Source organism: Brevundimonas sp. MYb52 (genome assembly GCF_002979535.1).
GTDB lineage: Bacteria > Pseudomonadota > Alphaproteobacteria > Caulobacterales > Caulobacteraceae > Brevundimonas.
The window spans coordinates 54,982-96,006 of record NZ_PCPB01000014.1 but is presented as its reverse complement, the minus strand read 5'-3'; the positions used below and the strand labels follow the sequence as shown (position 1 = coordinate 96,006).

Annotated in this window: 28 protein-coding genes (1 of these 28 only partly in view); 23 read left to right on the top strand and 5 right to left on the bottom strand. The window is 68.6% G+C overall.

Annotated features, from left to right (window positions below):
* The first annotated feature begins 551 nt into the window (after positions 1-551).
* From CQ039_RS13965 to leuB, 9 genes are read left to right on the top strand one after another with little or no spacing between them, the layout of a single operon-like run.
* Positions 552-2,291, top strand: coding sequence for a dihydroxy-acid dehydratase (locus CQ039_RS13965; protein WP_105564116.1), 1,740 nt, complete (start codon positions 552-554; stop codon positions 2,289-2,291).
* Positions 2,292-2,294: 3 nt separating this feature from the next.
* Positions 2,295-3,308, top strand: coding sequence for a ketol-acid reductoisomerase (gene ilvC / locus CQ039_RS13960; protein ID WP_105564117.1), 1,014 nt, complete (start codon positions 2,295-2,297; stop codon positions 3,306-3,308).
* A 30-nt stretch (positions 3,309-3,338) separates the two neighbouring features.
* Positions 3,339-5,057: an acetolactate synthase 2 catalytic subunit gene (gene ilvG / locus CQ039_RS13955; protein ID WP_199183657.1), complete on the top strand. Its 1,719-nt coding sequence runs from the start codon at positions 3,339-3,341 to the stop codon at positions 5,055-5,057.
* A gap of 2 nt (positions 5,058-5,059) precedes the next feature.
* A complete protein-coding gene (locus CQ039_RS13950) occupies positions 5,060-5,311 on the top strand; it encodes an ACT domain-containing protein (RefSeq protein ID WP_105564172.1) in 252 nt (83 codons plus the stop codon).
* A gap of 1 nt (position 5,312) precedes the next feature.
* Positions 5,313-6,569: a 2-isopropylmalate synthase gene (locus CQ039_RS13945; RefSeq protein WP_105564118.1), complete on the top strand. Its 1,257-nt coding sequence runs from the start codon at positions 5,313-5,315 to the stop codon at positions 6,567-6,569.
* Positions 6,553-7,521: a branched-chain amino acid transaminase gene (locus tag CQ039_RS13940; RefSeq protein WP_105564119.1), complete on the top strand. Its 969-nt coding sequence runs from the start codon at positions 6,553-6,555 to the stop codon at positions 7,519-7,521. Before CQ039_RS13945 ends, CQ039_RS13940 begins: the two co-directional genes overlap by 17 nt.
* Entirely contained in the window at positions 7,508-8,929 is a 1,422-nt protein-coding gene (gene leuC, locus CQ039_RS13935; protein ID WP_105564120.1) for a 3-isopropylmalate dehydratase large subunit, read from the top strand. Before CQ039_RS13940 ends, leuC begins: the two co-directional genes overlap by 14 nt.
* Positions 8,922-9,512: a 3-isopropylmalate dehydratase small subunit gene (gene leuD / locus CQ039_RS13930; RefSeq protein WP_105564121.1), complete on the top strand. Its 591-nt coding sequence runs from the start codon at positions 8,922-8,924 to the stop codon at positions 9,510-9,512. Before leuC ends, leuD begins: the two co-directional genes overlap by 8 nt.
* Positions 9,512-10,612 (top strand): 3-isopropylmalate dehydrogenase, encoded by a 1,101-nt coding sequence (leuB, locus tag CQ039_RS13925; protein WP_105564122.1) that lies wholly within the window; start codon positions 9,512-9,514, stop codon positions 10,610-10,612. The genes leuD and leuB overlap by 1 nt, the downstream gene beginning before the upstream one ends.
* A 60-nt stretch (positions 10,613-10,672) precedes the next feature.
* Here leuB and CQ039_RS13920 read toward each other — a convergent pair whose 3' ends face one another.
* On the bottom strand, positions 10,673-11,266 hold the full coding sequence (locus CQ039_RS13920; protein ID WP_105564123.1) for a TetR/AcrR family transcriptional regulator: 594 nt from the start codon (positions 11,264-11,266) through the stop codon (positions 10,673-10,675).
* A gap of 172 nt (positions 11,267-11,438) precedes the next feature.
* Between CQ039_RS13920 and CQ039_RS13915 the strand changes: the two genes are divergently transcribed.
* The 5 genes from CQ039_RS13915 to CQ039_RS13895 all read left to right on the top strand — a co-directional run bounded on the left by CQ039_RS13915 (position 11,439) and on the right by CQ039_RS13895 (position 19,921).
* Positions 11,439-12,632 (top strand): efflux RND transporter periplasmic adaptor subunit, encoded by a 1,194-nt coding sequence (locus tag CQ039_RS13915; RefSeq protein ID WP_105564124.1) that lies wholly within the window; start codon positions 11,439-11,441, stop codon positions 12,630-12,632.
* Between the two features lie 6 nt (positions 12,633-12,638).
* Complete coding sequence (locus tag CQ039_RS13910; RefSeq protein WP_105564125.1) at positions 12,639-15,914, top strand: efflux RND transporter permease subunit; 3,276 nt, start codon at positions 12,639-12,641, stop codon at positions 15,912-15,914.
* Positions 15,914-17,353, top strand: a complete 1,440-nt coding sequence (locus tag CQ039_RS13905) for an efflux transporter outer membrane subunit (protein WP_105564126.1) — start codon at positions 15,914-15,916, stop codon at positions 17,351-17,353. Before CQ039_RS13910 ends, CQ039_RS13905 begins: the two co-directional genes overlap by 1 nt.
* A 133-nt stretch (positions 17,354-17,486) precedes the next feature.
* Positions 17,487-18,662: a glutamate 5-kinase gene (proB, locus tag CQ039_RS13900; RefSeq protein WP_105564127.1), complete on the top strand. Its 1,176-nt coding sequence runs from the start codon at positions 17,487-17,489 to the stop codon at positions 18,660-18,662.
* A complete protein-coding gene (locus CQ039_RS13895; protein WP_105564128.1) occupies positions 18,659-19,921 on the top strand; it encodes a glutamate-5-semialdehyde dehydrogenase in 1,263 nt (420 codons plus the stop codon). Before proB ends, CQ039_RS13895 begins: the two co-directional genes overlap by 4 nt.
* A gap of 51 nt (positions 19,922-19,972) precedes the next feature.
* On the opposite strand, the gene CQ039_RS13890 is transcribed toward CQ039_RS13895, so the two are convergent.
* Both CQ039_RS13890 and CQ039_RS13885 read right to left on the bottom strand, forming a co-directional pair.
* Positions 19,973-22,405 carry a membrane-bound PQQ-dependent dehydrogenase, glucose/quinate/shikimate family gene (locus tag CQ039_RS13890; protein WP_105564129.1) on the bottom strand — a complete coding sequence of 811 codons (2,433 nt, stop codon included), beginning with the start codon at positions 22,403-22,405 and terminating at the stop codon, positions 19,973-19,975.
* 155 nt (positions 22,406-22,560) lie between these two features.
* Positions 22,561-25,368, bottom strand: coding sequence for a pitrilysin family protein (locus CQ039_RS13885; protein ID WP_105564130.1), 2,808 nt, complete (start codon positions 25,366-25,368; stop codon positions 22,561-22,563).
* Positions 25,369-25,630: 262 nt separating this feature from the next.
* Here CQ039_RS13885 and CQ039_RS13880 point away from each other — a divergent pair, with 262 nt between their 5' ends.
* The 4 genes from CQ039_RS13880 to ligD all read left to right on the top strand — a co-directional run bounded on the left by CQ039_RS13880 (position 25,631) and on the right by ligD (position 35,717).
* Complete coding sequence (locus CQ039_RS13880) at positions 25,631-27,064, top strand: NAD(P)-dependent oxidoreductase (RefSeq protein WP_105564131.1); 1,434 nt, start codon at positions 25,631-25,633, stop codon at positions 27,062-27,064.
* Positions 27,061-31,587 carry a glutamate synthase large subunit gene (gltB, locus tag CQ039_RS13875; protein WP_105564132.1) on the top strand — a complete coding sequence of 1,509 codons (4,527 nt, stop codon included), beginning with the start codon at positions 27,061-27,063 and terminating at the stop codon, positions 31,585-31,587. The genes CQ039_RS13880 and gltB overlap by 4 nt, the downstream gene beginning before the upstream one ends.
* Positions 31,588-31,625: 38 nt before the next feature.
* Positions 31,626-32,954, top strand: coding sequence for an ammonium transporter (locus CQ039_RS13870; protein ID WP_105564133.1), 1,329 nt, complete (start codon positions 31,626-31,628; stop codon positions 32,952-32,954).
* 231 nt (positions 32,955-33,185) lie between these two features.
* Entirely contained in the window at positions 33,186-35,717 is a 2,532-nt protein-coding gene (gene ligD, locus CQ039_RS13865) for a DNA ligase D (protein ID WP_105564134.1), read from the top strand.
* Here the strand turns inward: ligD and CQ039_RS13860 are convergent.
* Positions 35,714-36,625 (bottom strand): LysR substrate-binding domain-containing protein, encoded by a 912-nt coding sequence (locus CQ039_RS13860; protein WP_105564135.1) that lies wholly within the window; start codon positions 36,623-36,625, stop codon positions 35,714-35,716. The genes ligD and CQ039_RS13860 overlap by 4 nt on opposite strands.
* Positions 36,626-36,713: 88 nt before the next feature.
* On the opposite strand from CQ039_RS13860, the gene CQ039_RS13855 reads away from it, so the two are divergent.
* From CQ039_RS13855 to CQ039_RS13840, 4 genes are all read left to right on the top strand, one after another.
* Positions 36,714-37,748, top strand: a complete 1,035-nt coding sequence (locus tag CQ039_RS13855; protein ID WP_105564136.1) for an aldo/keto reductase — start codon at positions 36,714-36,716, stop codon at positions 37,746-37,748.
* A gap of 16 nt (positions 37,749-37,764) precedes the next feature.
* Entirely contained in the window at positions 37,765-38,952 is a 1,188-nt protein-coding gene (locus CQ039_RS13850; protein WP_105564137.1) for an MFS transporter, read from the top strand.
* Positions 38,953-39,041: 89 nt separating this feature from the next.
* Positions 39,042-39,224, top strand: coding sequence for a DUF3606 domain-containing protein (locus tag CQ039_RS13845; RefSeq protein WP_087120133.1), 183 nt, complete (start codon positions 39,042-39,044; stop codon positions 39,222-39,224).
* Positions 39,225-39,232: 8 nt separating this feature from the next.
* Positions 39,233-39,694, top strand: coding sequence for a cysteine hydrolase family protein (locus tag CQ039_RS13840; RefSeq protein WP_105564138.1), 462 nt, complete (start codon positions 39,233-39,235; stop codon positions 39,692-39,694).
* Here the strand turns inward: CQ039_RS13840 and CQ039_RS13835 are convergent.
* Positions 39,691-40,521, bottom strand: coding sequence for a Ku protein (locus tag CQ039_RS13835; protein WP_105564139.1), 831 nt, complete (start codon positions 40,519-40,521; stop codon positions 39,691-39,693). The genes CQ039_RS13840 and CQ039_RS13835 overlap by 4 nt on opposite strands.
* Before the next feature lie 91 nt (positions 40,522-40,612).
* On the opposite strand from CQ039_RS13835, the gene CQ039_RS13830 reads away from it, so the two are divergent.
* Positions 40,613-41,025, top strand: partial view of a DUF1345 domain-containing protein gene (locus CQ039_RS13830; RefSeq protein ID WP_105564140.1) — the 5' portion only. The gene runs 238 nt beyond the window's last position; 413 of the gene's 651 nt are visible here — the first part of the coding sequence; its start codon is at positions 40,613-40,615; the stop codon falls past the right edge of the window.

Genomic DNA, 41,025 nt, shown 5'->3' with positions numbered 1-41,025 from the left:
GCGGATATACGGACACCCACCCGAGTCCACAACCCTCAAATGACAGAAATGCGAACTATCTCAACGAACGCGAGTCCCAGACAGAAGGCCCCGCCATCCGCATTCGCGCCGCCGCTCGAGACGCACATATAGATGGCAAGACCTGAGGCGGTGAAATGTTGCGTCAGTCCTCGCTCGTTAGGGATCGGATGCGCGCAGAACGGGCCAAAGCGAACGCCGACGCATTTTTCTTCCACATTCCGGCCGCAACGGGTTGCGTCGCAGCATGGAGGGCGGCATAAGAGCGCCCAGTTGAAAGGTTCTTCCGTGTCCCACCGCGCCGCCATTGCTGCGATCCTGAGCCCCGCGAAAGCGGCGGCCGATCTGCGCGTGCTGTCGCTGGGCGTACTCCTTCTTTCGGTAATTCTTATTCCGCTTAGCCGAGCGGTGTGGATGCCTGCGACCTGACCTAACCCAGTCAAAATCGCCCGCTTTCACCCCGCTCCCATCCGGCAGCGGGGTTTTTCATGTGCCCGACACAGAACCGACAGACAGAACCTTCCAAGAATCCGATGACCAAGACGCCCGACAGCAAAAATCGACCCAATGCGCGCAGTTCCGCCGTCACCCAGGGCCCGACCCGGGCCGCGGCGCGGTCCTATCTGCGCGCCGCTGGGATGCAGGACGCCGACTTCGACAAGCCGATGATCGCCATCGTCAACACCTGGTCGACGGTCACCCCCTGCAACATGCACCTGGACCGCCTGGCCAAAGACGTGCGCGCCGGCATCATCGCGGCGGGCGGCTATCCGGTGGACTTCAACACCATCGTGGTCACCGACGGCATCTCCATGGGCACGGCGGGCATGAAGGCCTCGCTGATCAGCCGCGAAGTCGTCGCCGATAGCATCGAGCTGGCCGTCGAGGGGCATCAGTTGGACGGCGTCGTCTGCATCGTCGGCTGCGACAAGACCATCCCGGCCGCGGCCATGGCCCTGGCCCGGATGGATATCCCCGGCCTGGTCTATTACGGCGGCACCATCATGCCTGGCCGGATCGGCGAGAAGGAGGTCTCGGTCCAGGAGGTGTTCGAGGCCATCGGCGCCCACGGCGCGGGCGCCCTGTCCGACGAGGGCCTGAAGGCGGTCGAGAGCGCGGTCTGCCCCGGCGCCGGCGCCTGCGGCGGTCAGTTCACGGCCAACACCATGGCCATGGCTCTGGCGATGATGGGCATCAGCCCCATGGGCGCCAATGACGTCCCCGCCGTCGATCCCGGCAAGGGCGCGGAAGGCGAGCGCTGCGGTCGCCTGATCGTCGAGCGCGTCTTCGCCGGCGACACCGCCCGCAAATACATCACCAGGGCCAGCCTGAAGAACGCCGCTGTCGCGGTCTCGGCCTCGGGCGGCTCGACCAACGCCGTCATGCACCTGACGGCCATCGCCGCCGAGGCCGGCGTCGACTTCGGCATTGAGGACTGCCACCAGGCCTGCGTCGAGGCTCCGGTCATCTGCGACCTGAAGCCCGGCGGCCGCTTCCTGGCCTCGCACCTGTTCGCAGCGGGCGGCACGCGCTTGGTCGCCCAGCGGCTGGCCGAGGCGGGCAAGATCATCAACACCCCGACCGTCAGCGGCCGCAGCCTATTCACCGAGGCCGCCGAGGCCGAGGAGACCCCGGGCCAGCAGGTCGTCGCCAGCATGGACACCCCGGTCATGGCGCGCGGCTCCTACGCCGTCATCTATGGCGACGTCGCCCCCGAGGGCGCGGTCATCAAGCTGACCGGCCACAAGGTCGACCGCTTTGAAGGCCCCGCCGCCGTCTTCGACTGCGAGGAAGACGCCTTCCACGCGGTTCAGGACGGCTCGGTCGGCGAAGGCGACGTCATCATCATCCGCTACGAAGGCCCCAAGGGCGGTCCCGGCATGCGCGAGATGCTGCAGGTCACCGCCGCCCTGAAGGGCCGCAAGGTCGAGAACGTCGCCCTGCTGACCGACGGTCGCTTCTCGGGCGCTTCCTACGGCTTCGTCGCCGGCCACGTCTCGCCCGAAGCGGCGGCGGGCGGCCCGATTGCACTCATTCGCGATGGCGATCCAATCGTCATCGACGTCACCAACCGCCGGATCGATGTGCTCGTCGATCTGGAGGCGCGCCGGGCGGACTTCGCCCCCAACCGGGTCCGTCCGGCGCAAGGCGTTTTCGCGAAATACCGCGCCGCAGTCGCCTCCGCCTCGCAAGGGGCCGTGACCATCCCCAATCCGCCGCCGGCCCAAACCCCGGCGACCTATTCCAACGCCCCGATTTCTGAGGACGCCTGAACCATGGCCATCACCATCTACACCAACGACGACATCAAGCCGGGCGCCATCGCCGGCCAGCGCATCGCCGTCATCGGCTATGGCTCGCAAGGTCGCGCCCACGCCCAGAACCTGAAGGACTCGGGTCATGACGTCGTCGTCGGCGTGCGTCACGGCGGCACGGGCTGGAAACACGCCACCGCCGACGGCATCCCCACCGCGGAACCTGCCGAGGCCGTTCGCGGCGCAGACATCATCGCCATCCTGACCCCGGACATGATCCAAAACGAGGTCTATCGCGACATCATCGAGCCCAACGCCAAGCCGGGCGCCGCCCTGCTGTTCGCCCACGGTTTCTCGATCATCTACGACCGCATCACGCCGCGCGACGACATGGATGTCATCCTGGTCGCCCCTAAAGGTCCGGGCGATCTGGTCCGTCGCGAGTTCGCACGCGGCCGCGGCGTCCCCAGCCTGTTCGCCATCGAGAAGGACGCGACCGGCAAGGCGCGCGACCGCGCCATGGGCTACGCCAAGGGCATCGGCGGCGCGACCGGCGGCCTGCTGGAGACATCTTTCCGCGAAGAGACCGAGACCGACCTGTTCGGCGAACAGGCCGTCCTGTGCGGCGGCGCCAAGGAGTTGGTCATCTCGGGCTTCAACACCCTGGTCGAGGCCGGGTACCAGCCCGAGATCGCCTACTTCGAATGCCTGCATGAGCTGAAGCTGATCGTGGACCTCTTCTACGAGGGCGGCATCTCCAAGATGCACCACTTCATCTCGGAAACCGCCAAGTGGGGCGCTGTCGCCTCGGGTCCGCGCGTCATCACCGACGAGACACGCGCCCGCATGAAGGAAGTCCTGACCGAGATCCAGGACGGCACCTTCGCGCGCAACTGGATCGCCGAGAACGAGGCCGGCAAGCCGCAGTACGACGCCTGGCTGGACGCCGATCGCCAATCTCACATCGAGCAGACGGGCGCCCGCCTGCGCGAGCGCATGGCCTGGCTGCAGACCCCCAAGTCTGAAGCCGCCTGACCTGTATATATATAAAGAGAGACTGACCCGATGAGCGCCGCCGCGCCCGCCCTGAAAACCGCCTCCGCTCCGGCGACCGTGAACGACACGGCCACCGGCGCGCGCCTGCTCGTCTCCAGCCTGGAGCGGATGGGTGTGGAGGTGGTCTTCGGCTACCCCGGCGGCGCCATCATGCCCATCTACGACGCCCTGACCGGCACGGGCCTGAAGCACATCCTGGTCCGTCACGAACAGGGCGCGGCCTTCGCCGCCGACGCCTATGCCCGCGCCTCGGGCAAGGTCGGCGTCTGCATGGCCACCTCCGGCCCCGGCGCCACCAATCTGATCACCGGCATCGCCAACGCCATGATGGATTCGGTGCCCATGGTCTGCATCACCGGCAACGTCCCCCAGGGCGTCATGGGCACCGACGCCTTCCAGGAGATCGACATCCTGGGCGTCACCCTGCCGATCGTGAAGCACTCTATATTGGTGCGCGACGCCTCGGAGATCCCGGCCGCCGTCGAACAAGCCTTCCACATCGCCGCCTCGGGGCGCCCCGGCCCGGTCCTGGTCGATCTGCCGAAAGACGTCCAGTTCGCCACGGCCGTCGCCCCGTTCGGCTTCAACATCCCCAATGAGACCGCCGAGGTCGACCACGACGCTATCGCCGAGGCCGAGCGCTTCATCCGCGCCGCCGAGCGCCCGCTGATCTACATCGGCGGCGGGGTGAAGATCGGTCGCGCGACCGAGGCCGTCCGCGCCTTCGCCGAGGCCACCGGCATCCCCACCGTCTCAACCCTGAACGCCCTGGGCACCGTCCCCACCGACGCCCCCGGCTATCTGGGGATGCTGGGCATGCACGGCACGCGCGCCGCCAACGAGGCGGTTCAGTCGTCCGACCTGCTGATCGTCCTGGGCGCCCGTTTCGACGACCGCGCCACGGGCAAGCTGGCCGAGTTCGCGCCCCACGCCCGCGTCGTCCATTTCGACATCGACGCCTCCGAGATCGGCAAGCTGCGTGAAACCCACGTCGCGGTCGCTGGCGAGCTGAAGCCCGGCGTCGAGGCCCTGACTTCGCGTCTGGCGGCTGCGCCTCTGGCTATCGACCCCTGGGTCATCCGCTGCGCCACAGCGGCCGAGCGTCACGCCGCCCGCTATGACGCGCCGGGCGAAGGCGTCTATGCGCCCGCCCTGCTGAAGCAGTTGTCCGAGGCCGCCGGCGACCGTTTCGTCGCCGCCTGCGACGTCGGCCAGCATCAGATGTGGGCCGCCCAACACTGCCGCTTCTCCAAGCCCGAAGCCCACATCACCTCGGGCGGTCTGGGGGCCATGGGCTTTGGCCTGCCCGCCGGCCTGGGCGCCAAGCTGGCCGATCCCTCGGCCACGGTCGTCACCATCGCCGGCGACGGCGGCTTCATGATGAACATCCAGGAGTTGGCCACGCTGAAGCGTTACGGCGTCGCCCTGAAGATCGTCCTGCTGGACAATTCCTCGCTCGGCCTGGTGCGCCAGTGGCAGGAGCTGTTCTTCGAGGAGAACTATTCCGAGGTCGATCTGTCCGACAACCCGGACTTCGTGAAAGTGGCCGAGGCCTTCGGCATCGAGGCCTTCCGCATCGACCGCCGCAATCAGGTCGAAGACGGCATCGCCCGTCTGCTGGCCGCCGACGGCCCCTGCCTGGCCCACGTCATCATCAACCCCAAAGAGAACGTCTGGCCTCTGGTTCCGCCGGGCAAGAACAACGCTGAAATGATGGAAGGCGCATGAACATGAGCGACACCATTCACATCCAGATCGACCGGGCCGACGGCTCGCTTCAGCGTCTCATCGGCCTGGTGGAACGCCGCGGCTTCCACATCGACGGCATGAGCATGGCTGACGAAGGCCCCTCGCGCCGCATCGCCCTGACCGTGCGCGGCCGCGACGCCGCGCGTTCCATCGACAACCTGGGCTGCCAGATCGACCGCCTGTTCGGCGTGTCCCGCATCGCCGCCCAGTCCTTCCAGTCCGAGGCCGCGTAATATGTCCCGAGTAGAACGAGTATCCAGAACCGCCGAGATTGCGGCGTCGGATCCCAACCGCGTCATCATCTTCGACACCACCCTGCGCGACGGCGAGCAAGCCCCCGGCTTCTCCATGTCGGCCGAGTCCAAGCTGAAGATGGCCCATGTCCTGCGCGACCTGGGCGTGGATGTGATCGAGGCCGGCTTCGCCGCCGCCTCACCGGGCGACGAGGAATGCATCCGGCGCGTCTGCGGCGAGATCGAGGGCCCGGTCTTCGCCTCGCTGAATCGCGCCAACGAGAAGGACATCGACGCCTCGTTCCGGGCCCTGTCGCCTGCGCCGAAATCGCATCGCCGCTGCCACGTCTTCCTGGCCACCAGCCCGATCCATCGCTCGGCCAAGCTGCGGATGAGCACCAACGAGGTGCTGGCCACCATTTCGCGCTCGGTGGAATACGCCGCCTCGATGTTCGACGACATCGAGTTCTCGGCCGAGGACGCCTTCCGCACCGAGCCAGAGTTCCTGGCCGAGGCCCTGATGGCCGCCGCCGATGCAGGCGCCCAGACGCTGAACGTGCCCGACACCGTCGGCTACGCCACGCCCGAGGAATCGCGCGAACGCTTCGCCTATCTCGACGGCATCATCCGCCCGCGCCACGCCGACGTGATCTTCTCGTCGCACGCGCACAACGACCTGGGTCTGGCCGTGGCCAACTCCCTGGCCGCTGTCGAGGGCGGGGCGCGTCAGATCGAGGGCGCGATCAACGGCATCGGCGAACGCGCCGGCAACGCCTCCATCGAGGAGATCATCATGGCCCTGCGCACCCGCGCGGACCGCTATGGCGTCAGCGTATCCGCCGAGAGCCGTCACCTGGTGCGCGCCTCGCAGACCCTGCGCGACGTGACCGAGACGGTCATCGCCCGCAACAAGGCCATCGTCGGCCTGAACGCCTTCGCCCACGAGGCCGGGATCCACCAGCACGGCATGATGGCCGACGCCCGCACCTACGAGATCATGCGTCCCGAGGACGTTGGTTTCGAGGGCAGCTACTTCGTGCTGGGCAAGCATTCCGGCCGCCACGCGGTCGGCAAGCGGGCCGAGGCCCTGGGCCATGTGCTGGAAGGCCAACGCCTGGCCGACGTCTTCGCCGGCTTCAAGCAACGCGCCGACCAGATCGGCGAAATCAATGACGCGGAGCTGACCGCCATCATCACGGCTGTGACAGCCGGGGGCGCCTCCGCACAAATGGACAAGACCTATGCAACCGCTGGCTAAGAATATCTGGATCAATGGCGAACTGATCGCGTGGGAAAACGCCACGGTTCACGTCATGAGCCACGCCCTGCACTACGGCACCTCGGTGTTCGAAGGCATCCGCGTCTATGACACCCCGAACGGCCCGTGCGGCTTCCGCCTGACCGACCACGTGCGTCGCCTGTTCGACAGCGCGCGCATCTATCACTTCCCCCTGCCCTTCACCGAGGACGAACTGGTTCAGGCCTGCAAGGAGGTGGTCCGTTCCGAGGGCCTGCGTTCGGCCTACCTGCGCCCCCTGGCCTTCCTGGGTGAATGCGGCATGGGCGTGTCGCCGTCGCCGGACAACATCCGCACCGACGTCATGATCTCGGCCTTTCCCTGGGGCGCCTATCTGGGCCAGGAAGCGCTGGAAAAGGGCGTCGACGCCTGCATCTCCAGCTGGAACCGCGTCGCCCCCAACACCATCCCGTCGGGCGCCAAGGCCGGCGGCAACTATCTGTCCGGCTATCTGATCGGCCGCGAAGCCCGCGTGCGCGGCTTCGGCGAAGGCATCGCCCTGGGCGCTGACGGCCTGCTGTCCGAAGGCGCCGGCGAGAATCTGTTCGTGATCAAGGACGGTGTGCTGATGACCCCGCCCGCCGCCGCCTCCATCCTGCAGGGCATCACCCGCGACAGCGTCATGAAGCTGGCGCGCGGTCTGGGCTATGAGGCGCGCGAGCAGATCCTGCCGCGCGAAGCCCTCTACGTCGCCGACGAGGTCTTCATGACCGGCACCGCCGCCGAGATCACCCCCGTCCGCTCCGTCGACGGCATCGCCACCCGCGCCAACGGCCCCGGCCCGATCACCAAGGCGGTCAACAAGGCCTTCCGCGGCCTGTTCGACGGCACGACCCCCGACCGCTTCGGCTGGCTGGAACCCATCGGCGAGGCTGCGACCTCCCCCAAGGAACGCGTGCATGAGCCCGCCTAGAACCCTGCCAAGGACTATGTATGAAAAGGTCTGGGACCGGCACGTCGTCGTACCGGAAACGACCGAGACGCCGGGCGTCATGTATGTGGACCTGCACCTGGTCCACGAGGTCACCACGCCTCAGGCCTTTTCCGAAATCGAGGCGCGCGGGCTGAAGGTCCGCCGCCCCGACCGCACCTTCGCCACCCTGGATCACTCGACCCCGACCCTGCCCGCAGGTCCCGACGGCCAGCGCCCCTATGTCACCGACCAGGCGCGCAAGCAGGTCGAGACGTTGGAGGCCAACTGCGCCCGCCACGGCATCGAGCTGGCCGGCTGGGGTTCCGATCAGCGCGGCGTGGTTCACGTCATGGGGCCTGAGCTGGGCCTGACCCAGCCGGGCATGACCGTGGTCTGCGGCGACAGCCATACCGCCACGCATGGGGCTTTCGGCGCATTGGCCTTCGGCATCGGCACCTCCGAGGTCGGGCACGTCCTGGCCACCCAGTGCCTGTTGCAGCGCCGCGCCAGGTCCATGCGCGTCACCGTCAACGGGGCTCTGCGCCCCGGCGTCTCGGGCAAGGATGTGGCTCTGGCCGTCATCGCCGCCATCGGCTTTGGCGGCGGCACCGGCTATGTCATCGAATATGCCGGCGAGGCCGTGCGTTCGCTGGACATGGAAGGGCGCATGACCCTGTGCAACATGTCCATCGAGGCGGGCGCCCGCGCGGGCATGATCGCTCCTGACCAGACGACTATCGAATGGCTGCGTGGCCGTCGTCATGTCCCCGCCGACTATGAAGCCGCCGCCGCTGACTGGCTGGGTCTGGCCTCCGACCCCGGCGCGACCTTCGACAAGGAGGTGACGCTGGACGGCGCCGCCATCCGTCCCATGGCCACCTGGGGCACCACCCCCGACGCGGGCGCTCCGGTCGGCGCCCCAGTGCCGCTGCCGCGCTCGGACTCGGACCGCAAGGCCATCGCCTACATGGGCTTCACCGCGGGCGAGGCGACGACGGGCCACAAGGTCGACGTCGTCTTCATCGGCAGTTGCACCAATGGTCGCCTGCCCGACCTGCGCGCCGCCGCCGAGGTCCTGCGCGGCCGCAAGGTCCAGCCGGGCGTTCGCATGCTGGTCGTCCCCGGCTCCGAGGCCGTGCGTCGCGACGCCGAGGCCGAGGGGCTGGATCAGGTCTTCATCAATGCCGGCGCCGAGTGGCGCATCCCCGGCTGTTCCATGTGCATCGCCATGAACGGCGACGTGGTCGGCGAGGGCCAGCTGGCGGTCTCGACCTCCAACCGCAATTTCGAAGGCCGTCAGGGCAAGGGCGCCCGCACCATCCTGGCCAGCCCCGCGACCGCCGCGGCCAGCGCCGTGGCCGGCGTCCTGACCGACCCGCGCGCCTATCTGGAGGCGGCCCATGTCTGATCCGTTCAAAGTCCTGACGTCGAAGACCCTGACCCTGAGCCAGGCCAATATCGACACCGACCAGATCATACCGGCGCGCTTCCTGACCACCACCACGCGCGAAGGTCTGGGCGCCCACGCCTTCCACGACTGGCGCTATGAAGCCGACGGCTCGGCCAGGCCCGAGGCGGTGCTGAACCGCATCGATCCGACCGAGCAGCGCATCCTGCTGGCGGGCCCCAACTTCGCCTGCGGCTCGTCGCGCGAGCACGCCCCCTGGGCCCTGCTGGACTATGGCTTCCGGGCGGTGATCTCGACCGAGATCGCCGACATCTTCACCTCCAACGCCCTGAAGAACGGTCTGCTGCCCATCGTCGTCGATCAGGCGACCTGGGACGACCTGGCCGCCCACCCCGAACAGCCCGTCACCATCGACCTGGAAGCCGGCGAGATCCGGCGCGGCAATGTCGCCCCCGTCCCGTTCAAGGTCGAGGCCTTCGCCCGCCAGTGCCTGCTCGACGGCGTCGACACTCTCGGCTGGCTGCAAGCCAAGCTGCCCTACATCCAGACCTATGAACGCTTCCGTGAACCGGAGACCAACTGATGCCCCACACTCGCACCTTCAACATCGTGGTCCTGCCGGGCGATGGCGTCGGCCCTGAGGTCGCCCTGGCGGCCCAGCGCGTGCTGACCTGCATCGGCGACATCTATGGCCATCGCTTCGAGTTCGCCGAGCACCTGATCGGCGGCGCCGCCATCGACGCCGCCGGCGAGGCCCTGCCCGAGGAAACCAAGGCTGCTTGTCTGGCCTCGGACGCCGTCCTGCTGGGCGCCGTCGGCGGTCCCAAGTGGGACGGCGCCCCGGTTCGACCGGAGCAAGGCCTGCTGGCCATCCGCAAAGCCATGGGCCTGTACGCCAACCTGCGCCCGCTGCAGGTCTCGCCCGTCCTGGCCCACCGCTCGCCGCTGAAGAAGGAGATCGTCGAGGGCGTCGACCTGATCGTCTTCCGCGAACTGACCAGCGGCGTCTATTTCGGCGAAAAGACCCGCACCGAAACCAGCGCCTCGGACCTGTGCGTCTATACGGTCGAGGAGATCGAACGCGTCGCCCGCGCCGCCTTCCAGGCCGCCGGTCAACGCCGCGGCAAGGTCACCTCGGTCGATAAGGCCAATGTCATGGAGACCAGCCGTCTGTGGCGCGAGGTCGTGACCCGCATCCACGCCGAGGCATATCCGCAGATCACCCTGGAGCACGCCCTGGTCGACTCCATGGCCATGCACCTGATCCGCAAGCCGCGCGACTATGACGTCATCCTGACCGAAAACATGTTCGGCGACATCCTGTCGGACGAGATCTCTGTGCTGGGCGGCTCCATCGGCCTGCTGCCCTCAGCGTCGCTGGGCGCCGACGGCCCCGGCCTGTTCGAGCCCATCCACGGCTCGGCGCCTGACATCGCAGGGCAAGACCTGGCTAACCCGGTCGGCATGGTGCTGTCGGCGGCCATGATGCTGCGTCACAGCTTCGATCTGGAGGACGAGGCCAACTCGATCGAGGCCGCCGTCGCCGCTGTCCTGGCCTCGGGCGCCGTCACCGCCGATCTGGGCGGGGCTCTGGGTACGGTCGAGGCCACCCGCGCCATCGTCGACGCCATCCGCGCCATCCACTGGGCGGCGGCGCGTCACGTGCCCATGCACTGGGCCTGAACCTCGGCGTCTATATCTTTAAAAGAGAAAGGGCGGGCCTCGCGGCCCGCCCTTTTGCATTCAGTTGTCGATCAACCCCTGCAGGGCCACGGCCAGTCGCCGCGCCATCTCGGCCTTTTGCGTCTCGTCGAGCGAGGCATAACCGTCCGACAGCTCGCGTCCGATCGCCATGCCCATGATCAGACCCGCCGCCAGACGCGCACGCACTGGCGCATCGGGGCCGCCGATCCACGCCGCCAGAGGATCGAAGAAGCGGCTGTTGGAAGTCCTCTGCATGACGTCCATCGCCTTGGCCGAACCGACCGAGCGCAGCAGGATCAGCAGGCCGCGCATCTTGGCGCCCGCCCCGTCGTCCTGACAGGGCATGACCTCGTCGTAGATGATCTCACGCGCCAGTCGATCGCCGAAATCCTCGCGCGGGCCGTCCATCAGATCGCGGCCATTCTTGCAGCTGTCGAGGACGGCGACGAACAGGTCTTCCTTTGAGCCGAAGTAGCGGCTGATCAGGGCCGCATCCACGCCGACGTCGCGCGCGACATCGCGCATGCCGACGTCGTCATAACTGTCGGAACAAAAACGCTCCCGCGCCGCTTCCAGAATTGCCTGGCGCGTCGCGTTCGCATTGCGTGGTCGGGGGGCGTCGCACAGGACCAAGTGGTCGTACTCCTATAAACCTTATCGCCTATATGGCTTTGTCATCAGGCGTTGACAAGCGCAACCATGATCATCATTAAGTCACCCGATGTTGACTGGCGCATCCTCCCCCGATGATCGCCGTTCCGCTATGTCTGTTACGTCAAAATCCCCTCCCAAGGAGAATGCGCCGATGCGCACGGTGAAGATCGCGGCCGCGTCCGTACTGATGGCGACCGCCCTCTATGGCTGTTCCAAGGGCGGTGAAGCGCCCGCCCCCCAGGCCCCCCCGGTGACGGTGGCCACCCCTCTGGCCCGTCAGATCGTTGATTGGGACGAGGTCACGGGTCGTTTTGAAGCTCCGCGCACCGTCGATGTGCGCGCCCGCGTCGGCGGCTACATCCAGTCGGTCCACTTCAAGGACGGCGACTTCGTGCGCCAGGGCCAACTGCTGTTCACGCTTGATCCGCGCCCGGCCCAGGCCGCGCTCGCCTCGGCTCAGGCCCAGCTGGCCCAGGCCCAGGCCCAGCTGACCCTGGCCCGCACTGAGTTCACGCGCTCCGAAGGCCTGCTGGCCTCGCAGGCCGTGTCTCAGGCTGAAGTCGATTCCAAGCGCGGCGCCGTGGCCCAGGCCCAGGCCGCTGTCTCGGCCGCCAACGCCGCCATCCGCGCCCGCCAACTGGACGTGGAGTTCACCCGCGTCACGGCCCCGATCTCGGGCCGCGTCTCCGACCGTCGCGTCGATCCGGGTAACCTGGTCGGCGGCGGTTCGTCGGCCGGCGACGTCCTGACGACCGTGGTCTCGGCCTCGCCGATCTACTTCGTCTTCGACGGCTCCGAAGCCCTGGCGCTCAAGTATCAGCGCGACGCCCGCACCGGCGGGGCCGCTCCGATCCGCATTCGCCTGCAGGACGAGACCAGCTACGACCGCGTCGGCACGCTGGACTTCACCGACAACGCCATCGACCCGGCCTCGGGCACCATCCGCCTGCGCGCCGTGGTCCAGAACGCCGACGGCTTCCTGAAGCCCGGCATGTTCGGTCAGGCCCAACTGGCCGGCGCCGGCGCCTATCAGGCCCTGCTGGTGCCCGACGCCGCCATCTCGACCGACGCGGCCCGCCGCGTGGTCATCGTCGTCAAGCCCGACGGCTCGACCGAACCGCGCGCCGTCCAGACCGGACCTCTGGTCGATGGTCTGCGCGTCATCCGTTCGGGTCTGAAGCCGACCGACCGCGTCATCATCGCCGGCGGCCAGCGCATCCAGATGCCGGGCATGAAGGTCCAGGCCAAGGCCGGGACCATCGCCCCGGTCGCCCAGCAGCCGAACGCGGCCCCCGTCACCCAGGCGGCGCCGGCCTCCAGCGCCTCCTTCGCCAACGCCGGCTGAACCTAGATGAATATCTCCCGCTTCTTCATTGATCGGCCGATCTTCGCGGGCGTGATCTCGGTGTTCATCACCCTGATCGGCCTGTTCGCCTATCCGATGCTGCCTCTGTCGCAGTATCCGGAGATCGCGCCGCCCACCATCACCATCAACGCCGCCTACCCTGGCGCCTCGGCCGAGACCTTGGCCGAGACCGTGGCGGCCCCCATCGAGCAAGAGGTCAACGGCGTCGAGAAGATGCTGTATCTGACCTCCTCGTCCACCTCGGACGGGGCCGTGGCGATCACGGTGACCTTCCAGCCCGGCACGGATCTCGATTCCGCCCAGGTCCTGGTCCAGAACCGCGTCGCCCTGGCTGAACCCAAACTGCCTGAGCAGGTCCGCCAGATCGGCGTGACGGTCAACAAGGCCGAAAGCGGCTTCCTGATGATCGTCGGGCTGACCTCGCCTGACGGCAGCCTGGACAATGACTACGTCGGCAACTTCGCCAACTCGACGCTGCGCGACCGCCTCCTGCGGATCGACGGCGTGGGTCAGGTTCAGGTGTTCGGCGGCGGCAACTATTCGATGCGCGTTTGGATCGACCCGGCCAAGGCGGCCGAGCGCGGTCTGACGGGCTCCGACATCGTCGCCGCCCTGCGCGCCCAGAACGTCCAGGCCGCCGCCGGCTCGATCGGCCAGCCGCCCTTCGCCACCAACGCCGCCGCCTTCCAACTGCCGGTTCAGGTCCAGGGCCGTCTGTCCGATCCCGATCAGTTCGGCGACGTGGTCATCAAGACCGACGCCGAAGGCCGCGTGACCCGCGTCCGCGACATCGCCCGCGTCGAACTGGGCGCCCAGGATTACGGCATCCGCGGCTTCTTCGACGGCGAGCGCGGCGTCGGCGTCGCCATCGTCCAGCAGCCCGGGGCCAACGCCCTGGGCACCGCCAACCGCGTCCTGGCCGAGGTCGAGGCCGTCAAGGCCGAGCTGCCCGCCGGCATGGCCATCTCCATCCCCTACAACCCGACGGAATTCGTCGCCGCCTCGGTCGAGGCGGTGCAGCACACCGTGTTCGAAGCCGTCGTCCTGGTGGCCATCGTGGTCCTGGTCTTCCTGCAGACCTGGCGCGCGGCCATCATCCCCATCATCGCCATCCCGGTGGCCCTGGTCGGCACTTTCGCGGTGCAGTTGGCCCTGGGCTATTCCATCAACTCCCTGTCGCTGTTCGCCCTGGTTCTGGCCGTTGGCATTGTCGTCGATGACGCCATCATCGTGGTCGAGAACGTCGAGCGATACCTAAGAGAGGGGCTGACTCCCAAGGAGGCCGCCTATCGCTCGATGCAGGAGGTCTCCGGCGCCCTGATCGCCATCGGCCTGGTGCTGACGGCGGTGTTCGTGCCGACCGCCTTCGTGCCCGGCATCCCCGGCATCTTCTATCGCCAGTTCGCTGTCACCATCGCCTCGGCGACGCTGATCTCGCTGGTGGTGTCCCTGACTCTGTCCCCGGCTCTGGCGGCCCTGCTGCTGAAGCCGCACGTTCATCACGACAACGTCCGCAAGCCGGGCCTGTGGGGCGCAGTCACCTACTACGTCCGCTGGGCCGGCGATAAGTTCAACCAGGGCTTCGACTGGCTGTCGGACAAGTACGGCCGCCTGACCGCCCGCCTGGTGCGCTCGCTGATGGTCGTCATGATCGTCTATGCGGGCCTGCTGGCCCTCACCGGCTGGCGCCTGGTGGACACGCCCTCGGGCTTCATCCCCGAACAGGATCAGGGCTTCCTGATCGGCGTCATCCAGCTTCCGGCCGGTGCCTCGCTGGACCGCACTGAGGCCGTGATGAAGCGCGCCAACGAGATCATCCAGAAGACCGAAGGTGTCGACGGCACCGTGGCCTTCGCTGGTCTGGACGGCTCCAGCTTCTCGTTCGGCTCCAACGCCGCCACCATCTTCGTGCGCCTCGACGCCTTCGAGGACCGCACCAAGGAACAGGCCGCGACCGCCCTGGCCGGCGCCATCACCGGCGCCACCGGCGGCATCGAGGAAGCCAACATCTTCGTCATCGCCCCCCCGGCCGTTCAGGGCCTGGGCAACGGCAACGGCTTCAAGATGATGATCCAGGACCGTTCCGGCGCGGGCTACCGCGCGCTGGAAGGCGCCACCTTCGCCATGATGGGCGGCGCGGCTCAGATGCCTGATCAGGTGCAGCAGGTCTTCTCGACCTACAACACCGGCTCGCCCCGCATCGCCGCGGACGTGGATCGCAACAAGGCCCTGATGATGGGCGTCCAGCCGTCGGCGGTGTTCGACACCCTCGGCGTCTATCTGGGCTCGTCCTACATCAACGACTTCAACCTGCTGGGACGCACCTTCCGCGTCACCGCCCAGGCTGAACCGTCGGCGCGCGACGACATCGCCGACATCGCCAACCTGAAGACCCGCTCCGCCTCCGGCGCCATGGTGCCGATCGGCGCCGTCGCCAATCTGCGCGAGGACTCCGGTCCGGCCCGCGTCGTCCGCTACAACCTGTTCCCGGCTTCCGAGCTGCAGGGCCAGGCTGCCGCCGGCGTCTCGTCCGGCCAGGGCATTGCGGCGATGGAGCAACTGGCCTCTCAAGCCCTGCCGCAAGGCTTCAGCTACGAGTGGACCGAACTGGCCCTGCAGGAGAAGCAGGCCTCGGGCGGCGCCTCGGTCATCTTCATCATGGCCGTGGTCTTCGTCTTCCTGGTGCTGGCGGCGCAATATGAGGCCTTCACCCTGCCGCTCGCGGTGGTGCTGATCGTCCCCATGTGTCTGCTGGCGGCCATGATCGGGGTGAACATCCGCGGTCTGGACAACAACATCCTGGTCCAGATCGGCCTGGTCGTCCTGATCGCGCTTGCGGCCAAGAACGCCATCCTGATCGTCGAATTCGCCAAGCAGGCGGAAGAGGAAGAGGGCATGGATCGCTTCGAGGCGGCTGTTTACGCCGCCAAGGTGCGCCTGCGTCCGATCCTGATGACGTCCTTCGCCTTCATCTTCGGCGTCGTGCCGCTGATGCTGGCGACCGGCCCCGGCGCGGAAATGCGCCAGTCGCTGGGCACGTCGGTATTCTCCGGCATGCTGGGCGTGACCTTCTTCGGTCTGATCTTCACCCCGGTCTTCTACGTCATCATGCGCTGGCTCTCGGGCAAACTGCCCAAGACGCCGGAAAAACCGCGCGAGTTGCCGACCACCTTCGGCGCGCCCGCTCATGATCCGTATGACCCCACCGACCCCGCGCCGGCCGCGCCCACCACGGCTAACCCGCGCCTGGGAGACGCCTGATGCACCGTAAAGCCCTTCCTCTCCTGACCGCCTCCAGCGCCGCGCTTCTGCTCGCCGCCTGCGCGGTCGGGCCCAAGGCGCCGGACCCCACGGTCCCGGCGCAGGGCCAGGGCGCCTTCGTCGGCTCGCAATCCGCCTCGGTTTCGACCGAGGCGGCCCGCGCCGACTGGTGGCGGCTCTATAACGACGCCACGCTGGACGGTCTGATCCAGCAGGCCCTGACCGAGAACAACGAACTCGAGGCGGCCGCAGCCAACCTGCGCGCCGTCCGGGCCTCGCTGTCCGAGGCGCGCGCCGGCCGTCTGCCCACGACCAACGCCAACGCCGGCTTCACCCGCAGCCGCGCCTCAACGATCACCAACCCCGCCGCCAACGGCGCCAAGCTGGACGACGTCGATACCTATACGGCGGGCCTGGACGTCTCCTACGAGGTCGACCTGTTCGGCCGCGTCGAGTCCTCGGTTCGCGCCGCACGCGGCGACGCCGACGCCGCACGTGAAGCCCTTGAGGTGGTGCGGATCACCGTCGCCGCCGAAACCGCGCGGGCCTATGCCGACACCTGCTCGGCCAACGCCCAGATCGCGGTGGCCGAACGCACCATCGACCTGCAAGGCAAGACCGTCGACCTGACCCAGCGCCTGCTGGACGGCGGTTCGGGCAATGGTCTGGACGTGGCCCGCGCCCGCGCGGCCCTGGAACAGACTCGCGCCAGCCTGCCGCCCCTGCGGGCCTCACGCGACGGCGCCCTGTATCGCCTCTCGACCTTGACCGGGCGCACCCCGGCTGAGGCCAGCGAGGCGGCGCGCGGATGTCAGTCGCCGCCACAGCTGTCGCAGCCCATCCCGATCGGCGACGGCGCGGCGCTTCTGGCCCGCCGCCCCGACGTGCGTCAGGCCGAGGCCCGTCTGGCCGCCGCCGCCGCCCGCGTGAACGTGGCGACCGCCAGCCTCTATCCGTCGATCAGCCTGGGGGGCTCGCTGGGCTCGACCGCGCTGGATTCTTCGGACCTGGGCGAGGACGCCAACTTCCGCTTCAGCGTCGGTCCGCTGATCAGTTGGAACTTCCCCAACATCGCCGTGGCCCGCGCCCGCATCAAGCAGGCCGACGCCCAGACCGACGCGGCCCTGGCCACCTTCGACCAGACCGTGCTGACAGCGCTGCAGGAGACTGAAACGGCGCTCAGCAGCTACGCCAATGAACTGGACCGCCGCACGGCCCTGCGCACCGCGCGGGATCAGGCGGCCACCGCCGCTCGTCTGTCGCGCCTGCGCTTCGACGCCGGCGCTGACAGCTTCCTGACGGTGCTGGATTCGGAACGGACCCTGGCCGGCGCCGACGCGGCTCTCGCCGCTTCGGAAGCCCAGGTCACCACCTACCAGATCGCCCTGTTCAAGGCCCTGGCCGGCGGCTGGGATCAGGCGCCCGACCCCGAAGCCTGATCCTCGGATCATCGCTGAAAACAGAGACGCCCGGCAGGTTCGACCCTGCCGGGCGTTTTCTTTTGCCCGTTCACGCATGATCTTGACGCAGAAAGGCGTGACCCCGGCCCGATTGATGCTCTAGGGAGGAGGCATGACCGGTCCCGCCGCGCCCTCCCCCGCCGCCGAGATCGTCGCCGGGCGCTCGCCCGCGACGACGCTCGCGCACGCGCGGCGCGTGGTGGTCAAGATCGGCTCCTCCCTGCTGGTCGATACTGCGACCCGCGCCGTCGCCCGCGACTGGCTGGCCTCCCTGGCCCAGGACATCGCCGACCTGCGCCGTCAGGGTCGCGAGGTCATCGTCGTCTCCTCCGGCGCTGTGGCCCTGGGACGCGGACGGCTGAAGACCTCGCCGGGTCGCCTGCAGGACAAGCAGGCCGCCGCCGCCGTCGGCCAGACCCTCTTGATGCACGCTTGGGAGGAGGCCCTGGCTCCCCACGGCCTGATCACCGCCCAGATCCTGCTGACCCGCGACGACACCGAGCGCCGCCGCCGCTGGCTGAACGGACGCGCGACGCTTGAGGCCCTGCTGGCCCACGGCGTCGTCCCCGTGGTCAATGAGAACGACACCGTCGCCACCGAGGAAATCCGTTACGGCGACAATGACCGCCTCGCCGCCCGCGCCGCGCAACTGGCGCGCGCCGACCTGCTGATCCTGCTGTCGGACGTGGACGGCCTCTACACCGCCGACCCCCGCCGCGACCCGAACGCCCGCCACCTCGCGCTGGTCGAGACGCTGAGCCCCGACATTCTAAGCATGGCCAGCGGCGCCAACGCCGAAGCCGGGGTCGGCACCGGCGGCATGGCCACCAAGCTGGCGGCGGCCCAGATCGCGCGCTCCGCCGGCTGCGCCACCGTCATCGCCTCGGGCCTGACCCCTCACCCGCTGAAGGCCGTGGCCGAGGGCGCCCGCGCCACCCTGATCACCGCCCCGGCCACGCCCCTGGCTGCCTGGAAGCAGTGGATCGCCGGCAGCATGGCCCCCGGCGGTTCGCTGACGCTGGACGACGGCGCCGTGCGCGCGCTGAGGTCAGGCAAGAGCCTGCTGCCCTCGGGCGTCGTCTCGATCAGGGGTGCTTTTGAAAAGGGCGAGAGCCTGCGCCTGCTGGACGCCAGCGGGGCCGTGGTCGGCGTCGGCCTGGCCGCCTATCCCGCCGATGAGATTGCCCTGATCCGGGGCCGCCATTCCGACGAGATCGAGACCCTGCTGGGCTATCGCGGCCCCGCGGTCGTGATCCACCGCGACGACCTGGTGCTGGAAACCCGATGACTGACGTAAGCGCTCTGATGCTCGACATGGGCCGCCGCGCCCGCGCCGCCGCCGACGCCCTGCGCGCCACCACGCCCGACGCCCGCACCGAGGCTCTGATGCGTCTGGCCAAGGGCCTGCGCGCCGCCGAGGTTGAGATCCTGGCGGCCAACGCGCGTGACATCACCAACGCCCGCGCCTCCGGCCTCTCCGAAGCCCTGATCGACCGTCTGGCCCTGACCCCGGCCCGCGTCGAAGGCATGGCCGTCGCCGTCGAGACCATCGCCGCCCAGCCCGATCCGGTCGGCGCCGAGATGGCCCGCTGGACCCCCGCCAACGGCCTCGACATCGCCCGCGTCCGCACCCCCATCGGCGTGCTGGGCGTCATCTACGAGAGCCGGCCCAACGTCACCGCCGACGCCGCCGCCCTGTGCATCCGCTCAGGCAACGCCGCCATCCTGCGCTGCGGTTCGGACTGTCTGGAATCCTCGCGCGCCATCGCCGCCGTCGTGACCCGCGCCGTCGCTGAGGCCGGCCTGCCCGCCGAGGCCGTCCAGTTGGTCCCCGTCCCCGATCGCGAGGCCGTGGGCGCCATCCTGTCGGGGCTTGAAGGCGCCATCGACCTGATCATTCCGCGCGGCGGCAAGAGCCTGGTCGCCCGCGTTCAAGCCGAAGCGAAAGCGCCGGTGCTCGGCCACTTAGAGGGCCTGTGCCACACCTATCTGGACGCCGGCGCCGATCTCGACGTCGCCCGCCGCGTCGCCGTCAACGCCAAGATGCGTCGCGTCTCGGTCTGCGGCGCCACCGAGACCCTGCTGGTGGACCGCGTCGCCGCGATGCGCCTGCTGCCCGCCGTCGCCGCCGACCTGATCCAGGCCGGTTGCGAACTGCGCGGCGACGCCGAAACCCGCGCTTTAGTTCCCGAAGCCGCCGAAGCGACCGAGGCCGACTGGACCACCGAATACCTGGCCCCCATCCTGTCGGTGCGGATCGTGGACGGGGTTCAAGGCGCCGTTGAGCACATCCGCGCCTACGGCTCGGGTCACACCGAGGCCATCATCACCACCGACGCAGAGACCGCCGAGCGCTTCGCCAATGGCGTCGACAGCGCCATCGTCCTGATCAACGCCTCGACCCAGTTCGCCGACGGCGGCGAGTTCGGCTTCGGCGGCGAGATCGGCATCTCGACCTCCAAACTGCACGCCCGCGGTCCCGTGGGGGCGGAGCAGTTGACCACCTACAAATACGTGGTGCGCGGCCAGGGCCAGACGCGGCCTTAAGGCGAGCGCCACGCCTCTCCCTCCCCATGAAGGGGAGGGAGAGGTCGCGCCTCAGCCTCTTTCGGGCAGGGCGTAAGCGATGACGTAGTCCCCCTCCGGCGTCTCCATGAAGTGGTGCCCGCCGGCCATGATGACCAGATACTGACGGCCGTTCTGCTCATAGATCATCGGGTTGGCCTGACCGCCCGCGGGCAGGACATCGGACCACACCGTCTTGCCCGTCTCGATGTCGATGGCGCGGATCAGATCGTCCGTCGCGGCGGCGATGAAGATCAGACCGCCCGCCGTCACCGCCGAGCCGCCGTTGTTCGGCGTGCCGATCTCGATCGGCAGCATGGAAGGAATGCCGAACGGTCCGTTCTTCCTCGCCGTGCCGAATGGGCGATCCCACAGGGTGCGGCCGGTCTTCAGGTCGATGGTGCGGATGCCGCCATAGGGAGGCTGCTTGCACAGCAGGCCCGTGGCCTTGACCCGCCAGCCGGCGTTGACGTCGATGGCGTAGGGCACGCCCGCCTGCGGGTCGCCCGCCCCCTCGGCCTTGGACTTGGACAGGTTGCCGCCGCGGTTGGCCGCCTCCTTCTCGCGTTCGATGTAGCGAGGGTCGTCGCGCGAAAACCAGCCCAGACGATCGGCCTCTGCGCGCGGAACCAGGCGGTTGTGGTTGGGCATGTCGTTGTAGTTGGCGACGATCACGCCGCGCGCCGGATCGACCGCCACCCCGCCCCAGTCCGAGCCGCCGTTGTAGCCCGGATACTGAATCCAGTGCCGGTCCGCCGTCGGCGGGGTGAAGTAACCCTCATAGGCCGCCTGGCGGAACTGGATGCGGCAGAACATCTGGTCGATCGGCGACATGCCCCACATGTCGCGCTCCGTCAGGTCCGCCTTCCTCAGTGTATGGAACAGAGAGAAGGGCTGGGTCGGACTGCGCTGCGACGGCTCGACCCCGCCCTGGGGCACGCGACGCTCCTCGACCTTGTGCAGCGGCTGGCCGGTGCGGCGGTCCAGAATATAGAGATCGCCCTGCTTGGACGGCAGGATCACCGCCGGCACGCCGCCGGGCATGTCCACAAGCGTCGCCTGCGAGCCCAGGTCGTAATCCCAGACGTCCTTCCTCACCGTCTGGAAATGCCAGCGCGGCTTGCCGGTCATGACGTCCAGAGCCACCAGAGAGGTCGAGTATTCGTTCTCGGCCGGGCGACGCAGGCCCGAGTAATAGTCGGCCGCCGAGTTGCCCATCGGCAGGAAGACCAGGCCCAGGGCCTCGTCGGCCGTGGCCGTGGTCCACATGTTCGGCGTGCCCGGCGTATAGGTCTGGCCCTCCGGCGGCAGGGTGGTGATGTCGGGGCGCATCATGTCCCAGGCGAAGCGCAGCTGGCCCGTCACCGCGTCGAAGCCCTGGATGACGCCGGACGCGTTCCAGCGTTTCTGTCCGTCCAGAACCTGATGCCCCGTCACCACCACGCCGCGCACGATGACCGGGGCCGAGGTGATCGAGACCATGCCCGGATAGGGATCGCCCATGCCGGTCTTGATGCTGACCGCGCCATTGGTCCCGAAACCGGCGCAGGGCGCACCGGTGCGGGCGTCCACAGCGACCACCCGGCCGTCCAGCGTCCCCTCGATGATGCGCGTGGCGCAGGGCTGGGCTGCATCGACATTGGGCTGGGCGTAGTAGGTCACGCCCCGGCAGGCGGCGGTATAGGGGATCTGGTCGTCGGCGACCTTGGGATCATAGGTCCACTTCTGCTTGCCGGACGTCGCATCCAGGGCGAACAGCCGATTGCGGGCCGAACACAGATAGAGGGTGTCGCCGATCTTCAGCGGCGTGGTTTCGGCTCCGAACCGCTCCTCGGGCAGGTCGCCGGTGCGGAAGGTCCAGGCCCGCTGCAAGCCCTTCACATTGTCCTTGTTGATCTGGTTCAGTGGCGAATAACGCTGGGCGCTGTCGGCCCCGCCATAGGCCGGCCAGTCGGCTCCTGTCCTGATCAGGGCCGGATCACCGATCCCGCCCTGACCCGCCGCCGGCACCGGACTTTCCACCCGCGCCTTGTTGGCCTGGGCCACCACGACGCCGGAAATCAGCCCCAGCACCACGATCAGACCCAGTCCGCCAAACGCCAGCTTGCCGCCCCCGCCTTCGCGTTTCAGCGCCGGGAAGGACAGGACGACCAGGATCAGCAGCACCAGGGGCGCGATCACGCGCGGGACCAGGGCCCAGCCGTTCAACCCGACCTCCCACAGCGCCCAGATGACCGTGCCGATGAAGATGAGAATGTAGAGCCAGGCGCCCGTCGCCCTGAGCAGGGCCAGCATCCCCCCGGACAGGATCATCAGCAGGCCGACGATCAGATAATAGGGCGAACCGCCCAGCATGATCAGTTGTCCGCCGCCGATGGTCAGCGTCAGTCCGATAAGGGCGATGACCACCCCAAGCAATCGCACCAGAACGCTTCCGAATCCGCGCCCGCGTTCAATGGAAGACATGTCGCAAGACTCCTGGGGGTTCCGCTTAGGGGGGCAGCTTGGCCTTGCCTCAACACCTCCGAAGCCGAGCCGTTCCAGAATGCGGCAAGAAAGCGGCCAAAGAAAAAGGGCGACGCCGCAGCGCCGCCCTTTCCTGTCTGGTCTGAACCGGTCCGTCAGTTGACAGGGCGGCCCTCGGTGTCGACCACCTGAACCTCGCCCAGGTTGAGGGCGCGGATCTTGGGCTCGATGGCGGCGCGATCGCCAACCACGACCCAGGTCGTCGGCCCGTCGCCGACGATGGCGCGCGCCGCGACCGAGGCCCGCTGCGGGTTGGTCGCGTTCACCGAGGCGGCGTAGCCGTCATAGTAGTTTTCCGGCACGCCATAGACGACCATGCTGGTCAGATCGCCCGCCACGGCGGCGTTGGTCTCCCAGTTGCCGGCCATGCCCAGGACCAGGTTGGAACGCACGGCGGCGATCTCTTCCTCGGTCAGGGGACGCGAGCCGACGACGTCGCTCAGCTCCTTGCGGATCTCGACCAGGCTCTCGGCCGTCTTGTCGGACTGGACGCCCGTCGAGACCAGGAACATGCGCTCGCCGCGCGTGGTGCGGATGCCCGACCCGGCGCCATAGGACCAGTGCTTGTCCTCGCGCAGGTTCATGTTGATGCGGCTGGTGAAGGCGCCGCCCAGGGCGGTGTTGGCCACGTCGATGGCCCCTTCGTTAGCCGCGTCGAAGGCCGGGGCCAGGCGGCCGGCGGTGATCGACGACTGCGGGCCGGCCCTGTCCACGATCAACACGCGCGGCGCCGATTGCGACGGCAGGGCGGGCGCCGCGGCCTTGACCGGCAGCGGGGTCGAAGGCGCCTTCCAGGTGCGGAAGGCCTTCTCCAGCGCCGGAGCCAGCTCAGCCTGGGTGGTGTCGCCGACCACCACCAGGGTGGCGTTGTCGGGACGGAACCAGGTGGCGTGATAAGCCTCGGCATCGGCAGGCGTCAGGCCCTGAACACTGGCCTCAGTGCCCGAGGTCGGACGGCCGTAGGGGTTTTCAGGCCCAAAGACATTGGCGGCCAGCACCCGGCTGGCGATGGCGCCGGGGTTGCGGTTCGACTGCTGAATGCCCGAAACCTGCTGGGCCTTCGCCCGCTGGAAGTCCTCGGCCCGGAAGGCGGGGTTCTGGATGATGTCGGCATAGAGGGCCAGCGACGGCTCCAGTCGCGACTCAATCGCGTTCAGCGAGACGTTGGTATAGTCGACCGCCGAACCCGCGCCGATCGAGGCGCCGAGCAACTGCATCTGGTCGCTGATCTGCAGAGCCGTCAGCCGATCCGTGCCGTTGGTCATGACAGCCGGGGCCAACTGGGCCACGCCGTTCTTGCCCGACGGATCCGCCGCCGATCCGGCTTCGACGATCAGGTTCATGCTGACGGTCGGCACGCCCGTGCGCGGGGCCAGAACCACCTTCAGGCCGTTGGACAGGGTGAAGCGCTCGAAGCTGGGGAAGTCGGCCTGGGGCGCGGCGCCGGGGTCCGGCATCTTGCTACGGTCCGCGCCGGTCGCCGCCGTGGTGAAGTCCGCGAATGGCAGAACTTCCAGGGCATAGCTGCCGTCGGTCAGCCAATCGCGGCCCGCGCCCGTCAGATTGGCGGGCGTGGCGGTCAGCAGGCGTTCGTAGCTGGTCTTCCAGGCGCCCGGGTCGCCGAGGAAGACCTGGCTCTCAGCCAGACGGTCGGACTTGCCGCCAAAGCCGCCGATGCGCTCCAGTCCGCGCACCAGACCGGCGCCGGTGACGGTGCGGGCGCGCTCCAGTTCCTCAGCGCTCGGGCCGTCGCGCAGCAGGCGGGCCATTTCCTCATCCACCACGCGCTCGATCGCGCCCAGATCCTGCCCCGGCTTGGCGGTGACCATGACCAGGAACTGGCTGCCGATCTCGCTTTCCGAGGTGCCGGCGAAGACGCTGGTCGCGACCTGATCGTCGAACACCAGGCGCTTGTGCAGACGCGAGGTACGGCCCGACGACAGCACCTGGCCCAGCAGGCCGAGATAGTCGGTTGCAGCCTCGCCGGTCGGCGGCACGTTCCACACCTTGTAGAGGCGCGGCTGGCCGACGCGGTCGAACATGACCTCGCGCTGGGCGCCCTCCATCCGCGAAATCATGCGTTGCGGCTGGGTGACCGGCGGGCCCGAGGGGATGTCGCCGAAATAGTGCTCGACCTTGGCGCGGGCTTCCTCAGGCGTGATGTCGCCGGCCAGGACGATGGTCGCGTTGGCGGCGCCGTAGTAGTCGCGGAACCAACCCTTCACGTCGTCCAGGCTGGCGGCGTCCAGATCGGCCATAGAGCCGATGACGGTGTGGCCATAAGGATGGTCGGCCGGATAGGTGGCGTTGGTGATCGCATCCCAGACGCGGCCATAGGGCTGGTTCTCGCCCTGACGCTTCTCGTTCTGGACCACGCCGCGCTGCTCATCCAGGCGAGCTTGGTCGATGGCGCCGACCAGATGACCCATGCGGTCGCTTTCCAGCCACAGGACGCTGTCCAGGGCCGAGGTCGGGACGTTCTGGAAATAGTTGGTGCGGTCGGTGTTGGTGGTGCCGTTCTGATCCGTGGCGCCCAGCAGCTCGGTCGCCTTGAAGAAGTCGGTGTTGAAGTTCTCCGACCCGTTGAACATCAGGTGTTCGAACAGGTGGGCGAAGCCCGAACGGCCGACCGGTTCGTTCTTGGACCCCACGTGATACCAGATGTTGACCGCCACGATCGGCGCCTTGTGGTCCTCATGGACGATCAGGGTCAGGCCGTTGGGCAGCACCATCTTGGTGAAGGGGATGTCCACATCGGGCAGGGCCGGCAAGGCTGCGGCGGCGGCGGCCCGGCTTTGGACGGCCGGCGGCGTGGCGGGCGCCGGAGCGGCGTGAGCGGCGGCGGCCAGAAGGCTGGCGGCGGCCCCGCCCAGAAGGGCCAGGCGGCGAGCGGCGATGGTCATGAAGTCCCCCAGTGCGATGTCGCGATGGCGGGACCGTAACGGCGCTACGCCGCTAGAAACCAACCTTTCCAAAATTTAATCCGCCTCAGAGGCCGACACGCGCCTTCCGGATCGAAATTTCGTGCTGCGACGCACACCGATAATCGGTCGCAACATGCGCCACTAACGAACATGACCTCAACTTCATGCCCGAACTCATCATTTTTCGGCTTTACAGAGAAAAATATTTGCACACCCGCCCCATGTTTCGCTTAATGAGCAGATGCAAAAAGGTGGCCGTTCCAACCCTGGTGGTTTTCTGATTGAGCAGCGTCGGCTTGAAAAACAGCCCGCTGAGCTGCGCGTACGCGCCTTCACGGAGATCACGCTCAAACCGACCGCCGACAGCGGGACGGTCCAGGCGTCGCGTTGCACCGACTGCGGCGTGCCCTTCTGCCAGAACGCCTGCCCGCTTCAGAACAACATCCCCGACTGGCTGGCCCTGTCGGCCGACGGCGACCTGCGCGAGGCTTGGCGCGTCGCCTCGGCCACCTCGACCATGCCGGAAATCTGCGGCCGCATCTGCCCGCAGGACCGTCTGTGCGAGGGCGCCTGCACCCTGCAGCAGTCCGGCTGGGACGGCGTGACTATCGGCTCGGTCGAGGCCTGGATCGCCGACACCGCCTTCGACAACGGCTGGGTCGAACCCATCCGTCCCCTGGCCGAGCGCGGCCAGAGCGTGGCCATCGTCGGCTCCGGCCCCGCCGGTCTGGCCGCCGCCGACCGCCTGCGCAGCGAGGGCTACGCCGTCACCGTCTATGACCGCCACGACCGCGCCGGCGGCCTGCTGACCTATGGCATCCCCGGCTTCAAGCTGGAGAAGCGCATCGTCCAGCGCCGCGTCGATCGCCTGATCGAGGGCGGGGTCCAATTCGTGCTCAACACCAATGTCGGCGTCGACGTGACGATGGAGGCACTGCGGTCGCGTCATGACGCCGTCCTGCTGGCCATGGGCGTCTATCAGGCCCGCACCTTGAGCGTTCCCGGTCGCGGACCCCATGACACCGTCGCCGCGCTCGACTTCCTGATCGCCCAGAACCGCGTCGACTGCGGTGACGCCGCCGATGCCTCTGCGCCCCACGCGGCCGGTCGCGACGTCGTCGTCATCGGCGGCGGCGACACCGCCATGGACTGCGTCCGCACCGCCGTGCGTCAGGGCGCCAACAGCGTCGTCTGCCTCTATCGCCGCGACCGCGACAACATGCCCGGTTCGGCCCGAGAGGTGCAGAACGCCGAGGAGGAAGGCGTCCGCTTCGAATGGCTCGGCGCGCCCAAGGCCCTGATGTCCAAGGGCGAGGCCGTCACTGCGGTCCGCGCCCAGCGCATGGCCTTGACCGAGGCCGCCCCCGGCGGCCGTCGCGACATCGCCCCGGTCGCGGGCTCGGACTTCGACCTGCCCGCCGACCTGATCATCGAGGCGCTCGGCTTTGAACCCGAGGCCTTTGGCGAGCAACTCGACACCGGCCTCGGCCTGACCAAATGGAACACCCTGCAGGTGGCGCGTGGCGGTTTCGCCACCACCCTGCCCGGCGTGTTCGCCGCCGGGGACGCCGTGCGCGGCGCCTCCCTCGTCGTCTGGGCCGTGCGCGACGGCCAGGACGCTGCGGCCGAAATCGACCGTTACCTGCGCGCGCGTACCGAGGAAGTCGCGGCATGACCGACGCAACCCAACAGAACTGGCTGGCCCAGTATGAAGAAAACCGCGCCCGCCTGATCGAGGGCGGCGCCTATGACGCCTCGTCGGAACGCGACGCCTGCGGCGTGGGCCTGGTCTGCGCCATCGACGGCAAGCCCCGGCGTGAAATTGTCGAAATGGCCATTAAGTCGCTGAAGGCCGTGGCTCACCGCGGCGCGGTCGACGCCGACGGCCTGTCCGGCGACGGCGCCGGCATCATGATCGAACTGCCCCAGGCCTTCTTCGCGGCCCAGGTGCACGCCGTCGGCCAGACCCTGCGTCCCGGCCCCATCGCCGTCGGCCAGGTCTTCCTGCCGCGCACCGACCTGGGCGCCCAGGATCACGCCCGCGCCATCGTCGAGGCCGAGGCCATCCGCTCGGGCTTCTACATCTATGGCTGGCGTCAGACGCCGATGGACCTGTCGGTGGTCGGCGTCCGCGCCGACGCCACCCGGCCCGAGATCGAGCAGATCATGCTGGCCGCCCCGGAAGGCATGGAGATCGAGGAACTGGAGCGTGAGCTCTTCCTGTGTCGCCGCCGCATCGAAAAGGCGGTGCAGGCCGGCGGCCTGAACGGCTTCTATCTGTGCTCCTTGTCGGCCCGCTCCATCGTCTACAAGGGCATGGTCCGCGCCGAGCTGCTGGGCCAGCTGTATCACGACCTGAACGACCCCAGCGTTGAGTCCGGCTACGCCGTCTTCCACCAGCGCTACTCGACCAACACCTTCCCCGAATGGAAGCTGGCCCAGCCCTTCCGAATGCTGGCCCACAACGGCGAGATCAACACGCTTCAGGGCAACCTGAACTGGATGCGCGCCCACGAGATCCGCATGGCGGCCTCGGCCTTCGGCGACCGCGACCATGAGGTCAAGCCGGTGGTCCAGCCGGGCGGTTCGGACTCGGCGGCGCTGGACAATGTCTTCGAGGTTCTGGTCCGCGCCGGTCGTCCCGCCCCCCTGGCCAAGGCCCTGCTGGTGCCCGAGGCCTGGTCCTCGGACGACGTGGTGATGAAGCCAGAGCACCGCGCCCTCTACGCCTATTGCAACGCGGTCATGGAGCCGTGGGACGGCCCCGCCGCCCTGTGCGCCGTCGACGGCCGCTGGGTCGTGGCGGGCAAGGACCGCAACGGCCTGCGCCCCCTGCGCGCCGTCGAGACCGTGGACGGCCTGCTGCTGGCCGGCTCCGAGGCCGGTCTGGTTCCCCTGCCCGAGGGGCGCATCAAGCGCCGCCTGCACATCGGCCCCGGCAAGCTGATCGCCGTCGATCTGAAGCACGGCCGAATCTACGACGAGCATGAGGCCGTCGACGCCCTGGCCGCCGCCCAGCCCTATTCCGACTGGCTGGACAACATGGTCGATCTGGAACCGATCATCGGCCCCGGACCTGAGCCGCGCGCCGCCACCGGCGAGGCCCTGATCCGCCGCCAGATCGCCGCCGGTTTCAGCCGCGAGGATCTGGACCTGCTGCTGGACGCCCTGGTCCGCGACGGCAAGGAGGCGGTCGGGTCCATGGGCGACGACGCCCCGCCCGCCGTCCTGTCCAGCCTGCCGCGTCCGCTGGCGCACTACTTCCGCCAAAACTTCTCTCAGGTGACCAACCCGCCCATCGACCCCCTGCGCGAAGCCGGGGCCATGAGCCTGAAGACCCGCTTCAAGAACCTCGGCAATATCCTGGCCCAGGACGAGGCCCAGACCGAGGTCTTCGTGCTGGACAGCCCGGTCCTGACCACCGGAATGTATCAGCGCCTGCTGGGCGTCATCGCCGACGGCTCGACCACGGTGATCGACTGCACCTATCCCCTGCCGGCTGAGGGCGACCGCTCCGGCGCCGGCCTGCGTCAGGCCCTGGACCACATCCGCGACGAGGCCGAGGCCGCCGCCCGCGACGGCGCCACCCTGATCGTCCTGACCGACGAGCACGCCTCGGCCGAGCGTCTGGCCGCGCCGATGATCCTGGCCACCGCCGGGACCCACGGCCGCCTGATCGAGGCGGGCCTGCGCACCTACTGCTCGCTGGTCGTGCGCTCCGCCGAGACCCTGGACCCGCACGCCTTCGCGGTTCTGGTCGGGGTCGGCGCCACCGCCGTCAATCCCTGGCTGGCGCAGGAGTTGTTCCAGGAACGTCTGGATCGCGGCGCCTATCCGGGCCTGACGCTTCACGACGCCTGCCTGAACTACAAATACGGCATCGAGGCCGGCCTGCTGAAAGTGCTGGCGCGCAAGGGCATCAGCATCATCTCGGCCTATCGCGGCGGCTGCGAGTTCGAGGTCCTGGGCCTGTCGCGCGCCCTGGCCGCCGAGTTCTTCCCCGGCGCGCCGTCGCGCATCTCCGGCATCGGCCTGGCTGGTCTGGAGCAGGCGGCGCTCAAGCGTCACACCGTGGCCTTTGGCGCGGCGGTGCCGTCGCCGTCGATGGGCGGCTTCTTCCGTATCCGTGCGGGCGGCGAGGCCCACGCCCATGACGCCAAGACCATCCACCTGTTGCAGGACGCGGTGAACCGCGGCGACTACAAGCGCTTCAAGCAGTACTCCGAGGCCGTGCGCGAGCAGCCCGATCTAGCCCTGCGCGACCTGCTGGACTTCAAGGACGGCCTGACCCCGGTCCAACTGCACGAGGTCGAGAGCGTCTCGGACATCCGCCGCCGCTTCCTGTCACAGGCCATGTCGCTGGGCGCCCTGTCGCCTGAGGCCCATGAGACCCTGAACATCGCCATGAACCGGATGGGCGCGCGCGCCGTCTCCGGCGAGGGCGGCGAGGACCCGGCGCGCTATGTGCCGCGTCCCAACGGCGACAACGCCAACTCGGCGGTCAAGCAGGTGGCCTCGGGCCGCTTCGGCGTCACCGCCGAATACCTGAACCAGTGCCGCGAGATCGAGATCAAGGTGGCCCAGGGCGCCAAGCCCGGCGAGGGCGGCCAGCTGCCCGGCTTCAAGGTCACCGAGTTCATCGGCCGGATGCGCCACGCCGTCCCCGGCACCACCCTGATCAGCCCGCCGCCCCACCACGACATCTATTCGATCGAGGATCTGGCCCAGCTGATCTACGACCTGAAGGCGATCAACCCCGACGCCAAGGTCACGGTCAAACTGGTCTCCTCGACCGGCATCGGCGCCATTGCCTCGGGCGTGGCCAAGGCCAAGGCCGACGCCATCCTGATCGCCGGCCACAACGGCGGCACGGGCGCCTCGCCCCAGACCTCGGTCAAGCACGCGGGGATGCCGTGGGAGATCGGTCTGGCCGAGGCGCATCAGGTCCTCAGCCTCAACCACCTGCGCTCCTCCGTCAGCCTTCGCGCCGACGGCGGCATCCGCACCGGCCGCGACGTGGTTCTGGCTGCGCTTCTGGGCGCCGAGGAATACGGCATCGGCACCTCGGGCCTGATCGCCATGGGCTGTCTGATGGTGCGTCAGTGCCACTCCAACACCTGCCCGGTCGGCGTCTGTTCGCAGGACGAACGCCTGCGCGCCAAGTTCACCGGCACGCCCGAAAAGGTGGTCAACCTCTTCACCTTCATCGCCGAGGAGGTTCGCGAAATCCTGGCCTCCATCGGCGCGCGCACGATTGACGAGATCGTCGGCCGCACCGACCTGTTGCGTCAGACCCGGCGCGGCGGCTCGCACCTGGACGACCTGGACCTCAACCCCCTGCTGATGAAGGTCGATGTCGACCGCCCCGGCCGCTGGGCCGACAAGGTCCGCCGTCCCATCGCCGACAGCCTGGACGCCCTGGTGCTGAAGGACGCCGCCCCCTTCCTGGAGCGCGGCCAGACGCTGGAACTGTCCTATCCGCTGAACAACACCCAGCGCACGGCCGGCGCCGGCGTCTCCTCGGCCATCGTCCGCAAGTTCGGCGCGCAGGGTCCGCAAGGGCGTCTGAAGCTGAAGCTGGAAGGCATCGCCGGTCAGAGCTTCGGCGCCTTCGGGGCCAAGGGTCTGATCCTCGACGTTACCGGCGAGGTCAATGACTACGTCGGCAAGGGACTGTCGGGCGCCGACATCCACGTCCGTCCCTATGAGTGGCGCGCGGACCAACAGGTCTGCGGCAACACCACCCTCTATGGCGCCACCTCGGGCCGTCTGTTCGTGGCCGGCGCGGCGGGCGAGCGCTTCGCCGTCCGCAACTCCGGCGCCGAGGCCGTGGTCGAGGGGCTCGGCGCGCACGGCTGCGAATACATGACCGGCGGCAGGGTCGTCGTGCTGGGCGCGGTCGGCTGGAACCTGGCCGCGGGCATGAGCGGCGGCGAGCTGTTCGTGCTCGACGCCGACGGCCGCGCGGCTCAGGCCCTGAACGGCGACATGGCCGGCGTCGGTCACATCGACCCCGAGGCGGAAAGCAGACTGAAGGCCCTGATCCAGGCCCACGCCAGCGCCACCGCCTCACCCCTGGCCCGCCGCATCCTGGCCGACTGGTCGACCTACGCGCCGCGCTTTGTGCGCATCGTCCCCAAGACCGTCCTCGCTGCCGAGGCCGCCACCCCCGACGTCAGGCTGGCCCAACCGGCCTGACCTTCCCTTTTCGCCAGCGTCTTCTCCCCGAGACCTTCATGAACCAATCGACGATTTCCAAGGCCGCAGCATTCTGTTGCGGCCTTTTCGCCATGGCGCTGGCCGCGCCCGCCTTCGCCGCCGCCCCGCCAAATCTGCTGGCGCATCAGGTGCCGCTGGTGCTGGACGGCGCCGGCACGGCCTGGACCCTGACCTCGACGGCTCTGGTGCTGATGATGACCCTGCCGGGTCTGGCGCTGTTCTACGGCGGCATGGTGCGCAAGAAGAACCTGATCGCCACCATCGCCCACTCCACCGCGGCCATGGCCATCGTCACCGTCCTGTGGTTCGTCGCCGGCTACACTCTGTCGTTTGGCGTCAGCGACGGCCCGGCCAACGGCTTTATCGGCAGTCTTCAGGCCCTGTTCCTGAACGGCGTCGGCGTAAAGACCGCCCACGCCCTGACCCCCGGCCTGCCCGAGTTCCTGTGGATCAGCTATCAGCTGACCTTCGCCATCATCACCCCGGCCCTGATCGCGGGCGCCTTCGCCGAGCGCATCAAGTTTTCGGCCAGCGTCCTCTTCTTCACCCTGTGGCACCTGATCGTCTATGCGCCGATCTGCCATCAGGTCTGGGGCGGCGGCTGGATGGGCGAGCTGGGCGTGCTCGACTTCGCCGGCGGCGCCGTAGTCCACGTCAATGCGGGCGTGGCCGGTCTGGTCTGCGCCATCGTGCTCGGCCCGCGCCACGGCTGGGGCCGCGACAACATGGCCCCGCACAACCTGGCCTTCACCGCCATCGGCACAGGCCTGCTGTTCGTCGGCTGGATGGGCTTCAACGGCGGATCGGCCGCGGGCGCCAATGAGATCGCCGCCGTCGCCGTCTTCAACACCCTGCTGGCCCCCGCCGCCGCCGCCGTCGGCTGGATCGCGGTCGAGTGGACGCTGAAGAAGAAGCCGACCCTGCTGGGCCTGCTGACCGGCGTGGTCGCAGGGTTAGTCGCCATCACACCCGGCGCCGGTTTCGTTGATCCGAAAGGCGCCTTCCTGATCGGCCTGATCTCCGGCCCGATCGCCTATGGCGGCGCGGTCTGGCTGAAGCACAAACTCAAGTACGACGACAGCCTGGACGCCTTCGGGGTGCACGGCGTCGCCGGGATCGCCGGGGCCCTGCTGACCGGGGTCTTCGCCAACGCCGCCATCAACCCCCTGGCCGAAGGCGCGACCCTGTGGAAACAGGCCATCGGCCTGGGCGGCGCCATGGCCTGGAGCGCCGTCGGCACCTTCGTCGTGCTGATGATCTGCAAATACACCGTCGGCCTGCGCGTCGAGAAGGAAGCCGAGATCGAGGGCCTCGACTACAGCCAGCACGGCGAGGCCATGCACTAGGGCGACCTCATGGACCGGCGAAGATAGCGCCTTGATTTCAAATACTCGTCACCCTCGGGCTTGTCCCGAGGGCCTATCCTTCCGCCACGCGCCTCCAGTCGGCATGACGACAGGTGCGCTCGAAGCCGCCATGGGCCCTCGGGACAAGCCCGAGGGTGACGGTCTATGGGGGAGCTTCCACCGGGGCGGCGAGCGCATGAAGCCTTCGCCGCCCCTCTGCGTTTCCACCGGATGGCGGCGCGCGGCGAACTGGACACCTATCAGGCCAAGCGGAACTTCGGCGTCACGCCGGAGCCGAAAGGCCGCAAGGCCAAGGCCCGCCAGACCGGCCTGCGCTATCTGATCCAGCGCCACGCGGCGTCGCGCCTGCACTACGACTTCCGCATCGAGCACGACGGGGTGCTGAAGTCCTGGGCCGTGACCAAGGCCCCGTCGCGCGATCCCCAGGTCAAGCGCCTGGCGGTCGAGGTCGAGGACCACCCCCTCGACTACGGCGGCTTCGAGGGGACCATCCCCGCCGGCAACTATGGCGCGGGCACGGTGCAACTGTGGGACGTCGGCGAATGGAGCCCGCAGGACAAGGACCTCGATGCAGCCTTCAAGAAGGGCGTGGTCAAGCTGACGCTGGACGGCGAACGGCTGAAGGGCGGCTGGGCCCTGATCCGTCTCAAGTCCGATCGCGGCAAACCCTCCAAGCGCGCCGACTGGCTGCTGCTCAAGGAGAAGGACGAATACGCCGTCGACGGCGAAGGCGACGCCCTGGCCGAGATCGACGCCTCGATCACCACCGGTCGCAGCCTGGCGGAAATTGCGAAGGGCGAGACCCAATGGACCGCGTCCAAAGCCACCGGCCGCAAGGCCCCGCCCAAGCCGAAACCGACCAAGGCGGCGCGGCCCGTCGCCCGCCCCCACGCCTTCGTCCCCATCCAGCTATGCAAGGTCGCCGACCGCCCGCCCTCGGCGCCGGGCTGGGCGCATGAGATCAAGTTCGACGGCTATCGCATCCAAGTCGCCGTCGGCCGCAGCCGCGCGACCTTACGGACCCGCAAGGGTCTGGATTGGACCGAGCGCTTTCCCGAACTGGCCGCCGACGCCGCCCACTGGCCCGACGGCGTGTTCGACGGCGAGGTCTGCGCCCTTGACGCCCACGACATGCCGGACTTCTCGGCCCTGCAGACGGCGATCTCGGAGGGGGCGACCGAGCAGCTGGTCTATTTCGCCTTCGACCTGCTGTTCGACGGCCCGGAGGATCTGCGCAAGCTGCCGCTGTCGCATCGCAAGGCCCGGCTTCAGGCCCTGATCGACCGAACGCCCAAGGTCGCCGCCACGCGCCTGCGCTACGTCGAGCATTTCGGCGCCAGCGGACAGACCATTCTGGAAAGCGCCTGCCGCATGAACCTCGAAGGCGTCATCTCCAAGACGCTGGACGCCCCCTATCGCGCCGGGCGCTCGGCGACCTGGGTCAAGTCCAAGTGTCGGGGTCGCGACGAGGTGGTGATCGGCGGCTGGTCGTCCGAGGGCGGAACCCGCTTTCGCTCCCTGCTGGTCGGGGTCAAGACCAAGGGCGGCCTGCGCTACCTCGGCCGCGTCGGCACCGGCTATTCGGCGGCCCTGACCAAGACGCTCGTGTCCGCGCTGCAAGCCGCCGCCGCCGACCGCTCGCCCTTCGTCGGCGCCAATGCCCCCGAGGCCAGCGCCGATCTGGACGAGCAGTTGCACTGGGTCGCCCCCGTCCTCGTCGCCGAGATCGAGCACGCGGGCTACTCCAAGGAGGGCATCCTGCGTCAGGCCGCCTTCAAGGGCCTGCGCGAAGACAAGGCCCCCGCCGACGTCACGGCCCCGCCGCAACCGCCCGCCGCCAAACCCGGCAAGCTGATCGTCGCAGGCGTCGCCATCACCCATCCCGACAAGATCCTGTGGCCCGCGCACGGCGACCACCCCGCCGTCACCAAGGCCGATCTGATCGCCTATTACGAAGCCGCCGCCGAACGCCTCCTGCCGCACATCCTCGACCGCCCCGTCTCCATCATCCGCGCGCCCGACGGCATCGACGGCCAACGCTTCTTTCAGCGCCACGCCATGGCGGGCCGCCATCAAGGTCTGCGCCCCATCGACGTCGGCGAGGGCCAGCCCTACCTCGCCGTCACCGACCTCAGCGGCCTGATCGCGGTGGGCCAATCCGGCGGCCTCGAACTTCATCCCTGGGGCTGCAAGCCCGGCGACCCCGAGACGCCCGATCAGATCACCTTCGACCTCGACCCCGACGAGGGCCTCGACTTCGACGACGTCATCGCCGCCGCCCTGCTGCTGAAACCCCGCCTGGAGGCGCTCGGCCTGACGCCCTTCGTCAAGACCACCGGCGGCAAGGGCCTGCACGTCGTAGCGCCGATCAAGACCGACGCCCGCAGCCGCATCGACTGGGACGCCGCCAAGGTCTTCGCCAAATCCGTCTGCGACGCCCTGAAGGCCGACCATCCCGACCGCTTCACCACGACGATGGCCAAGAAGGCGCGCGGCGGAAAGATCTTCCTCGACTATCTGCGCAACGGCCGCGCGGCCACCGCCGTCGCCCTCTGGTCGCCGCGCGCGCGGCCCGGCGCAGGCATCGCCTTCCCTCTGTCCTGGGATCAGGTGAAGCCGGGGCTGGACTCGAAAGCCTTCAACCTGTGGGCCGCCGCCTACCTGTTGCAGACGCCCGATCCGTGGGCGGCGTTCCGTTCCTCGGCGGCGTCGCTGAAGCCCGCCATCCGCAAGCTCGGCTAGGCCTTCAGCCGCTCGGCCAGAAAGTCGACGAAGACCCGCACCCGCGCCGGGGTGTTGGCCCCACCGACGAAGACGGCGTGGATATTCTCCACATCACCCGGATTGAAGTCCTCCAGCAGGGGGACCAGCCGACCCGCCGCCACGTCGTCGGCCACGCTGAAGGCGCCGACCCGCGTCAGCCCCACCCCAGCCGCCGCCAACTGGCCCAGGGTTTCGCCGTTGTTGGCCTCGATATTGCCTCTGACCGACAGACTGTATTCCCGACCGTCGCGCACAAACGGCCAGACCGGCTCGACGCGGCGGAAGTTGAAATTCAGGCAGTTGTGATCGTGCAGGTCCTCGGGCGTCCTCGGCGTCCCGCGCGCGACCAAGTAGGCGGGCGAGGCCACGATGACGCGCCCCGTCTCGCCCAACTTGCGCGCCGTCAGGCCGCTGTCCGACAGGGGGCCGAAACGGATGGCCACATCCGCTTGCCCGGCCGCCACATCGACCACCACGTCGCTCAGATTGATGTCGACCAGAATGTGCGGATAGCGCGCGACGAAGTCGCCGAGCAGAGGCACGACGCACAGCCGTCCGTGCGACAGAGAGGCGCTGACCCGCAGACGCCCGCGCGGCGCCCCCTGGTCGGCGATGGCCTGCTCCGCGTCGTCCAGGTCGGTCAGGATACGCCGCGCCGCGCCCAGATAGGCCTGCCCCTCCGGCGTCAGGGTCAGGGTTCGGGTCGTGCGCAGCATCTGCCGCACCCCCAGCCGCGCCTCGATCCGGTCCAGGGTCCGGCTGACCGCCGAGGGTGTCAGCCCCAGCTCGCGTCCGGCGGCGGAAAAGCTACCGCTGGCCGCCACCGCCGAGAAGACCGCCATCTCGCGCGCCCGATCGGCGCCGCCCGGCTGCATCTTTGCGTTCATTTCAAAAATCCTTGGCCTGGACCGCCTCTAACGCGCTTGGCCCCCGCCGTCCATCTGTGCCTCTTCAAACGGAACGGAAGGGACCGTCATGGACTATCGTCAACTCGGATCGTCAGGCCTGCGCGTGCCGGTCCTCAGCTTCGGCACGGGCACCTTCGGCGGTTCCGGCCCCCTGTTCGGCGCCTGGGGCAACAGCGACGTGGCCGAGGCCCGCCGCCTGATCGACATCTGCCTGGAGGCCGGGGTCAACCTGTTCGACACCGCAGACGTCTATTCCGACGGCGCCTCCGAAGAAGTCTTGGGCCAGGCCATCAAGGGCCGCCGCGACCAGGTGCTGATCTCGACCAAAACCGGCCTGCCGACCGGCGACGGTCCGAACGACTGGGGCGTGTCGCGCGACCGTCTGATCCGTTCTGTGGAGGCGGCCCTGCGCCGCCTGGGCACGGATCATATCGACCTGCTGCAACTGCACGCCTACGACGCCTCGACCCCGGCCGAGGAATTGCTGGCCACGCTGGACCTGCTCGTAAGCTCGGGCAAGGTGCGCCACACCGGCGTCTCCAACTATCCCGGCTGGGCCCTGATGAAGGCGCAAGGCCTTGCCGACCGCGACGCCCGCCCCCGCTTCGTCGCCCATCAGGTCTACTACTCCCTGGTCGGCCGCGCCTATGAGGCCGACCTGATGCCCCTGGGCGCGGATCAGGGCGTCGGCGCCCTGGTGTGGAGCCCCCTGGGCTGGGGCCGCCTGACCGGAAAGATCCGGCGCGACACCCCCATCCCCGAGGGCAGCCGCCTGCACCAGACCGCCGCCTTCGCCCCGCCAGTCGAGGACGAACACCTGTATCGCGTCGTCGACGCCCTGGACCTCGTCGCCGCCGAGACCGGCAAGACCGTGCCCCAGGTGGCGATCAACTGGCTGTTGCAACGCCCGACCGTCTCCTCGGTCATCATCGGCGCCCGCAACGAGGAACAGCTGCGCCAGAACCTCGGCGCCGTGGGCTGGTCTCTGACGCCGGAACAGATCGCCGCGCTCGACGTCGCCAGCGACATCCTGCCGCCCTACCCCCACACCCCCTATCGCCAGCAGGAAGGGTTCGCCCGCCTGAACCCGGCCCTGGTCTGAGCCAAGGTTTCCTCCCATGAAACTCAATCCTCCCCTTCTGGCCCTCGCGGTTGGCGCCTTCGGCATCGGCGTGACCGAGTTCGCGCCCATGGGCATGCTGCCTGTGATCGCCGGCGATCTGGGCGTCTCCATCCCGGCGGCCGGCCTGCTGGTCAGCGCCTATGCCTTCGGCGTCCTGATCGGGGCCCCGCTGATGACCCTGACCACCGGCCGCGTGCCGCGCCGCACCCTGCTGATCGGCCTGATGGGGATCTTCACCCTGGGCAACCTGCTGTCGGCCATTGCGCCGGAATACTGGAGCCTGATGGCGGCGCGGGTCGTGACCTCGTTCAACCACGGCGCCTTCTTCGGCGTGGGCTCCATCGTCGCCGCCAGCGTGGTGGCGCCGAACCGGCGCGCGGGCGCGGTGGCGGCCATGTTCATGGGCCTGACCATCGCCAATATCACCGGGGTCCCCCTGGCCGCCTGGGCCGGCGAGACCCTGGGCTGGCGCACCTCATTCTGGGGCATAGCAGGCCTGGGCGCCCTGGCCATGCTTGCCCTGCGCCTGACCCTGCCGCACGGTCAGGTCGAGGCGGCCAGCGACGAAGGCGCCATGAAGGCCGAACTGGCGGTGCTGAAGCGCGGCCCGGTGCTGGCGGCCCTGGCCCTGACCGTCATCGGCTCCAGCGCCATGTTCACCGTCTTTACCTATATCGCGCCGATCCTGAAGGAACAGACCCTGGCCTCCAGCGCCTTCGTCACCGCCATGCTCGTCGTCTATGGCGTCGGCCTGACGGTCGGCAACTGGCTGGGCGGGCGTTTCGCCGACAAGTCGGTGGATCGCACCCTGATCATCACCCTCGGCGCGCTCGCCGCCCTGCTGGTCCTGTTCGCCGTCGTCATGCCGTGGCAGGCGCCCGCCGCCGTGATCATCTTCCTGTGGGGCGTGGCCAGCTTCGCCCTGGTGCCGCCGCTGCAGATGCGGGTCATGACCGCCGCCGCCGACGCGCCCAACCTGGCCTCGGCCATGAACATCGGAGCCTTCAACCTGGGCAACGCCATCGGCGCGGCCCTGGGCGGGGCCGTCATCGGGCTGAACCTCGGTTATCCGGCGGTGGCCCTGGCCGGGGCGGCGATGGCGGGCTCGGGCCTGATCCTGGTCCTGCTGCTGGTCCGGCGCGAGGCCCGCATGGTCGCCGATACCGCACCCGCCCGCTGCTAGACGACACGACGGCCCCTTCTTCGTCCGAGGAAGGGGCCCTTTCGTCGCTTTGGTGCTAGGCTTGGTCTTTGCAGATCAAGGACACCCCCATGGCGGGCCTCAAGGACAAGCGCGGCTTCATCGACAAGGACCGGCTGGACCTGTCCGAGCGTCAGGCCGTCGAATACTGGATGAAGCGCTGGGGCGTAACCAAGGACCAGATCACCGCCGCCCACCGCAAGGTCGGCCGCATGACCAAGGACATCGCCGCCGAACTGGGCAAGAAGCGCTAACCACGGCCATGCGTCAGGCCCTGCTGATCATCGACGTCCAGCCCAGCTTCAACCCGCCGACCTGGCTGATCGAAAGCATCAATCGCCTGATCGGGACCATGCCCTCGGTCGCCACGGTCGAGCGTCACGACGAGGCCGTCACCCCCTTCGCGCGCCAGCTCGGCTGGACCCCCGGCCCCGACGACGACAGCCTGATCCCTGCCGACGCGATCCACGTGAAACACGGCTACGCGCCGACGTCCGAAACGATCGCCCATCTGAAGGCGCTGAACCCGGAGCGGGTTCTGGTCTGCGGCATCCAGACTGACACCTGCGTCCTGGCCGCCGGCTTCGCCCTGTTCGACGCCGGCCTGACGCCGACCCTGATTGAAGACCTGACCGTGGGCTCGTCGCTGGATCGCTCGGGCGAGTTGGGCGCCCGGCTGTGGCGGCATCATTTCAAGCACGTGGTCCGCGCGGCGGACCTCTAGCCCGCCTTCTTCTTCGGCGCCGCCTTCGTCTTCGGCGCGGACTTGGCGGCGCCTGGCCCCTTCAGGCTGGCCTTCAGCGCCGCCATCAGGTCGATGACATTGGTGTCGTCCGGTTCGACCACGGCCACCACGCCCTTGCCGCCCGCCTGCTTGGCCTTGATCATTTCCTTCAAGGCCTCGTCATAGCCGTCGTGAAAGCGGGTCGGGTCGAAGTCCGCCTCCTTCTGACCGATGATGCGGGCGGCGATCTCGACCATGTCGGCGTCCGCCTTCACCGCCGGAATATCGTCGAAGAAGTCGTCGGCGTCTTTCACCTCGTCGTGAGCCCGCAGGGTGTAGGCCACCAGTCCCTTGCCGTGGACCTCCAGGGCCAGCTGCCGCTCCTTGCCGCGCAGCACCAGCTGACCCAGGGCGATCTTGCCCGCGCTCTTCATCGCCTCACGGATCACGGCGAAGGCTTCGACCCCCACGCCCTTTTCCGGCACCACATAGAAGGGGTCGTCCCAATAGAGCCGGTCGATATCCGCCTCGTCGACGAACTGATCGATGGCGATGGTCTTCGTGCTTTCCAGCCTCACCTTGTCGAAGTCGGCCTCGTCGAACAGGACGTATTCGTCCTTGGCCACCTCATAGCCCTTGACCAGATCGGACCGCTCGACCGGGCCGGTGTCGGGGTCCGTCGTCACCATGCGGATGCGGTTGTGGGTGGCCGGATTGATCAGGTGAAAGCGCACGTCGCTGGCGCTGCTGGTCGCGGTGTAGAGGGCGACCGGACAGGTCACCAGCGACAGCTTCAGATGCCCCTGCCAGGTCGGCCGCGTCGCCATGTTCCGCTCCTTCGCCCCTGACCGAACGGGCACAGGGCGGAATTGTTCAGTCCCACTGGCTGCCGTCGCAGAACCGCGCCATCATCCGTCCATGGCTTGGCTCACCCGCTCGTTCCGACTGCACGCCGCCCTGTGGCTGGGTTTGGCGGTTCTGGCGGTCGCCGTCGTCGTCACCCCCTCCGCCTGGGACTGGCAGATGCGCCTCGCCGTGGCCTGGGACGCCAGCGCCAGCGTCTTTCTGCTGCTGACCCTGATGCGACTGCGACGCGCCCGGACCGCCGACGCCATCCGCCGACGCGCGGCGGCCCTGGATCAGGCGGGCGCCGCCGTCCTGCCGCTCAGCCTGCTGGCGGCGGCGGCCAGCGTCTTCGTCATCGTCATCGAGACGGCGGACGGCGGCAAGCCGACCACGGCCGAGGCCCTCTTCTCCATCGGCACCATCGCCGTCTCCTGGCTCTTCGTCCACGTCATCTTCGCCCTGCACTACGCCCACGAGTTCTACGC

What these genes read in the sequence shown, in the direction of transcription:
- CQ039_RS13965 (WP_105564116.1), top strand. Translation starts at nt 552, where the DNA reads ATGACCAAGACGCCCGACAGCAAAAATCGACCCAATGCGCGCAGTTCC.
- ilvC (WP_105564117.1), top strand. Translation starts at nt 2,295, where the DNA reads ATGGCCATCACCATCTACACCAACGACGACATCAAGCCGGGCGCCATC.
- ilvG (WP_199183657.1), top strand. Translation starts at nt 3,339, where the DNA reads ATGAGCGCCGCCGCGCCCGCCCTGAAAACCGCCTCCGCTCCGGCGACC.
- CQ039_RS13950 (WP_105564172.1), top strand. Translation starts at nt 5,060, where the DNA reads ATGAGCGACACCATTCACATCCAGATCGACCGGGCCGACGGCTCGCTT.
- CQ039_RS13945 (WP_105564118.1), top strand. Translation starts at nt 5,313, where the DNA reads ATGTCCCGAGTAGAACGAGTATCCAGAACCGCCGAGATTGCGGCGTCG.
- CQ039_RS13940 (WP_105564119.1), top strand. Translation starts at nt 6,553, where the DNA reads ATGCAACCGCTGGCTAAGAATATCTGGATCAATGGCGAACTGATCGCG.
- leuC (WP_105564120.1), top strand. Translation starts at nt 7,508, where the DNA reads ATGAGCCCGCCTAGAACCCTGCCAAGGACTATGTATGAAAAGGTCTGG.
- leuD (WP_105564121.1), top strand. Translation starts at nt 8,922, where the DNA reads ATGTCTGATCCGTTCAAAGTCCTGACGTCGAAGACCCTGACCCTGAGC.
- leuB (WP_105564122.1), top strand. Translation starts at nt 9,512, where the DNA reads ATGCCCCACACTCGCACCTTCAACATCGTGGTCCTGCCGGGCGATGGC.
- CQ039_RS13915 (WP_105564124.1), top strand. Translation starts at nt 11,439, where the DNA reads ATGCGCACGGTGAAGATCGCGGCCGCGTCCGTACTGATGGCGACCGCC.
- CQ039_RS13910 (WP_105564125.1), top strand. Translation starts at nt 12,639, where the DNA reads ATGAATATCTCCCGCTTCTTCATTGATCGGCCGATCTTCGCGGGCGTG.
- CQ039_RS13905 (WP_105564126.1), top strand. Translation starts at nt 15,914, where the DNA reads ATGCACCGTAAAGCCCTTCCTCTCCTGACCGCCTCCAGCGCCGCGCTT.
- proB (WP_105564127.1), top strand. Translation starts at nt 17,487, where the DNA reads ATGACCGGTCCCGCCGCGCCCTCCCCCGCCGCCGAGATCGTCGCCGGG.
- CQ039_RS13895 (WP_105564128.1), top strand. Translation starts at nt 18,659, where the DNA reads ATGACTGACGTAAGCGCTCTGATGCTCGACATGGGCCGCCGCGCCCGC.
- CQ039_RS13890 (WP_105564129.1), bottom strand. Translation starts at nt 22,405, where the DNA reads ATGTCTTCCATTGAACGCGGGCGCGGATTCGGAAGCGTTCTGGTGCGA.
- CQ039_RS13885 (WP_105564130.1), bottom strand. Translation starts at nt 25,368, where the DNA reads ATGACCATCGCCGCTCGCCGCCTGGCCCTTCTGGGCGGGGCCGCCGCC.
- CQ039_RS13880 (WP_105564131.1), top strand. Translation starts at nt 25,631, where the DNA reads ATGCAAAAAGGTGGCCGTTCCAACCCTGGTGGTTTTCTGATTGAGCAG.
- gltB (WP_105564132.1), top strand. Translation starts at nt 27,061, where the DNA reads ATGACCGACGCAACCCAACAGAACTGGCTGGCCCAGTATGAAGAAAAC.
- CQ039_RS13870 (WP_105564133.1), top strand. Translation starts at nt 31,626, where the DNA reads ATGAACCAATCGACGATTTCCAAGGCCGCAGCATTCTGTTGCGGCCTT.
- ligD (WP_105564134.1), top strand. Translation starts at nt 33,186, where the DNA reads ATGGCGGCGCGCGGCGAACTGGACACCTATCAGGCCAAGCGGAACTTC.
- CQ039_RS13860 (WP_105564135.1), bottom strand. Translation starts at nt 36,625, where the DNA reads ATGAACGCAAAGATGCAGCCGGGCGGCGCCGATCGGGCGCGCGAGATG.
- CQ039_RS13855 (WP_105564136.1), top strand. Translation starts at nt 36,714, where the DNA reads ATGGACTATCGTCAACTCGGATCGTCAGGCCTGCGCGTGCCGGTCCTC.
- CQ039_RS13850 (WP_105564137.1), top strand. Translation starts at nt 37,765, where the DNA reads ATGAAACTCAATCCTCCCCTTCTGGCCCTCGCGGTTGGCGCCTTCGGC.
- CQ039_RS13845 (WP_087120133.1), top strand. Translation starts at nt 39,042, where the DNA reads ATGGCGGGCCTCAAGGACAAGCGCGGCTTCATCGACAAGGACCGGCTG.
- CQ039_RS13840 (WP_105564138.1), top strand. Translation starts at nt 39,233, where the DNA reads ATGCGTCAGGCCCTGCTGATCATCGACGTCCAGCCCAGCTTCAACCCG.
- CQ039_RS13835 (WP_105564139.1), bottom strand. Translation starts at nt 40,521, where the DNA reads ATGGCGACGCGGCCGACCTGGCAGGGGCATCTGAAGCTGTCGCTGGTG.